General features: G+C 65.8%; 50 protein-coding genes (1 of these 50 only partly in view). 15 read left to right on the top strand and 35 right to left on the bottom strand.

Features of this window, described 5'->3' with window-relative positions; all coding sequences use genetic code 11:
• The 3 genes from P0R31_RS13255 to P0R31_RS13245 form a co-directional block, all read left to right on the top strand.
• Positions 1 to 138, top strand: the 3' portion of a protein-coding gene (locus P0R31_RS13255) for a response regulator transcription factor (RefSeq protein ID WP_275514454.1). Its footprint begins 543 nt before the window's first position; the window shows 138 of its 681 coding nt (coding positions 544-681); its start codon lies beyond the left edge, outside the window; its stop codon occupies positions 136 to 138.
• Positions 135 to 1,499 carry a sensor histidine kinase gene (locus tag P0R31_RS13250; protein WP_275514453.1) on the top strand — a complete coding sequence of 455 codons (1,365 nt, stop codon included), beginning with the start codon at positions 135 to 137 and terminating at the stop codon, positions 1,497 to 1,499. Before P0R31_RS13255 ends, P0R31_RS13250 begins: the two co-directional genes overlap by 4 nt.
• Before the next feature lie 193 nt (positions 1,500 to 1,692).
• The gene (locus P0R31_RS13245; protein WP_275514452.1) at positions 1,693 to 1,962 is read left to right on the top strand and encodes a hypothetical protein; all 270 of its coding nucleotides are present in this window, start codon (positions 1,693 to 1,695) and stop codon (positions 1,960 to 1,962) included.
• Between the two features lie 58 nt (positions 1,963 to 2,020).
• On the opposite strand, the gene P0R31_RS13240 is transcribed toward P0R31_RS13245, so the two are convergent.
• The 3 genes from P0R31_RS13240 to P0R31_RS13230 all read right to left on the bottom strand — a co-directional run bounded on the left by P0R31_RS13240 (position 2,021) and on the right by P0R31_RS13230 (position 4,433).
• The gene (locus P0R31_RS13240) at positions 2,021 to 2,374 is read right to left on the bottom strand and encodes a hypothetical protein (protein WP_275514451.1); all 354 of its coding nucleotides are present in this window, start codon (positions 2,372 to 2,374) and stop codon (positions 2,021 to 2,023) included.
• 263 nt (positions 2,375 to 2,637) lie between these two features.
• Entirely contained in the window at positions 2,638 to 3,231 is a 594-nt protein-coding gene (locus P0R31_RS13235) for a DUF2147 domain-containing protein (protein WP_275514450.1), read from the bottom strand.
• A gap of 173 nt (positions 3,232 to 3,404) precedes the next feature.
• The gene (locus tag P0R31_RS13230) at positions 3,405 to 4,433 is read right to left on the bottom strand and encodes an NAD(P)/FAD-dependent oxidoreductase (RefSeq protein WP_275514449.1); all 1,029 of its coding nucleotides are present in this window, start codon (positions 4,431 to 4,433) and stop codon (positions 3,405 to 3,407) included.
• 182 nt (positions 4,434 to 4,615) lie between these two features.
• Here P0R31_RS13230 and P0R31_RS13225 point away from each other — a divergent pair, with 182 nt between their 5' ends.
• On the top strand, positions 4,616 to 5,083 hold the full coding sequence (locus P0R31_RS13225; protein ID WP_036030229.1) for an acyl-CoA thioesterase: 468 nt from the start codon (positions 4,616 to 4,618) through the stop codon (positions 5,081 to 5,083).
• Between the two features lie 130 nt (positions 5,084 to 5,213).
• On the opposite strand, the gene P0R31_RS13220 is transcribed toward P0R31_RS13225, so the two are convergent.
• Positions 5,214 to 5,534, bottom strand: a complete 321-nt coding sequence (locus P0R31_RS13220) for a 2Fe-2S iron-sulfur cluster-binding protein (protein ID WP_008143731.1) — start codon at positions 5,532 to 5,534, stop codon at positions 5,214 to 5,216.
• A 165-nt stretch (positions 5,535 to 5,699) separates the two neighbouring features.
• Complete coding sequence (locus P0R31_RS13215) at positions 5,700 to 6,074, bottom strand: Hpt domain-containing protein (RefSeq protein WP_275514448.1); 375 nt, start codon at positions 6,072 to 6,074, stop codon at positions 5,700 to 5,702.
• A 396-nt stretch (positions 6,075 to 6,470) separates the two neighbouring features.
• On the opposite strand from P0R31_RS13215, the gene P0R31_RS13210 reads away from it, so the two are divergent.
• Positions 6,471 to 12,173, top strand: a complete 5,703-nt coding sequence (locus tag P0R31_RS13210) for an apolipoprotein A1/A4/E family protein (RefSeq protein ID WP_275514447.1) — start codon at positions 6,471 to 6,473, stop codon at positions 12,171 to 12,173.
• A gap of 144 nt (positions 12,174 to 12,317) precedes the next feature.
• Here the strand turns inward: P0R31_RS13210 and P0R31_RS13205 are convergent, their stop codons facing one another.
• From P0R31_RS13205 to P0R31_RS13195, 3 genes are read right to left on the bottom strand one after another with little or no spacing between them, the layout of a single operon-like run.
• Positions 12,318 to 13,184 (bottom strand): MlaD family protein, encoded by an 867-nt coding sequence (locus P0R31_RS13205; RefSeq protein ID WP_057028765.1) that lies wholly within the window; start codon positions 13,182 to 13,184, stop codon positions 12,318 to 12,320.
• Between the two features lie 28 nt (positions 13,185 to 13,212).
• The gene (locus P0R31_RS13200) at positions 13,213 to 13,995 is read right to left on the bottom strand and encodes an ABC transporter ATP-binding protein (protein WP_271537463.1); all 783 of its coding nucleotides are present in this window, start codon (positions 13,993 to 13,995) and stop codon (positions 13,213 to 13,215) included.
• A 2-nt stretch (positions 13,996 to 13,997) separates the two neighbouring features.
• Positions 13,998 to 15,131, bottom strand: a complete 1,134-nt coding sequence (locus tag P0R31_RS13195; protein ID WP_275514446.1) for an MlaE family ABC transporter permease — start codon at positions 15,129 to 15,131, stop codon at positions 13,998 to 14,000.
• A 131-nt stretch (positions 15,132 to 15,262) separates the two neighbouring features.
• On the opposite strand from P0R31_RS13195, the gene dgcA reads away from it, so the two are divergent.
• Positions 15,263 to 16,258, top strand: coding sequence for an N-acetyl-D-Glu racemase DgcA (dgcA, locus tag P0R31_RS13190; RefSeq protein ID WP_275514445.1), 996 nt, complete (start codon positions 15,263 to 15,265; stop codon positions 16,256 to 16,258).
• Here dgcA and P0R31_RS13185 read toward each other — a convergent pair.
• A complete protein-coding gene (locus P0R31_RS13185) occupies positions 16,228 to 17,424 on the bottom strand; it encodes an MFS transporter (RefSeq protein ID WP_275514444.1) in 1,197 nt (398 codons plus the stop codon). The genes dgcA and P0R31_RS13185 overlap by 31 nt on opposite strands.
• A 75-nt stretch (positions 17,425 to 17,499) precedes the next feature.
• On the opposite strand from P0R31_RS13185, the gene P0R31_RS13180 reads away from it, so the two are divergent.
• A complete protein-coding gene (locus P0R31_RS13180) occupies positions 17,500 to 18,924 on the top strand; it encodes a hypothetical protein (RefSeq protein ID WP_275514443.1) in 1,425 nt (474 codons plus the stop codon).
• Positions 18,925 to 19,043: 119 nt separating this feature from the next.
• Here the strand turns inward: P0R31_RS13180 and P0R31_RS13175 are convergent, their stop codons facing one another.
• The 3 genes from P0R31_RS13175 to P0R31_RS13165 all read right to left on the bottom strand — a co-directional run bounded on the left by P0R31_RS13175 (position 19,044) and on the right by P0R31_RS13165 (position 20,455).
• Complete coding sequence (locus P0R31_RS13175) at positions 19,044 to 19,403, bottom strand: hypothetical protein (protein WP_036044570.1); 360 nt, start codon at positions 19,401 to 19,403, stop codon at positions 19,044 to 19,046.
• Positions 19,404 to 19,488: 85 nt separating this feature from the next.
• Complete coding sequence (locus P0R31_RS13170) at positions 19,489 to 20,004, bottom strand: AAA family ATPase (RefSeq protein WP_275514442.1); 516 nt, start codon at positions 20,002 to 20,004, stop codon at positions 19,489 to 19,491.
• Positions 20,005 to 20,011: 7 nt separating this feature from the next.
• The gene (locus P0R31_RS13165) at positions 20,012 to 20,455 is read right to left on the bottom strand and encodes an RbsD/FucU family protein (protein ID WP_275514441.1); all 444 of its coding nucleotides are present in this window, start codon (positions 20,453 to 20,455) and stop codon (positions 20,012 to 20,014) included.
• Positions 20,456 to 20,620: 165 nt separating this feature from the next.
• Between P0R31_RS13165 and P0R31_RS13160 the strand changes: the two genes are divergently transcribed.
• The gene (locus P0R31_RS13160; RefSeq protein WP_275514440.1) at positions 20,621 to 22,441 is read left to right on the top strand and encodes a caspase family protein; all 1,821 of its coding nucleotides are present in this window, start codon (positions 20,621 to 20,623) and stop codon (positions 22,439 to 22,441) included.
• A 359-nt stretch (positions 22,442 to 22,800) separates the two neighbouring features.
• Here the strand turns inward: P0R31_RS13160 and P0R31_RS13155 are convergent, their stop codons facing one another.
• The 4 genes from P0R31_RS13155 to thiD all read right to left on the bottom strand — a co-directional run bounded on the left by P0R31_RS13155 (position 22,801) and on the right by thiD (position 26,820).
• A complete protein-coding gene (locus P0R31_RS13155) occupies positions 22,801 to 23,784 on the bottom strand; it encodes a threonine/serine dehydratase (RefSeq protein WP_109143149.1) in 984 nt (327 codons plus the stop codon).
• Between the two features lie 65 nt (positions 23,785 to 23,849).
• A complete protein-coding gene (locus P0R31_RS13150; protein ID WP_275514439.1) occupies positions 23,850 to 24,893 on the bottom strand; it encodes a glycosyltransferase family 4 protein in 1,044 nt (347 codons plus the stop codon).
• A 10-nt stretch (positions 24,894 to 24,903) separates the two neighbouring features.
• Positions 24,904 to 25,716, bottom strand: a complete 813-nt coding sequence (locus P0R31_RS13145; protein WP_275514438.1) for a UDP-2,3-diacylglucosamine diphosphatase — start codon at positions 25,714 to 25,716, stop codon at positions 24,904 to 24,906.
• Between the two features lie 303 nt (positions 25,717 to 26,019).
• Entirely contained in the window at positions 26,020 to 26,820 is an 801-nt protein-coding gene (gene thiD, locus P0R31_RS13140; protein ID WP_275514437.1) for a bifunctional hydroxymethylpyrimidine kinase/phosphomethylpyrimidine kinase, read from the bottom strand.
• Between the two features lie 338 nt (positions 26,821 to 27,158).
• Between thiD and P0R31_RS13135 the strand changes: the two genes are divergently transcribed.
• Positions 27,159 to 29,102 carry a PAS domain S-box protein gene (locus P0R31_RS13135; RefSeq protein WP_275514436.1) on the top strand — a complete coding sequence of 648 codons (1,944 nt, stop codon included), beginning with the start codon at positions 27,159 to 27,161 and terminating at the stop codon, positions 29,100 to 29,102.
• A 102-nt stretch (positions 29,103 to 29,204) separates the two neighbouring features.
• Complete coding sequence (locus tag P0R31_RS13130) at positions 29,205 to 29,450, top strand: Lrp/AsnC ligand binding domain-containing protein (protein ID WP_018642903.1); 246 nt, start codon at positions 29,205 to 29,207, stop codon at positions 29,448 to 29,450.
• Positions 29,451 to 29,473: 23 nt separating this feature from the next.
• Here the strand turns inward: P0R31_RS13130 and P0R31_RS13125 are convergent, their stop codons facing one another.
• Positions 29,474 to 30,397 (bottom strand): c-type cytochrome, encoded by a 924-nt coding sequence (locus tag P0R31_RS13125; RefSeq protein ID WP_275514435.1) that lies wholly within the window; start codon positions 30,395 to 30,397, stop codon positions 29,474 to 29,476.
• 147 nt (positions 30,398 to 30,544) lie between these two features.
• On the opposite strand from P0R31_RS13125, the gene P0R31_RS13120 reads away from it, so the two are divergent.
• Positions 30,545 to 30,964, top strand: a complete 420-nt coding sequence (locus P0R31_RS13120; RefSeq protein WP_275514434.1) for a CHRD domain-containing protein — start codon at positions 30,545 to 30,547, stop codon at positions 30,962 to 30,964.
• A gap of 87 nt (positions 30,965 to 31,051) precedes the next feature.
• On the opposite strand, the gene P0R31_RS13115 is transcribed toward P0R31_RS13120, so the two are convergent.
• The 4 genes from P0R31_RS13115 to P0R31_RS13100 form a co-directional block, all read right to left on the bottom strand.
• Positions 31,052 to 32,335, bottom strand: a complete 1,284-nt coding sequence (locus P0R31_RS13115; RefSeq protein WP_275514433.1) for a cystathionine gamma-synthase family protein — start codon at positions 32,333 to 32,335, stop codon at positions 31,052 to 31,054.
• Between the two features lie 227 nt (positions 32,336 to 32,562).
• Positions 32,563 to 33,012, bottom strand: a complete 450-nt coding sequence (locus tag P0R31_RS13110; protein WP_275514432.1) for a c-type cytochrome — start codon at positions 33,010 to 33,012, stop codon at positions 32,563 to 32,565.
• Between the two features lie 128 nt (positions 33,013 to 33,140).
• A complete protein-coding gene (locus P0R31_RS13105; protein ID WP_275514431.1) occupies positions 33,141 to 35,450 on the bottom strand; it encodes a xanthine dehydrogenase family protein molybdopterin-binding subunit in 2,310 nt (769 codons plus the stop codon).
• A 182-nt stretch (positions 35,451 to 35,632) separates the two neighbouring features.
• Positions 35,633 to 35,914, bottom strand: coding sequence for a hypothetical protein (locus tag P0R31_RS13100; protein ID WP_275514430.1), 282 nt, complete (start codon positions 35,912 to 35,914; stop codon positions 35,633 to 35,635).
• A gap of 282 nt (positions 35,915 to 36,196) precedes the next feature.
• On the opposite strand from P0R31_RS13100, the gene P0R31_RS13095 reads away from it, so the two are divergent.
• On the top strand, positions 36,197 to 36,733 hold the full coding sequence (locus P0R31_RS13095; RefSeq protein WP_275514429.1) for a hypothetical protein: 537 nt from the start codon (positions 36,197 to 36,199) through the stop codon (positions 36,731 to 36,733).
• On the opposite strand, the gene P0R31_RS13090 is transcribed toward P0R31_RS13095, so the two are convergent.
• The 8 genes from P0R31_RS13090 to P0R31_RS13055 form a co-directional block, all read right to left on the bottom strand.
• Positions 36,690 to 37,073 carry a hypothetical protein gene (locus P0R31_RS13090; protein ID WP_275514428.1) on the bottom strand — a complete coding sequence of 128 codons (384 nt, stop codon included), beginning with the start codon at positions 37,071 to 37,073 and terminating at the stop codon, positions 36,690 to 36,692. The genes P0R31_RS13095 and P0R31_RS13090 overlap by 44 nt on opposite strands.
• 257 nt (positions 37,074 to 37,330) lie before the next feature.
• Positions 37,331 to 38,857, bottom strand: a complete 1,527-nt coding sequence (gene murJ, locus P0R31_RS13085; RefSeq protein ID WP_275514427.1) for a murein biosynthesis integral membrane protein MurJ — start codon at positions 38,855 to 38,857, stop codon at positions 37,331 to 37,333.
• A gap of 107 nt (positions 38,858 to 38,964) precedes the next feature.
• A complete protein-coding gene (locus P0R31_RS13080) occupies positions 38,965 to 39,375 on the bottom strand; it encodes a type II toxin-antitoxin system VapC family toxin (RefSeq protein WP_275514426.1) in 411 nt (136 codons plus the stop codon).
• Positions 39,375 to 39,632, bottom strand: coding sequence for a type II toxin-antitoxin system Phd/YefM family antitoxin (locus tag P0R31_RS13075; protein ID WP_275514425.1), 258 nt, complete (start codon positions 39,630 to 39,632; stop codon positions 39,375 to 39,377). Before P0R31_RS13075 ends, P0R31_RS13080 begins: the two co-directional genes overlap by 1 nt.
• A gap of 83 nt (positions 39,633 to 39,715) precedes the next feature.
• Positions 39,716 to 40,867 carry a DegT/DnrJ/EryC1/StrS family aminotransferase gene (locus tag P0R31_RS13070; protein WP_275514479.1) on the bottom strand — a complete coding sequence of 384 codons (1,152 nt, stop codon included), beginning with the start codon at positions 40,865 to 40,867 and terminating at the stop codon, positions 39,716 to 39,718.
• 38 nt (positions 40,868 to 40,905) lie between these two features.
• Positions 40,906 to 41,910 (bottom strand): Gfo/Idh/MocA family protein, encoded by a 1,005-nt coding sequence (locus P0R31_RS13065; protein WP_275514424.1) that lies wholly within the window; start codon positions 41,908 to 41,910, stop codon positions 40,906 to 40,908.
• 182 nt (positions 41,911 to 42,092) lie between these two features.
• On the bottom strand, positions 42,093 to 43,505 hold the full coding sequence (locus P0R31_RS13060) for a mannose-1-phosphate guanylyltransferase/mannose-6-phosphate isomerase (RefSeq protein WP_275514423.1): 1,413 nt from the start codon (positions 43,503 to 43,505) through the stop codon (positions 42,093 to 42,095).
• Between the two features lie 7 nt (positions 43,506 to 43,512).
• Positions 43,513 to 44,502 carry an SDR family NAD(P)-dependent oxidoreductase gene (locus P0R31_RS13055; protein ID WP_275514422.1) on the bottom strand — a complete coding sequence of 330 codons (990 nt, stop codon included), beginning with the start codon at positions 44,500 to 44,502 and terminating at the stop codon, positions 43,513 to 43,515.
• Positions 44,503 to 44,714: 212 nt separating this feature from the next.
• Between P0R31_RS13055 and P0R31_RS13050 the strand changes: the two genes are divergently transcribed.
• Complete coding sequence (locus tag P0R31_RS13050; RefSeq protein WP_275514421.1) at positions 44,715 to 45,674, top strand: lysylphosphatidylglycerol synthase transmembrane domain-containing protein; 960 nt, start codon at positions 44,715 to 44,717, stop codon at positions 45,672 to 45,674.
• Positions 45,671 to 46,690 (top strand): MraY family glycosyltransferase, encoded by a 1,020-nt coding sequence (locus tag P0R31_RS13045; RefSeq protein ID WP_275514420.1) that lies wholly within the window; start codon positions 45,671 to 45,673, stop codon positions 46,688 to 46,690. The genes P0R31_RS13050 and P0R31_RS13045 overlap by 4 nt, the downstream gene beginning before the upstream one ends.
• On the opposite strand, the gene P0R31_RS13040 is transcribed toward P0R31_RS13045, so the two are convergent.
• The 5 genes from P0R31_RS13040 to rfaD all read right to left on the bottom strand — a co-directional run bounded on the left by P0R31_RS13040 (position 46,678) and on the right by rfaD (position 53,419).
• Complete coding sequence (locus P0R31_RS13040; protein WP_275514419.1) at positions 46,678 to 47,625, bottom strand: NAD-dependent epimerase/dehydratase family protein; 948 nt, start codon at positions 47,623 to 47,625, stop codon at positions 46,678 to 46,680. The genes P0R31_RS13045 and P0R31_RS13040 overlap by 13 nt on opposite strands.
• 35 nt (positions 47,626 to 47,660) lie before the next feature.
• On the bottom strand, positions 47,661 to 49,574 hold the full coding sequence (locus P0R31_RS13035) for an SDR family NAD(P)-dependent oxidoreductase (RefSeq protein ID WP_275514418.1): 1,914 nt from the start codon (positions 49,572 to 49,574) through the stop codon (positions 47,661 to 47,663).
• An 84-nt stretch (positions 49,575 to 49,658) separates the two neighbouring features.
• Complete coding sequence (locus P0R31_RS13030) at positions 49,659 to 50,945, bottom strand: O-antigen ligase family protein (RefSeq protein ID WP_275514417.1); 1,287 nt, start codon at positions 50,943 to 50,945, stop codon at positions 49,659 to 49,661.
• Positions 50,942 to 52,426, bottom strand: a complete 1,485-nt coding sequence (gene rfaE1 / locus P0R31_RS13025; protein ID WP_275514416.1) for a D-glycero-beta-D-manno-heptose-7-phosphate kinase — start codon at positions 52,424 to 52,426, stop codon at positions 50,942 to 50,944. The genes P0R31_RS13030 and rfaE1 overlap by 4 nt, the downstream gene beginning before the upstream one ends.
• A gap of 12 nt (positions 52,427 to 52,438) precedes the next feature.
• On the bottom strand, positions 52,439 to 53,419 hold the full coding sequence (gene rfaD / locus P0R31_RS13020) for an ADP-glyceromanno-heptose 6-epimerase (protein WP_275514415.1): 981 nt from the start codon (positions 53,417 to 53,419) through the stop codon (positions 52,439 to 52,441).
• Between the two features lie 156 nt (positions 53,420 to 53,575).
• On the opposite strand from rfaD, the gene waaF reads away from it, so the two are divergent.
• Entirely contained in the window at positions 53,576 to 54,679 is a 1,104-nt protein-coding gene (waaF, locus tag P0R31_RS13015; RefSeq protein WP_275514414.1) for a lipopolysaccharide heptosyltransferase II, read from the top strand.
• A 178-nt stretch (positions 54,680 to 54,857) separates the two neighbouring features.
• Here the strand turns inward: waaF and P0R31_RS13010 are convergent, their stop codons facing one another.
• Entirely contained in the window at positions 54,858 to 55,895 is a 1,038-nt protein-coding gene (locus P0R31_RS13010) for a glycosyltransferase family 4 protein (protein ID WP_275514413.1), read from the bottom strand.
• Positions 55,896 to 56,003: the final 108 nt, after the last annotated feature.

Raw genomic sequence — 56,003 nt, 5'->3', positions numbered from 1 at the left:
GACGACGAGATCGAGTCCAACACGCTCGAAGCCCAGGTCTCGCGCCTGCGCAAGAAACTGGCCGAGCTCGGCGGCGACGTCGAGATCCGCAGCATGCGGGGCATCGGCTACATCCTGCGGCTGGCAACGCCGCGATGAGGTCGATCGCCCGAACCTTTGCGCTGTCGCTCGGCATCGCCGCGACGACGATCTTCCTGGGCATGCTCGGCCTCTTCATCTGGCGCTACCCGACCGAGGAACGCGAGTTCAGGACGTGTCAGGTCGTGGCCGCCGTTCTCGATCGCGCGACGGTGATCGAAGGGCAAAAACTGACAATACGTTCGACTCCTGCCCTCGAGGAATTGAAGGGGGACAGCCCGAACCTCTGGTACGTCGTGTCCACGGGCGACCTGCTCAGCGAGTACGGCAGCGAACACCGGCCCCCCCTGCCCTTCGTGTTTCCCTACCACGGGCCCGTCGGTTCGTCCGTCTTCTACACGCTCGACCAGAAGAGCACCTTCTGTCTCTCCGCCGTGCAACGGGGCGCGTTGCGGATCGCGATGATGGTTGGCGAGCCTCAGGTCCGCTTTGGCCGGATTGCAAGGACTTTTCTCCTCCGCAGGGTCTTTTCGATCATCCTGGTGGCGCTGGCCTTTGCGGCAACCGTCGCCATCGGCTCGATGCTGACCGCACGTTTCGTCTCGCGCGGCATCGAGCGGGTCGCACGTCGCGCCCTCGCGATCGATCCCTCGGCGCCACAAGGTTTGATCTCGCTGTCCGAGGTCCCTCGCGAGTTGAAGCCGCTGGTCGAGGCGCTGAATCGCGCTTTCGGCGAGATCGACGCCTATATCAGGATGCAGCGCCGCTTCCTCGGCAATGCCGCCCATCAGCTCCGCACGCCCCTGACTCTGCTGCGCGCCAAGATCGAGGACGTGCCTGAGCCGGCCCTGAAGGCCGAGCTGGTGCGCGACGTCCGTCGGCTGACCTCGCTGGTCTCGGCTATGCTGGACCTGGCGCGATTGCAAAATCATGCGATCGAGAAGCGGCCGATCGATCTTGCCCAGATCACGCTGGATGTGCTGGCCGATTTCAGCCCCTCGGCGCTGGACGCCGGCATCGAGCTTGCGCTGGAGCACGACGGAAAAGGTCCATTCGTGGTGCAGGGCGTGGACGCTGCGATCCGCAGTGCACTCGCCAATCTCGTCGGCAACGCGCTCATCCACGCCCATGGCGCGCGGCGCGTCGTCGCCACGCTCGGCTGCGATGGCGTATCGATTCACGATGATGGCGCGGGCCTGCCCGATGGCGCCGAACACAGGCTGACCGAGCCGTTTCAGACCGGCAACGCCGCAGGTGAAGGCGCCGGCCTCGGCCTATCGATCGTCCGCGAGATCATGGCGGCCCATGGCGGAGAGTTGATCGTCGCTTCCGCGCCCGGCTGCGGCACGACGATGCGCCTGCGCTTTGCCGCGGTCGCCGCGCCGGCGAGATCTGCGCAGCTCGATCTGCAAGAGCATTGAGCGGTGCGCATCGGCCCCTTCCGCGAAACCGTCCGGAAACATTGGCGCGGGAAACGTCTTCCGCGTTTCGTCCTTTCGCATCAGGCAATCGATATCTGCGCGGAAGACAACGGGAATGTTCGCACACGAGCGAACCTGTTTCGCCATCGCGGCGACCAAACCTCCGATTGACATCTTCCACGGAGATTTTCCAATGCGTGTTCTCTCGATGATTGCCGTTGCCGGCGCCATGATCGCGAGCTCGACCGCCGCGTTCGCCAGCGAGCTTCCCTCCTACGAAGTGACGTCGTTTCCGATCACGACAACGCAAGTGCAGGTGCTCGGCGGCGCCGGCGTCCAGGAGCAGTCAGCGAACCCCGCGATGATCGTCGCCGGCATGCCGGCCTCGCCGGTGCAGGTCGCCGTGCTGTCGCCGCGGATCAAGCAGCTCGCAAGCGCGGGCTCGGAAAACCGGGCGCACTAAAGCTTCGCTTTGTCATCCCGGATTCGGCGCTTCGCGCCGACCGGGATGGCCTGCGCGTCTACGTCATGCTGCCCGGCATGAAGCAGCGCACGCGCGGATGGCCGTCGATATAGTGCTTCCACACCATGGTGCGGCCGATCTTGTTCGGGACGGTGATCACGGCGCCGTCAGGGACCACGACCCACTCGTCGTCGATGCGCACACGGTAGCGACCGCGATCGGACTCCCAATCGACGTCGGCGATGACGTAGCCGTCCGCATCCGAGCAGCATAGCCCGAACTCGCTACGCAGACTCTCGAACCAGGGTTTCAGGGGCGAGTTGGCGAAGCGGCCGTCGTCGCGCGCCAGCGCCGCATGCGTCAGAACCGTCAGCCCCAGCAGCAAGGCGGCACACTGTCTTGCAGGTTTCATGTGGTCTCCGCGGTCGAAGTGATCACCGCGGGGCAAACGCTGCCGTCCACCGTCCGCATGGTGCGCGGCAGGCGTGGAGACGGCGACTCGCTCCCCCAGCAGCTTTGCCGACAGCTATGCAAATCCAGCGCCAGCGCGCATTCCGGGGAACTACTGGAGCGAGTCCGAGGCGCATTCGCCATCGGCGAAGGTGGCCGCACAGGCTGGAGATCCTGCGCCAAAGCGAGAGCTATTGAGACCGCGCAGCGCGCGGCTTGCGCCCTTTACTGCTTTGCCGGCGCCATCATCGCGCCGCCCTTCTTCGCCGCGGGCGCCGGTTGCTTGGCGGCAGCAGCCTGCGCGGGCAAGTATTTTGCGACGATCGCCGGATCGACCTGCGCGATGTTGGCATCGGGCAGGCGCGTCCAGGTCTCGTCCTTGCCGAGCAGCGAGATGCCGAGATAGCCGCGCAGCGTCAGGGTCTGGCCGTCGGGGCTGACCCGCATGTTGGCCTTCCAGATCTGGCCGTCGCGCGGATTGAGCACGTTGCCGCCCTCGTACTTCAATCCTTCGCGCTTCATGTCGCGGACGAAGGAGATGCCGAGCACCCGAGCGTTCTTGCGATCGTCGGTGCACTTGGAGCAGACCTCGTTCGGGTCGTCGGTTGGCCGCGGGAAGGTCTTGGCGATCACGCCTTCGAAGATGCCGTTGCGATCGACGAAGAGGAACCATCCGACCGTCCTGCCGTCTTCGACCTTCTGCCAAAGGCCCGCCGCCGTGGGCTCGGCGGTCTGCGCCGCGCACGGCGTCACGACCGCGAGCGACAATGCGAGTGCGACGAAGGAGAGCAGCCGAAAGCTGGAAACGAAAGTCCGCATTGTCATCACCTTGCTGAGCCAATCACCTTTGCTGAGCCAAGACTTCGCAGAGCCAAACTGTGCTAAGCCAAAAACCTGGCCAAGCCTATGACCGGAATGGCCGCAGACTACGGCGATTTCGCGAACGGTTCCAGCACCAGAAACATGGGGCATCGCTGCCCCGAACGCTTCCGTCAGTTGACACCGAGCTTCTTTTGCAGGCTGGAGGACGAGGTCGTGTACTGGAACACGAGCCGCTTGTCCGGATAGACATAACGATGGGCTTTTTGCGACATCAGCGCGCCCTCGTGGAAGCCGCACAGGATCAACTTGATCTTGCCGGGATAGGTGTTGATGTCGCCGATGGCGAAGATGCCCGGAACATTGGTCTCGAACGCGGACGTCTCGACCGGCACCAGATTGTTCTCCAGCGCGATGCCCCAATTCGCGACCGGGCCGAGCTTCATGGTCAGCCCGAAGAACGGCAGCATGGTGTCGCAGGCGATTTCGGTGACGCTGTTGTCGTTGCCCTTGACGGTCGCGCCGGTGAGCTTTCCGTCAGCGCCGGAGAGCGCGGTGACCTGGCCGAGCCGCAGATCCATCTTGCCGCCGGCAACCAGCGCGCGCATCTGCTCGACACTATGGGGCGCGGCGCGAAACTCGTCGCGCCGATGCAGCAGCGTGATGCGCTTCGCAATCGGATGCAGATTGAGCGTCCAGTCGAGCGCGGAATCGCCGCCGCCGACGATCAGCACGCTCTTGTCGCGGAACGTCTCCATCTTGCGCACGGCGTAATGCACCGAGGTGCCTTCATAGGCCTCGATGCCCGGTACCGGCGGGCGCTTGGGCTGGAACGAGCCGCCGCCGGCCGCGATCACCACCACCTTGCATTCGAACACCTTGCCGGCATCCGTGGTGCAGCGAAACAAGGGATCGCCGATCTTGTCCACGGTCTCGACCATCTCGCCGAGATGGAAGGTCGGATGAAACGGCTTGATTTGCTCCATCAGCGCGTCGGTCAGCCCCTGCCCCGAAACCTGGGGAATGCCGGGAATGTCGTAAATCGGCTTTTCCGGATAGAGCTCGGCACACTGGCCGCCGACCTTGTCGAGGATGTCGACGAAATGCGCCTTCATATCGAGAAGGCCGAGCTCGAAGGCGGCGAACAGACCACACGGCCCGGCCCCAATAATCAGCACATCGGTTTTGATCACGTCGCTCATGTCGTCTCTTTATCGATCGTTATCGGTTGGACGGCGCCCGTCGGGCAGAGGTGACCCTGCCTGTCTAGCCAACGGGGATGGAACAGGAAAGGCATAAAAGCGGGATCGCCCCGCAGCCGCGCCCACTTGCCGGGCCAAAATAACTGGGCTGTAACGAGGATGGATATGACGGAGATCAATCGGTGAACGCACCAGCCCGCCTCGACACGACCCCGCGCCTTGAGGACTTTCCGTTTCGCCTCAGCGACAACGTCCGGTTCGGCGACCTAGACCCGAACCAGCACGTCAACAACGCGGTCTATGCCACATATTTCGAGACCGGCCGTGTCACGCTGATGAAGCTTCCCGAATACGGGCTGACCCCGCCGGGGCTCGCCTGGATCATGGTGCGGCTCGACATGCATTTTCGCGCCGAGCTGCACTGGCCCGGCTCGATCGAGCTCGGCCTCGGCGTGGTCAAGCTCGGGCGAACGTCGGTGACATTCGAGCAGGTCGTGTTCTCGAACGGCACGTGCATTGCGTCGGCGACGTCGGTCGGCGTCCTGCTCGACGAGGCGACGCGGCGACCGGCGCCGCTGACCGCAGAGGTGATCGAGAAGCTCAGACCCTGGCACAAGCGCGGCATCGAGGTCGCGCCGCCGAGCATTTAGAGCATGATCCGGAAAAGTGTGTAGCGGTTTTCCGAAAAGATCATGCTCAAACAATAACCTAAAGCGCGATGACGATTCATCCTAATCGCATCGCGCTTTAGTCGACTTGGACAGTCTGCTTGGAGACGGATCAGGCCTGGCGCTCGGGCGTCGCCACGACGAGGCCGTCGAGCTCGTCGGAGACCTTGATCTGGCAAGACAGGCGCGAATTCGGGCGCACGTCGAAGCCGAAGTCGAGCATGTCCTCTTCCATCGGCGTCGGGCTGCCGACCTTCTCGCGCCAGGCTTCGTCGACATAGACATGGCAGGTTGCGCAGGCGCAGGCGCCGCCGCATTCGGCCTCGATGCCGGGAATGCTGTTGCGGATTGCAGCTTCCATCACGGTTGCGCCGTTCTCGATTTCCACCGTGCGGGTTTCGCCCTTGTGGTCGACAAAGTGAATCTTGGCCATGTGTGCTCGTGCTGCCGCGGTGCTTTGAATGAAGGAGGGTCCCGGCTGTCCTATAACGGGTCGGTCAGCCCGGCGCCATAGCGTTTTGAAGCCAAGTGATTCCCGCTTTGCGGGAAGAAAACGCGTCAAAACAAGCGACTAGAGCCCGGCTCCGGCCGTATCGGCTCAACGCTTCAGCATCGCCGCGATGGCAGCGCGGGCCTCGGCCACCGCCTCTTTCAGCGCGGCGAAGGCGTGGGGCCGGCCATGGCCGGTCCGGATCGCAGTCTCTAGGCTGGCAGCGGCATCAGCGACCGCAAAGGCGCCGATCCCGCGCGCCGAGCCCTTGAGCTTGTGCGCGAGCGGGCCGGTCTCGGCCGGCAATGCGGTCATCGCCGCGAGCAGACGGGCCGCCTGCTCCGCGAACATGGCCAGCACTTCCTGCTCCAGCTCAGCGTCGCCGAGCGTCATTCGGGAGAGGTGATCGAGGTCGAGCGGGCTATCGATGGGCGCAAGCGGGGGCGAAGGCATCCAGTCCATCCCTTGCAGTTCAGGCGTCATGGCGCAGGCCCCGGCTTCGCGCGACGGCCGCCGGTCCGGCGGTCAGGTTCCCCTCACCCAAGCATGGAAATGGTTAACGAAATGTTTGGGGGATTTGACGCAGATCCGCCGGTTTATTGACGAAAAGTCGCCGCAATTGGCCGAGTCCGGTTGAGAATTGCGTTGATTGCTAAGGCGTTACGGCGCGAACCTGTTAACGATGATTAAGAATGTCTTAATCGCGGGCATTTCATTCGCGACGCTCTGCCAATAGGATGTTGCAGAAATTGGCGGACAAGCCGTCCGGGTGGGGACGGCTCGGAGATCCGCGCAAGCGGCATGATCCGGTCTGTGGGCTTGCGCCGCGCGCAGGGCTCGCGGGGGGACGCGTACAAGTAACGAGGGCTCGGACTGAACATGGCGAACACTCCGAAAAAGGTCAAAGACCCTACAGAAGTTGCGCTTTCTGCGATCCAGGAAGCCCTGAACATCAGCGACACGGCGGCCGATACCAGCCGCAACGCCGCAATGCGCAACGAAGCGGCGCCCCCGGTGCCGCCGGCTGCGCCCCCGATTTTCGACGAGCCGAGCTTCGAGCCACGCCCCGCCGCTAATGAGCGGTCGACCGTGTTCGACCCGGTCGAGGAGCCGCGCACCGCGCGCCGCGCCGCCAACGACGATCGCGAGACCATCGGCCAGCTGCTCCAGGCGCTGCAGAAGGGCCGCCCTGCCCGCAGCGTCTACACCTTCGCCACCATCTTCGCCGGCATCTGGCTCGCCGCCTGCGCCGCGCTGACCGTCGGCTTCCTGCCCTCGATCCAGGCCGCCATGGGCCAGAGCGGCGGCGTGCTCGTGATCGCCGGCCTCGTCGCGATGTTCTTCGCGCCGGTCATGCTGTTCTACTTCCTCGCGAGCCTGGTCTGGCGCGGCCAGGAAATGCGCATGATCGCGCAGGCGATGGCGCAGGTCGCGATCCGCTTCTCCGAGCCGGAAGGCTCGGCCTCCGATTCCATGGTCACCGTCGGCCAGGCCATCCGCCGCGAGGTCGCGGCGATGGGCGACGGCATCGAGCGCGCGATCGCGCGCGCCGGTGAGCTCGAGACGCTGGTCGCCAATGAGGTCGCCGCGCTCGAACGCGCCTATTCCGACAACGAGGTGCGCATCCGCGCTTTGCTGCAGGACATCGCGCATCAGCGCGACAATCTGGTCGGCCAGGCCGAGCAGGTCCGCAGCGCCATTTCCGGCGTGCAGATCGACCTGCGCCACGACATCGCGCTGATCTCGGACGCGATCGCCTCCCGCGTCGACGAGGTGGCCAAGTCGATCACCGGCGCTCTGGAAGAGCGCGGCGCCCACATCACCCAGGCGCTGAGCAATGCCGGCGACAACATGATCCTGGCGCTCGGCGAGCGCGGCGGCGACCTGCTCGACCGTCTCGAGGAGGCCAGCAACGAGACCACGCGCGCCGTGCTCGACGCCAGCGAGCGGCTGACCACCAGCCTCAACTTCAAGACCGGCCACGTCCACGACGAGTTCGTCGACCTCGCCGACCGCGTCCACGAGATGCTGAACGAGCGCATCGACCGCATCACCGGCGAGTTCGAGCAGCGTTCCGCCGCGATCGTCGACGGCATCTCCGAGCGCACCGAGCAGGTGCACGATTCCTTGAAGAACTCGTCGGACTCGCTGCTGCTCGAGCTCGAGCTGCGGTCCAACGACATCTCCGCCAAGATCGACGACGCCGGCAACCGTCTCGCCGGCCAGATCATGACGAGCGGTGACAAGGCCAGCGAGGCGCTCGACGCCACCGTCAACGCCCTGGTCGCCAAGGTCGTCAGCCAGACCGAGACCGCGCACGATTCGCTGTCGCTGCAGATGAGCGCGTTCGACGAGCTGGTGAGGAACCAGGGCACCGAGCTGGTCGAGAAGTTCGCCCGCGACTCCGGCACGCTGGGCGCGCTGATCACCCGCCACATCTCCGAATTCGACCGCACCGTGAAGACCTTCGGCGGCGAGATCGTCGAACGCATGGGCCAGCGCACGCAGGACATCGCCGAGACGCTGAAGACCTATGTCGACGATTTCGACACCCGCTTCACCTCGAACGGCGGCCAGATCACGGCGGTGCTCGACCAGCGCCTCGCGCAGTTCGAGACCACGATCGGCGAACGCGTCGGCAATATCGACGCCTCGCTGAACGGCAAGATCGCCAGCCTCGACGGCACCATCCAAGGCCACATCAGGACCTTCGACGAGCAGCTCGTCGGCCGCGTCGCCGCGCTCGAGCTGTCGTTCGACGGCCGCGCGAAGTCGATGACCGAAACCATCGACGGACGCATCAACACGCTGGCGACGTCGCTGACCGACGGTGCCGCGCAGGCGATCCAGTCGATCGACTCCCGCCTCACCTACCTCACGACGACGCTCACTAGCGGCGCAACGCAGGCCATCGAAACCATCGATGCGCGCCTCAACCACCTCACGAGTTCGCTGACCGACGGTGCATCGCAGACCATCCATTCGATCGATACCCGCCTGACGCATCTCACGACGACGCTCAGCGGCGGCGCGACGCAGGCGCTCGAATCCATCGATTCCCGCCTCACCTACCTGACCACCGCGGTGACGAACGGCGCCTCGCAGGCGGTGCAGTCGATCGATACGCGCCTGACGCTGCTCACCTCGACGCTCACCGACGGCACCGCGCAGGCGATCGAGGCGGTCGACCGCCGCATCACCGGCGTCACCGAGATCATCGACGGCCGCAGCATCCATCTGACCGACACGGTCACGGCACGCTTCCAGGAGATCCAGCAGGCCATCGAGACCAAGGTCGGCTCGGTCGCCAGCGACATCGACGTGCGCGTGGCGCAGTTCGAGGATCTGCTCGGCTCCCGCGTCGAGGCCGTGGCCGGCCGCATCGAAAGCAGCGGACGCCAAGCCAGCGAGGACATGATGTCCCGCGCCGAGATGATCTCGACCGCGATCCGCTCGCATGTCGAGGACGCCGAGCGCTCGCTCACCAACCTCGTCGTCAACACCAGCGAGACGATCCAGACCGGCGCGCGCACCGCCCAGCAGTCGCTGCTGACGGTCTCCTCCGACGTCAACGCCCAGCTCAAGATGACCTCCGCCGAGGTCGAGCAGGCGCTGACCGCGGTCGGCACCGGTGCGGCGAACTCGATCCTGACCAGCGCGCGCGAAGCGCAGTCGACGCTGGTTGCGGCCTCGGGCGAAGCCTCCAACCAGATCAAGGGGCTGGCGGCCGACGTCGAGCGCACGCTGTCGGCGGCGGGCTCCGCCACCGCGGCCTCGATCCTGGCCGGTGCCCGCGAGGTGCAGACCACCCTCGTCACCGCGTCCTCGGATGCGGCGAGCCAGGTCAAGACGCTCACCGCCGACGTGCAGCGCTCGCTGTCGATGGCCGGCACCGCCACGGCGGAGTCGATCACCGCCGGCGCCCGCGATGCGCAGAGCACGCTGATCGCGGCCTCGACCGAGACCGCAAACCAGATCAAGGCGCTGTCCTCGGACGTGCAGCGCTCGCTGACGATGGCGGGCACCTCGACGGCCGAGACCATCATGAGCGGCGCCCGCGAGGCCCAGAGCACGCTGGTGACGGCGTCCTCGGACGCGGCGAGCCAGGTCAAGTCGCTCGCAGCCGAAGTGCATCGCTCGCTTTCGCAGGTCGGCCAGACCACCGCCGAGACGATCACCACCAGCGCCCGCGACGCCCAGAGCACCCTTCTTGCTGTCTCCGCAGAACAAACCAGCCAGGTCCGTTCGCTCGCGGCCGAGATGCAGCGCGCGCTGGCGACGGCCGGCGGCGCCACCATCGAGGCCCTGACCAGCGGCGTGCGCGAGGCCCAGGGCACGCTGATCTCCGCCTCGACCGATGCGGCGGGCCAGATCAAGTCACTGACGACGGACATCGAGCGCACGCTGACCGCGGTCGGCGCCGACACCGCCTCGACCATCCTCAACAGCGCGCGTGAGGCCCAGATCTCGCTGACCTCGACCTCGGCCGACGCCGCGAGCCAGATCCGCACGATCTCGACCGAGATCGAGCGCACGCTGAGCGCGGCCGCGGCCAACGCGACCAACGACATCCAGACCAGCGCGCTCAACGCCCAGAACGCGCTGATCTCCGCCTCCAACGAGGCGAGCTCGCGCGTCAAGTCGAGCTCGGCCGACGTCGAGCGCTCGGTGCTCGCCGCCAGCTCCAGCTTCGGCCAGGCCATGACCGGCAAGACCGACGAGATCGTCACCTACGTGCAGCAGCAGGCCGACCGCCTGTCGAACATGATCGACGCCAAGCGCGGCGCACTGGTCGACGCGATCGGCTCGAAGACCAGCCAGCTTACGCTCGACATCGACCGCGTCACCTCCGACGCGCTGAAGTCGATCGAGACGCGCGGCCAGGCCTTCTCGCAGACCATGATGGGCAACGGCTCGGAAGTCGCCCGCACCATCAACGCAGCGAGCGAGGTCGCGACCAGCGCCGTCGGCAAGTCGCTCAAGGACCTCGAGCAGGCCTCGCGTTCCGCGATCGACCAGTCGCGCCAGGTCTCGATCGCGGCCGTCACGGAGATGCAGGAGACCAGCAAGATCCTGCGCACCGACACGGTTGCCCTGTTCGAGCGCCTGCGCGAAGGCAACATCCTGCTCCAGGAGGTGCTGACCGGTGCGCACGACAACCTCAACTCGCTCGAGCGGGCGCTGGTGACGCGCGTCGCCGACTTCGTCTCGGCGATGAACGACGTCACCTCGCGCAACGGCGCGGCGACGCAGAACCTGGAAGAGCAGCTCAACGTCTTCAACAGCAAGACCACGAAGGCGCTGCAGGATCTCGGCGAGCTGTCGGTCCAGTTCGACAAGCATGGCCAGGCGCTGGTCGAGGCCGCGCAGGTCGTCGAGCAGAGCAACAAGAACACCACCGCCTCGCTCGCCGAACGCAAGCAGGCGCTGGAATCGCTCGTCACCACGATCGACTTGCGCACGGCCGATCTCGACCAGCGGCTGTCGCGCTTCACCGGCCTGCTCGATGAATCGCTTGCCGCGGCCGAAGAGCGCGCCCGCGACATTGCCCGCGTCGTCGCCGAGACCGCCGGCGCCGGCTCGGCCGCGATCACCCGCCAGTTCGAGGCGGTGCGCGCTGCGTCCGAAGAGGAGCACCGGCAGACCATCGAGGCGATGCACGACATCTACCGCCAGACCACGGACGAGGCGGATACGATGTTCAAGCAGTCGACCGAGAAGTTCACCAACCTCGTCGCCAGCATGAAGCAGATGGCTTTCGAGATGCACAACGAGCTCGAAGCCACCCGCAACGAGCTGCGCCGCGGCGTACTCGAGATGCCGCAGGAGGCCGCCGAGAGCACGGCGCAGATGCGCAAGGTGATCGTCGACCAGATCGAGGCGCTCGCCGAGCTCAACCGCATCGTGGCCCAGCACGGCCGCGGGCTCGACGTCACCACGGCGGGCCGCGCCAGCGTGCAGCGCCAGGAAGAGCCGGTGCTGGCGGCCGTCGGCGGCCGGGCTCCCGAGACCCGCATGCGCGACATCGGCAGCGCCTCGACGCTGCCGCCGCCGGACCTCGGCATGCCGGCCGCGCGCCGCACCGAAGCGCCGCCGGTGGCGCCCGGTGGCAACGACCAGGGCCGTGACGGCTGGCTGTCGGACCTGCTCAACCGCACCGACGCCAATCAGGGCGCGCCGGCCGGTCAGGCTCCGCGCGGCCGCGCGGCACCCGCGCCGCAGCCGCAGGCGCCGCAGGCAAGCAGCAATCCGCTGGAATCGCTGTCGCTCGACATCGGCCGGCTGATGGACCGCAACCTCGCCGCCGAGATGTGGGACCGCTACCAGCGCGGCGAGAACAAGGCCTTCACCAAGCGCCTGTACACGCCCGCCGGCCAGAAGGCCTTCGACGAGGTCGCCCGCAAGTACCGCGCCGACCGCAACTTCAAGGGCACGGTCGACCGCTACGTCGCCGAGTTCGAGCGCCTGCTCGACGAAGTCGCCCGCGACGGCCGCGGTCCGCAGGAGCTGCGCAGCCACCTGATCTCGGAGACGGGCTTGGTCTACACCCTGCTCGCGCACGCGGCGGGCCGGCTGGGGTAGAGCGAAGCTCGCCAATGGCGAATAGCGAATAGCGAATGAAAACGGAGCCCTCGCGGGCTCCGTTTTTTGTTTGGGATCGATCCGTGAGGAAGGCTGTATACGCTACTCGCTATTCGCCACTCCCCATTCGCGCTTTCCTACCCCCTACCGCCTCGGCGCTGCCGCCGGCTTCGGCGGCTCCGGCGGCGGGGCGGGTTGCGATGAGTTGCTGGCGCCGAACAGCACGCGGGTCGGATTGCGGTCGAAATTGTTCACGGCGCGGCTGATGTCGCCGAGGGTGCGGCGGCCGTCGGCCATCAAGGCGCCGGAGCGCTTGTCGAAATCCTCGGCGAGCTCGCGGATCGACTTCACCGCCTGGAACAGCTCGCCGCCGTCTTTGCCGCCGGCCAGCGTGTTGAGGCCGAGCATGAGATTGTCGGCCTTGAGCATGACGCCGTCGACCTTGGCCATCACGGCGTCGATCTTCTCGGAATTGCGCGCCAGCGAATTGGTGAAGGTCTCGAGGTTCTTCAGCGAGTTCTTCACCGATTCCTGATTGTCGGCGACGATCTTGTTGACGTTCTGCAGCGTGGCGCGGATCGCCTCGGTGACGTCCTGGAGCTTGTTTGGGTCGGCCGTGAGCGTCGGGATGCCGTCCTGGTCGAGCGGCGGCGGGGCCGCGGCCTCCTCGCCGCCCTTGAGCGAGATCGCGGCAACGCCGGTGAGGCCCTGGAATTCGAGGCCGACCAGCGTGTCCTTGCGGATCGGGGCGTTGTTCTCGATCATCGCGAGTGCGACAACCCGCCGCGGGTTGTCCAGCTTCACCGAGACCACCTCGCCCACCCTGATACCGTTGAAATTGACGCTGCCGCCGTTGCGCAGGCCCGCCGCCGGCCCCTCGAACACGACGCGCAGGGGGCTGCGCTGCTTGGTGGTGTGCAGCGACTGAAACCACAGCACGAAGCCGATCGCGGCGGCGATCACCGCCAGCGTGAACGAGCCGATCAATATGTAATTCGCCCGCGTTTCCATCAGGTGCTCCGGCTACTCAACCCAGCTCTCAACCCATGACCGCGCGGGCGCGCTTGCCATGAAAATACTGCCTCAGCCAGGGATGCTGCGAGGCCTGCATGTCGGCGATCGACCCTGCCGCAATGATCTTACCGTTCCCTAAAACGGCGATGCGGTCACATGCTGTGTATAGGCTGTCGAGGTCGTGGGTTACCATGAAAACCGTCAGCCCCAAAGTGCGCTGGAGCGTCCTGACCAGTTCGTCGAAGTCGCCGGCGCCGATCGGGTCGAGGCCGGAGGTCGGCTCGTCCAGGAAGACGAGGTCGGGATCGAGCGACAGCGCACGCGCCAGCGCCACGCGCTTGATCATGCCGCCGGAGAGCTCGGACGGGAAACGCTCGGCGACCTCGGGCTTGAGGCCGACCATGGTGAGCTTGGCCATGGTGATCTCGTCCATCAGCCGCTGCGAGACGCGCAGATATTCGCGCATCGGAAACTGGATGTTCTGCCGCACGGTCAGCGAGGAGAACAGCGCGCCCTGCTGGAACAGGACGCCCCAGCGCCGCTCGACGTTGCGACGCTGCGACGCGCTCGATGAATCGAGATCAACGCCGAACACTTCGATGGAGCCCGCGACCTTCGGCACGAGGCCGATGATGGTGCGCGTCAGCACCGACTTGCCCGCGCCGGAGGGGCCGACGAAGCCCAGGATCTCGCCGCGCTTGACGTCGAGGTTGAGCCCGTCCAGCACGCGCGTGGCGCCGAACTGCACGGTGATGCCGCGGACGCGGATGATCGGATCCTGAATCTCGCTTTGAGTTTCTCTTGCCATCGTCACATCCCGATCGAGGCGAAGAAGATGGCGAAGATGCCGTCCATGACGATGACGAAGAAGATGCCTTTCACCACCGACGCGGTGGTGTGCTGACCCAGCGATTCCGCGCTGCCCTGCACGGCGAGCCCTTCGACGCAGGCGACGATGCCGATCACGGCGGCCATCACCGGCGCCTTGACGATGCCGACGATGAAATGGTCGATCGAGATGGCATCGCGCAGGCGCAGCAGGAAGGCCTCGGGCTGAACGCCGCCATAGAGCCAGGCCACCAGACCGCCGCCATAGAGCGCAGCCATGGCGCCGAGGAATGCGAGGATCGGCAGCGCCAGCACCAGCGCCATCATCCGCGGCAGCACCAGGACCTCGATCGGATCGAACCCCATGGTGCGCAGCGCGTCGATCTCCTCGCGCATCTTCATCGAGCCGAGCTCGGCGGTATAGGCGCTGCCGGAGCGGCCGGCGACCATGATCGCGACCAGCAGCACGCCGATCTCGCGCAGCACCAGCACGCCGAGCATGTCGACGACGAAGATGTCGGCGCCGAAGCGGCGGAAATGGAAGATGCCCTGTTGCGCGATGATGCAACCGATCAGGAAGGTGATCAGCACGATGATCGGCACCGCGCGCCAGCAGACCTGCTCCATGTGATGCACGGTCGAGGTCAGGCGGAACGAGCGCGGATGGATCAGAACACGAAACCACGCCGCGAGCACGGCGCCCAGCATGTCGACGAGGCCCGCCACCGTGCCGGCGACGCCGGCCACGGCCCGTCCGATCTGCTCCAGCATGCCGGAGATGGTGATCGGGTTGCTGTCGACCATGGCCGTCGCCCTGACCCGCCGCACCTCGTCCACGAGGCTGGAATAATTGGCGGAGAGGCCCGCGATCTGCGCTTCGACGGCACCTTGGGTCAGGCTGCGGCGCAGCCGCTCGATCAGCCAGGCGCCGAACGTGTCGAGCTTGGCGACCTCGGAGACGTCGATGAAGATCCTTTGCGGGGTGCCTGCGAGCTTCTCGGCCTCAGTCACCATCTGCTCCAGGACCGGCGCAAAGCTCGCGGTCCAGGTGCCGGTGGCGCACAGTGCCAGCGCGTTGCCCTTGGCAATCCGTTCCAGCTTCGGATCGCCACTCATGTCCGCTCCCGCGCCGGGGCGGAGAAAATCAGATGGTTGCGCACGCGCCCTTACCCAGAGAAGGTATCCCCAAGGGGTTAATGTTAGTTGCTAGAGGTAACTAGCAGGTTCAGATTTCGCCAGAGTTCAAAATGACTTCCAGCAAACTTGTGTCTCTGGCGGCGCGAATCGAGCGCTTCCCGATCGCCGGCAGCTTTACCATCAGCCGGGGCGCCAAGACCGAGGCCGTCACCGTCGTGGCGGAGGTCAGCCGGGACGGCCTGACCGGCCGCGGCGAATGCGTGCCCTATCCCCGCTACGGCGAGACGCCGGAGGCGACGCTGGCCGCGATCCAGGCCATGCAGGAGGCCGTCGCGGGCGGGCTGACGCGAGAGACCCTCCAGGCCGCAATGCCATCAGGCGCGGCCCGCAACGCCCTGGATTGCGCCCTGATCGACCTCGAGGCCAAGGCGGCCGGCGTGCGCGCCTGGAACCTGCTGGGCCGCCCGGCCCCGGTGGAGCGCACCACGGCCTACACGATTTCGTTAGGGACACCCGAGGCCATGGCCGTGGCGACCGCCAAAGCGGCGCACCGTCCGCTGCTCAAGATCAAGCTCGGCGGCGACGGCGATCCCGAGCGCATCGCGGCCGTGCGCAAGGCCGCCCCTGAGGCCGAGCTGATCGTCGATGCCAATGAGGCCTGGACCGAGGCCGATCTGGAAGCCAATCTCGCCGCCTGCGCCGCCGCCGGCGTCACCCTGGTGGAGCAGCCGCTGCCGGCAGGCCGCGACCAAGCCTTGGCGCGGATCAGGCGCCCCCTCGCGGTCTGCGCCGACGAGAGCGTGCACGACCGCGCTTCGCTCGCGCCCTTGCGCGAACGCTACGACGCCGTGAACATCAAGCTCGACAAGACCGGCGGCCTCACCGAGGCGCTGGCCATGGCCGATGCTGCCCGGGCGCTCGGCTTCGAGATCATGATCGGCTGCATGGTCGCGAGCTCGCTGTCGATGGCGCCGGCGATGCTGGTGACGCCGCAGTCGCGCTTCGTCGATCTCGACGGCCCCTTGCTGCTGGTGCGCGACCGCGACCACGGCCTGCGTTATGACGGCAGCCTGGTCTACCCGCCGGACGCTTCGCTCTGGGGCTGAGCCGTGAGGCGATGCCGCGCCGACCAGATCAGGATGGCACCGGCAGCGGCCATCGCCGCCATGACGTAATAGACATTGTCGCCGATGCGGGCGTAGAGCGCGCCTGATGCGATCGAGGTCGCCGCCCCCAGGAGCCCGTTGCAGGCGGCGTAATAGCCCTGCCCGCGCGCGATATGATGCGACGGCACGCGCTGCACCAGAAGGTTCATGGTGCCGACGATGGTCAGGCCGAAGCTGAAGCCGTGGCCGAGCTGGGCGATCGCGAGCAGCACGAGCGGCGGCTCGCTCGCGGTGACGATCCAGCGCAGCACGGCGATCACGCCGCCGATGGCTATCAGCGTGGACGGCTGCAGCGAGAAGCGCGGCGACAGCGCGAACACGACGATCTCTGCCATGATGCCCAGCGTCCACAGCACCGCGATGGTCAGCCCGCTGATGCCTTGGAGCTGCCAGTTGATGGCCGAGAAGGTGTAGAAGGCGATGTGACTGCTCTGGATCAGCGCCGCCGATGCGATCACGGCCCAGAAGGCTGCATCGCGCAGCAGCGGCTTGCCGGCATGCCGCTCCGTCGTCCTCCGCCCGAGATCGTCGAGCGGCTGCAGCAGCAGGCTGGCGAGAACCGCGACGACGGCCCAAGCCACGATGACCCAGATCAGGTCGCGCGGAGCAATGACGTCGACGAGATAGCCGCAGGCGAGCGAGCCGGCGGCAAACGCCGCCGACCCCCACAGCCGCAGGGGTCCGTAATCGAGCCCGTAGCGGGCGACACCGCGCAACGCATAGGCATCGGTCAGCGGCATCGTCGGCGTCCACACCATGCAGGTCAGCGCATAGATCAGGAACAGCGCCAGCGGCTGCTGCTGCAGGCCGACCATCGTAAATCCGATCGCAGTGGCCAGCGCCGACACCATGATGGCGGCGCGAATGGCCTGTCGCTTTTCGGCGAAGGCGGTCACTTGCGGCAGCGTGGTGAAGCGCGTGATCGCCGGCAGCGCGGCGATGATGCCGATCCAGACAGCGTCGATGCCGATCGCCTTCAGCCAGACCGGGAAGAACGGCACATGCGTGCCCAGGACCGCAAAGAAGGCCGAATAGAATACGGCGAGGCTCACGGCGAATCGCCGCTTCGTCGCTGCCGCGATGGGGATTTGTGATTCGGACTGCATCAAACCAATTGCGATTCGGTCGATATCGTGGTGATCGTTACAGTAACGCGCACTGATTTGCGCGACGAGATTGTCATGGCCAACGAAGCATTCGCCCTCTCGCCCATGTCTGCCCGCGCGGCCGCGCCGAACGAGCAGGATTACGACGCGATCCGCGAAGCCTTCATGGAGACCGCGCGCGGCCGCTGGTTCCTCGGCGAATATGCCAAGCGCAACCGCAATGCCGACACTCGCATGGTGCTGGATGCGGTCGCCAAAATCGAGGAAACCCTTGCGGCACAGCGGCAACCGGTGGTCGAGGACCGCCTGCCCGAGGCGCTGGTCGAGATCCGCCGCGCCATCCGCGAGGCCGAGACGATCGCACTCGCCGCGGTCGATCCCGGCGCGATCGAGGCGAGTCTCGCGCCGATCCCGCGCGGGGTGCGCATCATCAAGGAGATCTCCTGGCGCTGGCGCGAGATCGGCGCCGACGGGCGAATCTGCGATCTCATTGATTCGCAGCTCGCCTCGATCGAGGCCGCCTGCGGGCAGATCTCGACCCTCGATCCCCGCGTCGAGCTCAAGGCTGCGTTCGATCTGCTGAAGGACCGGGTCGAGCAGCTCGACGGCGACGCAACGCCGCAGGCCGCGCCTGCTCCGGCGCAGGAGGCGCCGTCATCAGTCGCAGAAGCCTCGCCCGTCGAGACGGCGGCGATGGCGGGCGATGCATCCGTGGGTTTTACGGAGATGCGCGAAGAGATCGCAGCAGCTCCGGAACTCGATGCGGCCGTCGAAGCAGCGGCCGTCGTTGAAACCTCCGCCATGGCCGAGCAGGCCATGGACGCGGCTGCCGCCGAGGGGGGCGCGGCCGAAAGCCAGATCCCTGCCGAAAGCGCGGCGCTCGAAAACCTCGCGCCTGATGAGGCCGAGTTCGAAGCCGTCGCGTTTGAAGAGCCGGCCGCTCAGCCGGAGGCCTTGACGGAAGTCAGCGAGGAGTTCGCGCTCGACGCCGCAGCCGAGGCTGAGGACGAAGCCATCCTCGAGGCCATTGCGATGGAGATGGCCGCGCCCGATCCCGAGTTCGACGAGATCATCGAGCCGGTGGAGATGGCAGCCGCGACGCCGGAGCCGGCGCTCTCGGATCTCGTGGCGCCCATTGCCACCGAACAGCCGGAGCCGGTCGCAGCCGAGCCTGTCCTCGCAGCCATCGCCGAAGAGCCCGCCGCAGACGCGCCGATCGCGCTGGACTCGCTCGCGCGCCTCACCGACGCCATCGCGGAAGCCGCCGCCGAAGTGATGGAGCAGCAGGCGCCGGCCATGGCGGCCGCAGCATCATTGGCGGCAACGCCGACCGCGACGCTGCCGATGCCCTCGCCGCTGCCCGCGTCCATGTCCGACGCCTCGCTCGGCGCCACCATCCTCGCCAGCGGCATCCTGCAAAAACCCCGCGCACCGGCCAACGACCCGCTCGCCCCGATCCGCCGCATGACCCAGGCCGAGAAGATCGCGTTCTTTTCGTAAGAGAGCGCGCACTCGCCACATCGTCGTTGCGAGCGGAGCGAAGCAATCCAGGCTGTCTCCGCGGAAGGATTCTGGATTGCACGCTGCGCTCGCAATGACGCGTAGGCGACGTCAGCGCCTCACCCGCAATTCCAGATCGGACCGATCGGCGTGCGCGTCCAGCACGGGCCGAAGCTGCCGCCATTGTAGCGGCCGCCGTTGAACCCGGGGCGGCCGAAATAGTGCCACTCGCCGTCCCAGCGGTAATATTGCGGAACCGGGTCGATGTACCAATGGCGCCGGTCGGCGCGCGACAGGCGGCGCATGGCGTCTTTCTGCTTGTAGAGCGGAATGCTGTTGCTGAGCGGCTGCCGATAGCCCGGCAGGAAGCCGTAGCCCTTCCAGACCGGCTTGGGACGCTTTTGCACGGGCTCGGCGGGCGCGACGGCAGGCAGCAGCGACAGGACGACAGCAACGAAGAGACACAGAAGGCGAGACATGAATCGACGATAGACAGGCGGATGCGAGAAGGCCACTCAAATTCGAGTGCGAGGCGTTTCGTCCCACCAAACGCCAGCAAGACGACTAGCCGATCTTGTCGCGCACATGTGCTTCGACGCGGTCCAGGACATGGTCGAGCGAACTCTCGGCCGTATCGAGCACCAAGTGCTCCCGATCCCACGGCTCATAAGTCCGGCTCACGACGTCATCCCAGGTTGGAACCTTGTGACCGTCAATGTCGGGCAGCCGGTTTTCCACGCGCTGCCGGTGTAACGCCGGTTCGCTGCAAATCACTTCGATCTCGACGATGCATGCGCCGGTCCGCAAGGCAGTCTGCCGCCATGCGACGCGGCTTGCCAGCACGGGATTGACGCAGTCGGCGATAACGATGCGCCCGAGCTTGAGGTTTTCGGCAGCGAGCGTGTTGGCAACGGCATAGCCGGCTGCGCCGACGATGAGACCAGCGTCCCGCAACGGCTGCTCGATCGCATCGATACGAAGATATGTCGCCGCCAGCCTGGCGGTGAGTTCGCGAGCGATCGTCGTCTTACCGGTACCTGGAAGGCCGCCGAACACGATCAGTGAGGATGGATGCTTCATGATATTCCTAGCCGATCACGCCCTTGCGGATCAGGAAGCAGCCATAGCCCCTGCTGTCACCGACCTGCACGACGCCAAAGCCTGCCGCTGCCGCGCGATAAAAATCAGGTCGCGCGAGCTTGCCGGGCGTGACCGGCCGGCCAGCCGCACGCGCGATCTCCGCGAGCACCGCGCGCTGCACCTCGGGCACGCCGTCGGGATCGTCGACCGGCATCATCACACGCACCGGATCGGGACCGAAATCGTCGAGCGGATAGACCGACATGATGGCGCGGATGGCAGTTTCCATCGTCATGCCCGGCAATTGGATCAGGCGCTGCGAGGTGGTGCTCTGCGCGATCCGGGTGGCGGGGTGATTGGCATCGACGAAAACGAGGTCGTCGCCATGGCCCATCGCGGCGAGCAGCCAGAGCAAATCGGGGGTCAGGATCGGATCGATCGATTTCAGCATGTGACGGACGTCCTCCCAATCGATCGCTAACCATAGCAGGTTCCGAGCGTGATTCAGATCACGGAGGCGACGATGGTGATGGGGATCACGGACCGCAAGGCTCGAACGCAGCCAAGCTTGGCCGCAACCAATCTCGCATCGAGATGAGTGCCAAAGGAGCACGCCATGTTCCGCCTAAAGCCCTTTTTCATGACAGCGAGCCTGCTCGGAAGCCTGTTCGGCTTCGCCTGCGGGCCCGTTTCCGCGCAAGTCGCCCCGGTGCAGCCTGCCCCCACTGCGCTGCAAGGCCCGGAGCAGCGGGTGGCGCTGGTGATCGGCAATGCGAACTACCAGAACGCGCCGCAGCTTGCGAATCCCGACGATGACGCCCAGTCGATGGCGCAGTTCCTGAACTCCGCCGGGTTCGAAGTGGTCGCCGCGACCGACTTGACCCAGAACGACATGCTCCGCGTCGTCCAGGACTTCTCCGCCAAGGTCGCCTCGCGCGGTCCGAACACGGTCGCGATGGTCTATTACGCCGGCCACGGCGTGCAGCTCGCCGGCGAGAACTATCTCGTTCCGGTCGACGCCAAGGTCTCGAGCCCCACCGAGCTCGTCAACAATTCGCTGCGCCTCGTCGACGTGATGTCGACGCTGGAGACCATCCCGAGCCGCATGCGCATCGTCATCCTCGATGCCTGCCGCAACAACCCGTTCCCTGAAATCAACGACGCCGGCCGCGGCCTCGCCATCGTCGATGCGCCGAACGGCTCGATCGTCGGCTACTCGACCGCGCCAGGTGCCGAGGCGCTCGACGGTACCAATGGCCACAGCCCCTACACACAGGCCTTCCTGAACGTCGCGCGCGAGCCCAACGTGCCGATCGAGCAGCTGTTCAAGCGCGTGCGCCTGCAGGTCAACCAGACCACCAGCGGCGCGCAGATTCCGTGGGAGAGCTCGTCATTGACGAGCGACTTCACCTTCTTCGGTGACACCGCCGTTGCCGCCAACCGCGCGCCGGTGAAAGCGCCGGTCGTGCAGATGGCCTCCAACCTGCCGAGCCGCTCCACCCGCCAGGCCTATGACTACGTGGTGTCCGAGGGCCGGCCGGAGTACTATCAGGAGTTCATCCGGATGTACCCGCACGACCCGCTGTGCGACCACATCCGCTGGCTGCTCAACAACATCCTGATCTCGCAGGCCTGGCACAAGGCGGTGCTCGCCAACTCGCCGCTCGCCTACAAGAGCTTCTATGACAGCTACGGCAACAGCCCCTATGCGCAGGTCGCGCTGAAGCTGCAGGTGCAGCCCAAGCAGATCCCCCTGATGCAAGCGACCAAGTTCCTGGCGCCGCAGACCATTGCTCCGACGATCAAGATCGGCAATCTCGGCCAGCCCAAATCCATGCCGCTGATGCAGCAGGGCAATGGCGCGCAGGTGAACGGGAATCTGCCGGTCGTGCAGAAGCCGCTCGACGGCAATGTCGTCGGCAAGCTCGGCAATGGCGGACAGATCGTCACCCTGCCTGCGGGCAACAACCAGCCGAACCCGCAGAACGGCACGCCGCCGCAGACCCCGAGCAAGATCGTCACGCTGCCTGCGCCGACCAACACGATCAACGGCAAGGTCGGCATCGGCAAGATCGTGACCCTGCCTGGGACCAACAAGCCGCAGAACGGCGGCAACAATGCCGGCAACGGCTCTCCGCCCAAGATCGTGAGCATGCCGGTGAATGTCGGCAAAGGCGGCACCAAGATCGACGTGAGGCCGGTCAACGTTCAGACGCAGAACCAGCCGATCCGCGTCAACAACGGCAACACCGGCATCGTGAAGCCCAACATTACCCCGGTCAACAAGGTGCAGGTGCAGACCAACGTGCAGACCAACCGCCCGCAGCTCAACACGATGCCGAACCGCATGGTCAGCAGCAACAACAACTTCCGGCAGTCGATGAACCAGGCGCCGAGCATGAACAATGGCGGCAACCGTCGCGGCTTCATGCACTGATTGCGCAGGAAGGAAGGTGCGCTCCCTCCCCGCTTGCGGGGGAGGGTTGGGGAGAGGGTCTCTCCGCAACGGGACAATCCCAAGAGGAAAAAACCCTCTCCCGGCACTGCGTGCCGACCTCTCCCGCAAGCGGGAGAGGTTGCACCGAGCAAGCCGATCACTTGAACTACAAGATCGACATCACGAAGAAGGGGCAGAGCGGAAACGCTCTGCCCCTTTCTTCGTGTCGGCTACTAGAGGCCGTCATTCCGGGATGCGCCGTAAGGCGCAGGCCCGGAATCCATAATCCAGGCTGTGGTCTTGGATTCTCAGATGCGCAATTGCGCATCATAGCTCACGCTCCGCGTCCCGGAATGCGACTAGGCCACCAGCTCCGCGAACAGGTCGGCATCGACATTGCCGCCTGACAGCACGATGACGACGTTCTTGCCGGCGACATCGAGACGACCGGCCAGCAGCGCGGCGAGACCGACGGCGCCGCCGGGCTCCACCACCAGCTTCAGCTCGCGATAGGCGAACGCCACGGCCGCGCCGACTTCCTTGTCCGACGCAGTGACGCCGCGCGCGAGCAGCTTGCTGTTGATCGCAAAGGTCATCTCGCCGGGCATCAGGGCCATCAGCGCATCGCAGATGGTGCGGCCGGCCGGCGGATGCGGCTCGCGATGGCCTGCGCTGAGTGAAATGCCGTGATCGTCGAAGGCCTCGGGCTCGGCGACCACGATCTCGGCTTGCGGATAGCGCGCCTTGACCGCCGTGGCGACGCCCGCGATCAGGCCGCCGCCGGAGGCCGGCGCCACCACGATGTCGGGGCCGAGGCCAAGCGTTGCCATGTCCTCGGCGATCTCGCGGCCGGCGGTGCCCTGCCCAGCGATCACGAAGGGATCGTCGTAGGGCTTGACCAGCGTCGCGCCGCGTTTCTCGGCGATGCCGCGCGAGATCGCTTCGCGGTCGTCCTTGTCGCGATCGTACAGCACGACCTCGGCGCCGTAGGATTTGGTGCGCTCGCGCTTCGACAGCGGGGCGTCCGCCGGCATCACGATGGTGGCCTGCATGTCGAGGATCTTTGCCGCCGCCGCCACGCCTTGCGCATGGTTGCCGGAGGAGAACGCAACGACGCCGCCGGCGCGCTTGTCCTGCGGGATCGAGAACACCTTGTTGAACGCACCGCGGAACTTGAACGAGCCGGTGCGCTGAAGCATCTCCGGCTTCAGGAACACTTTCGCACCGACGCGCTCGTTGAGCACGGGGAAGGACAACAGCGGGGTGCGGATGGCGTAAGGCGCGATCACGCGCGCTGCGGCATCGATGTCGGCAGGGCCGACCGGAAGGGCCTGTTCGGTCATGGCGGAATGTTATCGCGGCCGATCAGGCCCGGGCAAGACACCTCCGCGCGATGATTTTCCCCCGCTCAGGCGACTTGGCGCGGCTGTTCCGCGGCGGCCCGGCCGGGCAGCACCGCCCCAACCGCCAAAATGCTGTCGATAAAGACCCGCGCCGAGGCCTCCCAGGTGTAATTGGCGGCAAAGGCGACGCAGTCCTGCCGGGAGATATCGAGCGCGGCGAAGCAGGCATCGCGCAGATCGTGATCGAGCGCGCCGACCGGCGCATCGCCGATGACGTCGCGGGGACCCTTCACGGGGAAGGCCGCGACCGGCAGGCCGCTCGCGAGCGCCTCCAGCAGCACTAGGCCGAAGGTGTCGGTCTTGCTCGGGAACACGAACACGTCGGCGGCCGCGTAGATATCCGCCAGTTCGTCGCCGTGCTTCTCGCCGAGGAAGATCGCATAGGGATAGGCCTCTTCCAGCGAGGCGCGCGCCGGGCCGTCTCCGACGACCACCTTGGTGCCGGGTAGGTCGAGGTCGAGGAACGCCTCGAGATTCTTCTCAACCGCGACGCGGCCGACCGACAGGAACACGGGTGCCGGCAGGCAGAGATCGACGACGCGGGGGTGGAACAACGTGGTGTCCACGCCGCGCGGCCACAGCACGACATTGTCGAAGCCGCGCTCGGTCAGTTCGCGCGCGAGCGCCGGCGTCGCCGCCATCACGGCGCGGCTGGCGCTGTGGAAGCGCCGCAGCGCCCGCCAGATCAGCGAGCCCGGCACTGGAACGCGGGCGCGGACATATTCGGGAAAGCGGGTATGGAAGCTGGTCGTGAACGGCAGCTTGCGCTGGCGGCAATAGCGGCGGACCATCAGGCCGATCGGCCCTTCGGTCGCGACGTGGATGCTGTCGGGGCGCGCCTCCTCGATCAGCCTCGCGATCCGGGCCGGGCGCGGCATGGCGAGGCGCACGTCGCGATAGCTCGGCATCGCGAAGGTGCGGAACGATTGCGGCGTCAGGAACGTGAACTCGACGCTGAGCGCTTTTGCAGCGTCCGCGAGCTTGGTCAGCGTCCGAACCACACCGTTGACTTGCGGGTGCCAGGCGTCGGTCGCGACCAGGATGCGCATCAAGTGGTCCTTATGCAGCTCTGGCTGCGACCTGTGGCACCTGCTCCGGCTTCCGCAACTGATCCGCCCAGGTGATGATCTCGAAGTGACCGTCGTCATGCTCGACCAGGGCGGTGCAGCTCTCCACCCAGTCGCCGCAATTCATGTAGCGGATGCCGCCCTCGTCGCGGATCACGGCGTAGTGGATATGGCCGCAGATCACGCCGTCGGCCTGGTGACGCCGTGCCTCGGCGGCGAGCGCCTGCTCGAACGCGCCGATATAGTTGACGGCGTTCTTGACCTTCTGCTTGGCCCATTGCGACAGCGACCAATAGGGCACGCCGAACAGGCGGCGGAAGAAGTTGACCAGGCGGTTCATCTGGATCGCGAAGTCGTAGGCCTTGTCGCCGAGATGGGCGAGCCAGCGCGCGTTCTGCACCACGAGATCGAAGATGTCGCCGTGAATGACGAGATAGCGCTTGCCGTCGGCGCCGGTGTGAACCGCGTTCTCGACCACGTCGATGCCGCCGAAATGCGTACCGTAATAGTTGCGCAGGAACTCGTCGTGATTGCCGGGAATGTAGACGACCTTGGCGCCCTTGCGCGCCTTGCGCAGCAGTTTCTGGACGAGGTCGTTATGCGATTGCGGCCAGTGCCAGCTCGATTTCAGCGCCCAGCCGTCGACGATGTCACCGACGAGATAGATCGTATCGGCATCATGGTAGCGCAGGAAGTCGAGCAGAAGATCGGCTTGTGAACCGCGGGCTCCGAGATGGACGTCGGAGATGAACAACGTGCGAAAGCGCCGCTCCGGGCTCTCGTCACTCACATCGTAACTTCCCATGCGCCAGCCTGTAACAATGTCCCGTGACAGGGGGATGACCGATTGAAACCTTGAGGCACCTTCAAATACGAATCACGCCTTGCCTCGCCCTCCCCGCGAATATCAGTCGCATGCGACAATCAGGCGACATGGCGCCGCAGGGGGCAAGAACCTTGCAAGACGTCGTCATGCCCGGGCTTGTCCGGGGCATCCACGTTCTTCGCGCTGCGTGGCAGCGCATGGATGGCCGGGACAAGTCCGGCCATGACGATGTGGAGACTATCGTGCCTCAAGTGCGACCGAGCCTCCCGCCGGCGGCACGCCTCAGTAGAACTTGTGGAAATGATGGACCGGCCCGTGGCCGTGGCCGACGCTGAAGCGGTCGGCGGCGGCGATCGCGGCGCTGATCCAGGCCTTGGCGTTGCGCACGGCGGCCTCGAGGTCCTCGCCCCTGGCCAGCCCTGCCGCGATGGCGGAGGACAGCGAACAGCCGGTGCCATGGGTGTTGCGGGTGGCCACACGCGGCGCGGCGAGCGCGATCGCGGTCTCGGCAGTGACGAGATAGTCGGTGCTCTCGGCGCCCTCGCCGTGCCCGCCTTTGATCAGGACGGCGCGGCAGCCCAGCGCCAGCAGCCGTCGTCCCTGGCTTTCGATTTCGGCCTCGCTCGCCGCCACCGGCGCATCGAGCAGGGCCGCAGCCTCGGGGAGGTTCGGCGTGATCACGGCAGCCAGCGGCATCAGCCTGGTGCGCAGGGCGTCGACGGCCTCCGTGGCGAGCAGGCGGTCGCCGGAGGTCGCCACCATGACGGGATCGAGCACGACATGCCGCGGCGCCCAGCGCGACAGCGCGGCCGCGATGGCATCGATGCTGGCGGCCTGGGCCACCATGCCGATCTTCACCGCACCGATGTCGAGGTCGGAGAACACCGCGTCGATCTGCTCGGTGACGAACCCGGCCGGCACCGCGTGAATGCCGGTCACGCCGCGCGTGTTCTGCGCCGTCAGCGCCGTGATCACGGAGGCGCCATAGACGCCGAGCGCGGCAAAGGTCTTCAGATCCGCCTGGATGCCGGCGCCGCCGCTCGAATCGGAACCGGCGATGGTGAGTGCGACCGGGGTCGTCATCGCGGGAGACATGTGCTTGAGGAGGCCGCCATGGCCTCTCGTAGCGCGACCGCGGAGCGTCAGCAAGCGCGCCGGGCCGCCGCCAAGCGTGATTCGCGAATCAGCCGGACACAGCACCGGCCAAGGGCCCGCAATGATGCGGACTTGAAAATGCAACGGCGCGGGACCCTTGGTATAGTCGCATACCTTACCGTGCTTCGCCGGTTGCGCGAGACGTCAGGTGGTGGAACCGTCCAGCGCCCCCATGTTGCGGGCCGCCCGGCCCCGCAAGCCACCTGAACAAGACTCCTTGGGGTGGAACGATGTGGGCCTTCTTCGAACGTCTCCTCGACTCGTCCATGCTGTCGCCGCACGGCATCTGCCTGCTGTGGGAGCCTGAGCTGATCTGGCTTCACGTCGTTTCCGACGCCTCTATTGCCGCCGCCTATTTCTCGATCCCGTTCGCCCTCGCCATCCTCGTCACCAGGCGGCGCGACCTCAAATTCGGCTGGGTCTACTGGGCGTTCGCGATCTTCATCTTGGCCTGCGGCCTGACCCACGTGCTGTCGATCTACACGCTCTGGGTTCCGATCTATGGCATCGAGGGGATGGTCAAGGCCGCCACGGCGGTCGCGTCGGTCTTCACCGCCGCCGCGCTCTGGCCGCTGCTGCCGAAGATCCTGACGATCCCCTCGCCGTTCGAGCTGCGACAGGTCCAGGCCGCGCTCGAGGAGGAGGAAATCAAGAGCCGCGACGCCACGCTGCTGCTGCAGCAGGTCCGCGACGCCCAGCGCGCGATGCGTGAGAGCGTGGCGCGCCTCACCGCGATCGTCGAGACCGCGGTCGACGGCGTCATCCTGTTCGATGCGCAGGACCGCATCCTGCTGTTCAATCCGGCCTGCGAGCGCCTGTTCGGCTACCGTGCCGACGAGGTGATGAACCGCAACGTCGGCATGCTGATGCCCGAGGCGGATGCGGCGCCCGACCGCCAGGCGCGGCATTTCGCGACCGGCGGCGAGGCCGTCGGCCTGCGCAAGGACGGCACGACGTTTCCGATGGACCTGTCGGTCGGCGAGGCGCGGCAGGATGGCGAATTGATCTTCGTCGGCATCGTCCACGACCTCACCGCGCGCAAGCTGACCGAGCAGCAGCTTCAGCAGGCGCAGAAGATGGAGACGGTCGGTCAGCTCTCCGGCGGCATCGCGCACGACTTCAACAATCTGCTGACCGTCATCATCGGCAATGCCGAGCACCTGAGCGAGCAGCTCAAGGCGAGGCCCGACCTCGGGCGCTTTGCCGACGACATCTGCCAATCGGGCGAACGGGGCGCCGAGCTGACGCAGCGCCTGCTCGCCTTCAGCCGCCGCCAATTGCTGCGGCCTCAGACGATCGATTGCCGGAGCCTGCTCGATTCCATGTTCAAGCTGCTCAAGCGCACCTTGCGCGAAGACATCGAGATCAGGACGACCTCCGGGCCCGGCACGATCCTGGCCTTTGCCGACCGCGCCCAGCTCGAATCCGCCGTGCTCAATCTCGCGCTCAACGCGCAGGATGCCATGCCATCGGGAGGCCACCTGACGCTGGCCACGGAGCTGGTCACGATCGAGGATGATGACGGTGCCGTTCACCGGGAGGTCGCACCCGGCAGCTACGCCCTGATCGCGGTTACCGATGACGGCGAAGGCATGACGCCCGAGGTCGCCGCACGCGCGTTCGAGCCGTTCTTCACCACCAAGGAGGTCGGCAAGGGCTCGGGCCTCGGCCTCAGCATGGTCTATGGCTTTGCCAAGCAGTCAGGCGGCCATGTCTCGATCTACAGCGAGGCTGGCCTTGGCACCACGGCCAGGATCTACCTGCCGCGCGCGAGCACCGGTAGGTCGCAAGCCGATCTTCCCGACGGCGAGGACACGGCGCCGCGAGGCTACGAGACGGTCCTGATCGTCGAGGACGATCCGTTCGTCCGCTCCTCCGTCATTCGCAGGGTGGAAGCGCTCGGATATCGCGTCGTCGCCGCGGTCAACGGCAAGGATGCCTTGCAGCAGCTGCAGAGCGATCCCGGCATCGACTTGCTGTTCACCGATATCGTGATGCCCGGCGGCATGAGCGGCTGGGAGCTCGCCGATCAGGCGCGGCGGGTGCGTCCCGGCCTGCCGGTCCTGTTCACCTCGGGCTACGCGCTGGAGACCCTGGTCGAGCAGGGCCGCGCGCAGGCGCAGGCGATCGTGCTGACCAAGCCCTACCGCAAGGTCGAGCTCGCCCAGCGGCTGAGGGATGCATTGGCCGCCGCAGCGGTCCCATCCTAGCATCGCGCCCGAATGCGCCTCGGATGATCCAGCAAGTTCGCTTGCTAAATCCAGCCGGTTTTGGCCTATTAGCCGGAAGAATACGCTTTCGGAGTGCCCGCGATGGTTCCTTTTTTCGTTCAGATCAAGTGCAAGCTCGGCCAGTCCTATACGGTGGCCAATGCGCTTGCCGAAGCCGAGATCGCCTCCGAGATCTACTCCACGGCCGGCCAATACGACCTCCTGGTGAAGTTCTACGTCGACAAGGACACCGACATCGGCCACTTCGTGAATGAGAAGGTGCAGGTGCTGCCGGGCATTCAGGACACCCTCACCATCATCACCTTCAAGGCGTTCGGCACCGGCTAGATCACGCCGAAGCGCCGGCAGCGCTAGCCGCCCTCCTTGCGCTTGGGCGGTGTCGGTCCCTGCACCGGCGGCAGCGATTTCAGATAGGCGGCCATCGCGGCGCGGTCTTCCGCGGTCAGTTGCGCAAGGTTCTTGATCACCGGCCGCATCGCCCCCGAAGCGCTGTCGCCCTCGGGCATGTCGCCGGTCTCGAGAAAATCCGCGATATCCTTCTCGCTCCAGCTGCCGATGCCCTGCTGCGTGATGTTGGGCACCCAGCCCTCCCCTTCCGGATTGGGCCCGCCGGCAAAGCGCTGGCCGGCGATGATGCCGCCGAGCGCATTACGCGGGCTGTGGCATTCGGCGCAATGGCCGAAAGCGTTCACGAGATAGGCTCCGCGATTCCATTGCGGCGAGCGCGTAGCGTCCGCGACGAACGGCGCGGTGTCCATGAACAGCAATTTCCAGATGCCGACATTGCGGCGGATGTTGAACGGAAACGGCAGCGCGTGGTCGCCCACTGTGCCGGATACCGGCGGAAGCGTCTTCAGATAGGCAAAGAGATCGCGGACGTCGTCGACGCTTGCCAGACGATAGGACGTGTAGGGAAACGCAGGGAAATAGTGCGTGCCCGCGGGCGAGATGCCGCGCATCACGGCGTTGACGAAATCGGCCTCGCTCCAGCGGCCGATCCCGTCGGCGGGATCGGGGGAAATATTGGGGACGTAGAACGTCCCGAACGGCGAGCCCAGCGCCAGCCCGCCGCCGAGCCGCAGGCGATCGGGCTGATTGGGGGTGGCATGACAGGACGAGCAGCCGCCGGCGTTGAACAGCTCCTGCCCGTTGGCGAGATCGGGGTTGCGAGTCGGCGCCGGCAAGGCCAGCACGGCCGGGGCGGTCAACCACCAATAGAGGGCGAACGCCGCGGCGGCGGCGATCAGGGCGGCAAGAAGCGTTCGTCGCAACATTCGATCATTCCATCGTGAACGCGCGAACTTAAGGGTCATGCCGCGCCCGATCCAACCACGAATATTTTAGACGGCAGGGCTGTAATGCCGGAATAAACCGCATGACGCACTGTTTGAAGAGCCATCAGGCCTCAACAGGAGAAACCCATGACCAAAGCCGTTTTTGCCACACTGGTACTCGGAGCTGCCGTTGCGTTCGCCGCCCCGGCCAGCGCGGAGAAACTGAAGGCGACGCTGGACGGCAAATCCGAAGTCCCCGCCAACACCAGTAGCGCCACCGGAACGGCCGATCTGGACTACGACGCTGCCAGCAAGAAGCTGTCCTGGACCGTCACTTATTCCGGTCTGTCGGGCCCCGCCACCGCCGCGCATTTCCACGGGCCTGCCGAAGCCGGCAAGAACGCCGGCGTCGCCGTCCCGATCCCGAATGCAGCCTCGAGCCCGGTCAAGGGCGAAGCCACGCTCACCGACGCGCAGGCCGCCGATCTGCTCGGCGGCAAGTACTACATCAACATCCACACCGCAGCGAACCCGGGCGGCGAGATTCGCGGTCAGGTGACGAAGTAAAGCGAAAACGCGGACTTCGTCGCGGAAAGGCCGGACGCAAGGAGGGAGCGTCCGGCCTTTTCGATTCGGGGCGAGGACCTGCCTCGCTCAAGCCGCGTTCAGCGCCTGCGCGAGATCGGCGATCAGGTCCGACGGATTCTCGATGCCGATCGACAGCCGAATCGTGGAATCGAGCACGCCGATCTTTTGGCGGATGTCGGCGGGAACGCCGGAATGGGTCATCGTCGCCGGCAGGCTTGCGAGCGATTCCGTGCCGCCGAGGCTCACCGCCAGCTTGAGGATCTGCAGCGCGTTGAGGAATTTCACCGCTGCCTCCTTGCCGCCGACGATGTCGAACGAGAACGTCGAGCCCGCACCCAGGCATTGCCGCGCAAACACACGGCCGGACAGCGAGCCCTGCTCGTGATGACCGAGATAGTGCACCCTGGCGACCTTCGGGTGGTCGCGCAGGAAGTCTGCCACGAGCCGCGCATTCGCATCGGCTTTCTCCATCCGCAGGCTGAGCGTCTCGAGCGAGCGGTTGATCATCCAGCACGAATGCGGATCGAGCTGGGTGCCGATGGCGCCGCGCAGCGCCTTGATGCCTTTCATGATCGCCTTCGATCCGAGCGCGGCGCCCGCGATCAGGTCGGAATGGCCGCCGACATACTTTGTCAGCGAATACAGCGACAGGTCCGCGCCGTGCTCGATCGGCCGCTGAAACACCGGCCCGAGCAGCGTGTTGTCGCAGGCGATGACCGGCGTGTGTCCCTGGGCCTTGCCGATGGCCTCGGCGGTGCGGCGGATCATTGCGATGTCGACGAGGCCGTTGGTCGGATTGGCCGGCGTCTCGATCAGGATCATCGAAACGCGCCCCTTGCCCATGGCCTCCTCCGAGGCCTGCTTGACCGCCGTCTCGTCGATGCCGTCGGCAAAGCCGACGGCGCCGATCGACAGGCGCGCGAGCGTGTTCGTCAGCAGCGTCTCCGTCCCGCCATAGAGCGGCTGCGAATGCAGGATGACATCGCCGGGGCGAACGAAGGCCAGGATCGTGGTTGCGATCGCCGCCATGCCGGACGAGAACAGCGCGCAACTCTCCGTGCGCTCGTAGATCGCGAGCCGGTCCTCGACGATCTCGCTGTTGGGATGATTGAAGCGCGAATAGACCAGGCCCGCGCCCATGCCTTCCGGCGGCTCGCGCCGGCCGGCGACGTAGTCGAAGAAGTCCTGCCCGTCCTCGGCAGTCTTGAACACGAAGGTGGAGGTCAGGAACACCGGCGGCTTGATGGCGCCCTCCGACAATTGCGGATCATAGCCATAGGTCAGCATCAGGGTTTCCGGATGCAGCAGGTGATTGCCGATATGGGTCTTGGACGGGAACGGTTTTGCCATGGCCTGTCTCACTGTTGATTTGAGCTGCTCGCCGCGCATTGGAACTCCGACGTGGGGGTGCCGGGAGGAGGCTCGTCTGAGCGCACGGCCGTTGGCGGCAAGATAGCCGCTCTCGCGGCAATCCGTCAGGCCTTGCTGACGGAATTACCGCCTCGCTGCGGCGCGCGGCACGCAAAAAAAGGCGGCTGCCTTCGCAACCGCCCCTTCACTACTTCTTCGTCGCCCCGCTATTTCAACTTCACGCGATAGGTTTCGTGACAATCATTGCAGCGGTCGTTGATCGTCGTGTAAGCCGCCTTCAGACCCGCGACATCGGTGATCTTGCCTTTGACGTCGGTGATCGCCTTCTGCACCGGCGGGATCTTGGCATCGAAATCGGCCTTGTTCTGCCAGACCTTCGGCGAGGAGCCATACGTCGCATTGACGACATCCTGCTTGGGATTGATCTCGAAGGTCTTGGCGATCTTGGCCACATCGGCCTCGATGGCGGCGATGGCCTGATCGACCGCTTTCTTGTCGAAGGGAATATCGCCCTTGCTCATCTTCTGAAGGACGCCGTACTGGTTCTTGGCGATCGATTTCATCAGATTGTCCTGCTGGACGGCAATCTCCTGTTGCGCCATGACGGCGCCCGCGCCCAGCACGAGGACGCCCGCGACAATCATCGTCCGTTTCATTGGTTGGTTTCTCCGGCTCTCGAGACGTTCAGGGAATGAGACGCCACCGGCTTCGCGCGAAGCCGGGACCCATCATGGGTAGAACCCCGCGCGGCGGGTTTATTCCCGTGCGCGCGGGAAGCGCGGCTTCACAAGCTGTGACGGCGGTGATGCTCGCTGATCGCAACCCACACCCGCTCGGGCGTTGCCGGCATGTCGATGTGGTCGATCTTGTATTCGCGCCAGAGCGCATCGACGATGGCGTTGACGACGGCCGGACAGGAGCCAATCGCGCCGGCCTCGCCGGCCCCCTTCACGCCCATCGGATTGGTCTTGCAGGGGACGTTGTGGGTCTCGAACACGAAGGCCGGCCCGTCCGCCGCGCGCGGCAGCGCATAGTCCATGAAGGTCGCGGTGATGAGCTGGCCGTCGCTCGGTCCATATACCACCTGTTCCATCAAGGCCTGGCCGATGCCCTGCATGGCGCCGCCATGCACCTGGCCCGCCAAAAGCAGCGGATTGAGCGTCTTGCCGAAATCGTCGACGATCACGTAATTGACGATCTTGATGATGCCGGTCGCCGGATCGATCTCGACCTCCGCAACATGGGTGCCGTTGGGATAGGTGCCGTCGGCGCTGGCAAAGGTCGCGCTGCCGTTGAGCTTCGACGGATCGGCCCCGGGCCGCTTGGCCAGATCGGCGAACGAGATCGAACGGTCGGTGCCGGCGATCCGCACCACGCCTTCCGAAATCTCGAGGTCGCCGGCGCTGGCTTCCAGCGCCTGCGCCGCGATCTCCTTCAGCTTCTGGCCGAGCTCGCGCGTGGCGCGCTCGACGCTGACGCCGCCCGAGGGGATCGAGGCCGAGCCGCCGGTGCCGAGGCCGGTCGCGATCTCGTCGGTGTCGCCCTGGCGGACATGCACGCGCTCGGGCGCGACGCCGAACTGCTCGGCGACGATCTGCGCATAGGCGGTCTGATGGCCCTGCCCGCTCGATTGCGTGCCGATCAGCACGGTGACATCGCCATTGGCATCGAGGCGAACGTTGGCCGTCTCCTCACCCATCACGCCGCAAATCTCGACATAGCTCGCAAGCCCGATGCCGCGGATCAGGCCGCCCTTCTTGGCCGCCTTGGCGCGCTTGGGAAATTCCTTCCATTCCGCGATCTCCATCGCGCGCTTCAGGTGAGCGGCGAAGTCGCCGGAATCGTAGACCTTGCCGGTCGCGGTCTTGTAGGGCAGCGCCTTCGGCGGGATGAAATTCTTGCGGCGGATGGCGTCCGGCGTCATGTCGAGCTTTCGCGCGCAGGCATCGACGAGGCGCTCGATGACATAGGCCGCTTCGGGCCGGCCCGCGCCGCGATAGGCGTCGACCGGCACGCTGTGGGTGAAGATCGTGCGGACCCGGCAATGGAAGGCCTGGATGTCGTAGAGGCCGGGCAGCATGCCCGCGCCGCCATGCGGGATGTAGGGCCCGAAGGTCGACAGATACGCGCCCATGTCGCCCATGAGGTCGCAATCCATCGCGAGGAACTTGCCGTCTTCAGCCAGCGCCATCTTGGCGGTGGTGACGTTGTCGCGGCCCTGCGCATCGCCCATGAAATGCTCGGAGCGGTCGGCCGCCCACTTCACCGCCTTCTTCAGTTTGCGCGCAGCGACCGCCATCAGGGCATATTCCCGATACGGAAACAGCTTCGTGCCGAACCCGCCGCCGACGTCGGGGCAGATCACCCGCATCTTGTCGGTGGGAATGTTGAGCACGTTCTGACAGAGGATGTCGCGCAGGCGATGGCTGCCCTGGCTGCCGACCGTCAGCGTCAGGTGGTCGCGCTTGGAATCGTATTCGCAGACCGCCGCGCGGGTCTCCAGGAAGCTTGCAACAACGCGCGGATTGACGATGGAGATCTCGGCGACCGCATGCGCTTTCGCGAAGGCGGCTTCCGTCGCCGCTTTGTCGCCGATCGAGACGTCGAACAGCACGTTGCCCGGCTTGTCCGGCCAGACCTGCGGTGCGCCTTTCTTCACGGCGTTGACAACGCCGGTCACCGCGGGCAGCGGCGACCATTTGACCTCGATCGCCTCGATCGCGTCGCGAGCCTGGTCGATGGTCTCGGCAACCACGAAGGCGACGGCATCGCCGACGTGGCGCACCTCGTCCTTGGCCAGGATCGGGTAAGGCGGGCCGGTGAACGGATCGGTCTCGAGGTTGAACAGGCAGGGCAGATTGCCGAGATCCCCAACGTCGTCCGCCGTCAGGATCAGAGCGACGCCCGGCAGGCCGCGCGCGCGGCTCGCATCGATGGTGTATTTGGCGTGCGCATGCGGCGAGCGCAGCACCAGGCAGCGGAGCGCGGCCTGCGGCGCGTAATCGTCGGTATAGCGGCCCTTGCCGCGGATGAGCGCGTCATCCTCCTTGCGCAGCACGCTTTGGCCAACGCCGAACTTGATGGGAGCCGCCATTTTATCTTCCCGTTCTCATGGTTGTTTTGTGGGCATATTGCCGTGGAAAAACTGGCAAGGCAAACGGGTTTAGGCGGGCGCAGGGGTCGCAGGTTCAAAAGCGCCACGCGTGCGTCACTGGAATGCTCGGCAGGTCCCAGCGTGATCGTGTGACGTTGACGGCGAGAGCCAAGCGCTCACACTTAGCTGTTCTCGTGCTCACCCCGAGCTTCAGATAGCTGATGAGCATCGGAGGCCGTGAGCGTCAGCCCGTACAAATCTTTCAGCGTCGAAATGCGTTGCAACGTCGCAGGCTCGAACGGAGTCTTGCCTTCGAACGAATGCAGCAGAACGCCCTCCAGCAAATCACCGAGGCTCATATCCAGGTATTCGGCGAGGCCCTTCGCGACCTTGAGAATGCGCTTCTCGATCCGAACTCCCGTCTGTACGCGTTGGACTGAATGCTTGTGGGTTTCTGAATTCATAATGTGTGACCTCGATCGGAAGGCGAACTGAGCGGGGGTTTGATCGCATCTTGCCATTGCCGGGCTTGCTCGGCATCGGTCTCCGACCTGCAACTCACCTCCCTCCGAGATCAGGTGAAGCTTGCATTCGCCGTTCCCCTGCGGGGCTCGATGGTGCGTCATCGCTCTGAAGGATTGCGGTCACACCGACAAAGCCTGGGCTGGCCGATTTGGATCGATTCCCGAGTTGCATTTCTTATCCTAGAATGTTACCTTGGTACCAAGATAACATAGGAACTAGTCATGGGCAACAGACATAGCTGCACGGATGCTGCAGAAGTCGCCGAACTGGGCGAGGGCTTCCTCGCGCGTACACTTCCGGGGGCACGTTTCAGCCATCGTGAGCATCTGATCGTGGCAAGCTATTTGCTCGCCAGTGATCCGGCACGGGACTGGCGGGTCGAACTCCCCGAGATGATCCGCGCCTACAATGTTGCCGCTGGCGGCGTGAACGACGATGTGCGTGGCTACCACCACACGATTACGAAGGCCTTCTTGATGATCATCGAAGGAATTCTTGCGGAGGTCGGCCGCCACGACATTGTCGCCGCCTGCAACGCGGTGCTTGCGTCCCCGGCAACCGAAAAGGACGCACTCTTGCGTTTCTGGAGCCGCGAAGCGCTGTTCTCGCGGGAGGCCCGGCACGGCTGGATTGAGCCAGACCTTGCCGAGTTGAAGCTCGAACCCGAGAAAGCCGCGCCCCTCCCAGATAGCATCGGCAGGGATTGTCGATCACTCACATCCCGCCGCGGCTCAACAGATAGCTCGTACGATCTCTGAGCGTATCGATCGCCCGCCCAGGCGCGAGACGGTCGATCTCGGCGCGCGTCAGGCCGATGTCTATCAGCGCCCTGTCACTCAGGTCCAGCAAGCTGACCCGCGGGTGCAGAAGCCACTCCCGAAACGCACGCCAATATCGCTCGGGACTTTGCGCTGGCGCGGCTGCGGCAACTTCCCTCCCGGAGGCATGGCCCGGTGTTGCAATCGACACATTGAGGCGAGCCGCTGCCGCCAGGACCTCGTCCATGGCCTGCTTCGCCAGCGCAATGGATCGATCGAGGCGAAGCACCGCGGCATCGTGCTCGGCCTCGGATGAAATGTTCGTCAGTTGTGGTGGCATCGGACGCTCCTGCTGTTGAGCCGGCAGGGAGCGTGGCCAAAAGAAAAGGCCCCGTCCGATGCCGGCGGGGCCTGGTGGAAAAGTTGTCGTCGAAATCCTAGCGCACGACTCCTCCCACCGCCCAGCCGAAGCGGGTGATGTGGTTGCGGGAGACTTTGCGCGAGCACTTGATCATGAGCGACTCCTACCACCGCAATCGCGCAAAATCAAGAGATGTACCGATGTTGGCTGCAGCTTGGAGGCGAATGACGTGCTCTCTAGCCACGCACCAGCGAGACCAGCCACTTGCGTCCGAACAGCACGAGGATCGCGAGCGCGTAGACGATCGTGCCGCTGACGGCGAGCAGGACCAGCGTCAATTCATCCCGGAAGGGTATCGCGCCCAGCCAGGAGCCGCTGAAGCGCGCGATCAGCCAGAAAGCGGCGGCGAGGATGAGGCCGGTCAGCAAGAACTTGGCGAGCGACAGCAGCCAGGCGCGGTCGAGCACGAGAAAGCCGCGCCGCACGGCGAAGAACAGCACCAGCAAGAGATTGGTCCAGACGCCGACGGCGGTTGCCAGCGCGAGGCCGATCTGGGCGAGCGATCCCATCAACGCAACCTTCAGCGCGACGTTGACGGCGATGCCGGTCAGCGACGCGCGGACCGGCGTTGCCGTGTCCTTGCGCGCATAAAAAGTCGCGACCGCACTGCGGATCAGCACGAACGGGATGAGGCCGATGGCATAGGCCGCGAGCGTCGCACCGGCGGCGGCGGCATCGGCCTTGGAGAACGCACCGCGGGCGAACAGCGCGCGCATGATCGCATCGGGCACGGTGATGAAGGCGGCCACGAACGGCACCGAGAACAGCAGCGTGAAGTCGAAGGCGCGGCGCTGCGCTCGCATCGCGCCGTCTTGGTCGTTGGCGGTAATGCGCCGCGACATCTCCGGCAGCAGCACCGTGCCGATGGCGATCCCGATCACGCCGATCGGGAGTTGGTTGAGCCGGTCGGCGTAATAGAGCGCCGACAGCGCACCGGCGGGCAGGAACGTCGCAATGATGGTGTCGGCGAACAGCGCGAGCTGCGTGCCCATCGAGCCCAGCGTCGCAGGCCCCAGCGCCTTGAAGAAACCACGGACGTCCTCATCAAGCTTCAATGGCGCAAAGCGCGGCAGGCCGCCATGGCGGGCGAGATCGCCGGCGAGCAGGAAATATTGCAGGAAGCCGGAGATCAGCACGCCCCAGGCCGCGGCATGGCCCGCGGTCGGAAACCACACGGCAACCGCCAGCGTCATCATCATGGCGACGTTGAGGAAGATCGAGGCGGCCGCGGCGCTGGCAAAGCGCTGCATCACGTTGAGCATGCCGCCATAGAGCGTCACTAGCGTGATCAAGAGCAGATAGGGAAAGGTGATGCGGGTCAGCTCGATTGCGAGCTTGCGCTGCTCGGCGTCGTCACTGAAGCCCGGCGCCAAAATGCTCATGGCCTGCGGCATGAACAGCCAGGCGGCGATCAGCAGCACAACCTGCGAGGCCAGGAGCAGCGTGAAGATGCGATCGGCGAATAGCTTTGCCGCCGCCTCGCCCTTCTCGCCATGGACATGGGCATAGGCCGGCACCCAGGCGGCATTGAAGGCGCCCTCGGCGAAGATCGCGCGGAAATGGTTGGGCAGGCGCAGCGCCACGAAAAAGGCGTCGGCCACAGGGCCCGCGCCGAGGATCGCCGCGAGCATGATGTCGCGGGCAAACCCCGTCAGCCGCGAGAGCAGCGTGTAACCACCGACCGTGAAGATGCGTCCGAGCATGCGTCCTTTGTAGAGCGTTATCGAGCGAGCGATAAGCCTTGCAGTTCCGATGAGGCGGAAAATCGGCCGTTCGGCTGTCGCCTCCTCGAAGCGGCCCCGATGATGGATCAGGTTCGGCTGAAGGGATCGAGGACCGTCACGCCGGCAGGCCTGAAGTCGGAGACGTTTCGGGTGACCACCGTAAAGCCATTTTCCAGCGCAGTGGCCGCGATCATGAGATCGGCGCTGTCGTTGCCAAGAGCAGCGCTGAGTGCTCCCCAACGACGTGCTGCGCGCAGGTCGAATGGTACAATCCGCTCGCCATAGAGGTTCACCACCTGATCCAGCCAGGCAGCAAGCGCCGTCGCAAAGCCCGGATCAGCCGCGCGTTGTCGGGCGATGCCGCGCTCGATCTCGCCAACGCTGACGATGCTCAGGTAAAGATCGGCGGTCCGTTGGCGCTCGAACCACCTGACGACCCCCGGATCACGTTCGCGTCTGCGCAACTCGGACAAGATGACCGTGTCGATCAGAAACATCAGATTCCGGGCTCGCGCATCCGGACTTTCGCCCGCGGAAATTCGCGGTCATCCTGAGGGATCGCGAGGAGCAGGTCCGCAAAGGAGGGAGCCTGCGCGCGCTCGAGGCGCCGCAAGCGTTCATACTCGTTGACGTCGACCACCATGACCGCGGGCGTGCCATGCTTGGTGATCATCTGCGGCGCGCGCCGCGCCGCCTCGACGACCTCGCTGAACCTATTTTTGGCGTCCTGTATGGACCACTGGCGCCGCGACATGGCCAAACCATTCTAGCTAGAAATTCTAGCTAGAATATAGAATCCCCCGGGTCGCCGTCAACGCGTGAAATCCGGCCTGCAAGTCACCCCGCCAGCGCGCCGCGGACGGCGGCGATGATTCGCTCCTGGTCGGCCTCGGTCAAATAAGCATGCATCGGCAGGCTGATGACGTCCTGCGACAGGCTCTCGCAACCCGGCAATCCGCCCTCGGCAACCGGATACTGCTTGTAGGCGGTCTGCTGGTGCATCGACTTGCCGTAATAGATCGCAGTCGGCACGCCCTGGGCCTTCAGCGCGGCGGCAAAGCCGTCGCGGTCGGTGCCTTTGGGCAGGCGAATGGTGTACTGCGCCCAGACCGAGGTGTTGCCGGGCGCAAGGCGCGGCACGGTGACGACATTGGACAGGCCGCGCGCATAGCGCTCCGCGACCCTGTTGCGGGCGGCGATCTCGTCATCGAAGATCTTCAGCTTCTCGATCAGGACCGCGGCCTGCATGGTGTCGAGCCGGCCGGTGAGGCCGAGGCGGACGTTGTCGTATTTGTCGACGCCCTGCCCGTGCACACGGATGCTGCGCAAGGTGGCGGCGAGCTCGTCGTCATCGGTGAAGATCGCGCCGCCGTCGCCGAAGCAGCCGAGCGGCTTTGCCGGGAAGAAGCTGGTCGCAGTGGCGTGCCCGAGCGTACCGAGCTTGCGGCCCTTGTAGCTCGCGCCAAAGCCTTGCGCGGCGTCGTCGAGCACGAACAGGCCTTCGGCCCTGGCGATCTCGGCGATGGCATCGTGATCGGCGGGCTGGCCGAACAAATCGACCGGAATCACCGCGACCGGCTTGAGGCCGGCCTTGCGGGCGGAGGCGATGCCGCGCTTGAGCGATTCCGGGCTCATGTTGAAGGTGGTCTCGTCGACGTCGACATAGACAGGCGTCGCGCCGGTCCGCGCCACCGGCGAGGCCGTGGCGATGAAGGTAAAGGACGGACACAGCACGGCATCGCCGGGCCCGACATTCCTGGCCATCATCACCATCAGGATGGCGTCGGTGCCGCTGGCGCAGCCGATCACGTGCCTGGCGCCTGAGTAGGCCGCGAGCTGCTTCTCGAGCTCGAAGACTTCCGGCCCGTTGACGAACTGGCAATGGTCCATCACGCGCTTGACGGCCGCATCGAGCGAGGCGCCGAGCCGGCGGCGCTGCGAGGCGACGTCGATGAAGGGAATGGGTTCGGAACGTAAGTGCTGGTTCATGACGCCTTGTGACGTTTGAGCGGTCGACATGGAAGGGATCAGCCGGCGACGCGGCGCGGCCCCTTGCGCGCGGGTGACGTCGCCGCAGGACGCGAGGGCGTCTCCAGGCATTGCGTGGCGATCTCGAGGCTGGCGACGCCCTCGTCGCCCGTCACCGCCGGCGTCTCGCCGTTGCGCACCGCCTTGAGGAATGCGATCAGCTCGGCGCGGAGGGGCTCGTCATGGCCGACCGGCAGATGCCGCATCGAGTAGCTGCCGTCCGGCTTGAAGCCGAAGCATTCGGTGACCTGGCGCGTCAAGAGATCGCCCATCACGTATTTGCCACGCGTTGCGACCGTGACGCTGCGCGCCTTGAACGGCGTCAGCCAGTTAGTGTTGATATGGGCGAGCACGCCGTTCTCAGTGCGGAACTGCAATAGCGCGATGTCCTCGCGCTCGGCGACCGCGCTCGACAATTGCGGCTGCACCTCGACGATGTCGGATTCGGTGAACCAGCGGATCAAATCGATGTCGTGCACGGCAAGGTCGATGACGACGCCGACATTGGACATGCGCGGCGGGAACGGGCCGACGCGGGTGATCGCGATGGAGAGAATGTCCTCGCCCGCGATCGCCTGCTTGACCGCGGCGACCGCCGGATTGAAGCGCTCGACATGGCCGATCATCAGCGTGACGCCGGCCTTATGCGCGGCGGCGACGATCTCGCGGCCCTCTTCCACCGTGGATGCGATCGGCTTCTCGACCAGCACATGGATTTTCTTGGCGATGCAGGCGAGCGCGACCTCGTGATGCAGATGGGTCGGTGCCGCGATGGTGACGGCATCGACGCCTTCGGCGAACAGCTGGTCGAGCGTCTCGAAGCTTTCGCAATTGGCGAGTTCCGTGGCCCGCGCACGATGTGCCGGCGAGGGATCGACGACGCCGACGAGGCTGACGCCGGGCAGGCCGCTGAGCACGCGCGCATGGTTGCTGCCCATCACGCCGGCGCCAATGACACCGACGCGCAAGCCGGCCTTTGCCGGTGCAGATCCCCTGGAACTCATCTGAGCAAACCCCGATTCAACGCAAATCCCCGGGCCGCTTCTAGCACGGACGCCACATTTGTGGCGAATGCCGCCCTTGCGGGCCGGACACGATTTGATTCAAAAAGTTACACGTTCCCCGGGCCTTAGGCCGAAAAAGATACCGCTTCTCGGCCCGGGTCGCGTGATTCGGAGCTTGCTGGTTACGACCTTTGATAGTCGTCTTCAATCCGGATGATGTCGTCTTCCCCGAGATAGGAGCCGGTCTGGACCTCGATCAGCTCCAGCTGGATCTTGCCGGGATTCTCCATCCGGTGGACGGCGCCCATCGGGATGTAGATCGACTCGTTCTCGTGCACCGTCTTCACGGTCTCGTTGACGGTGACCTGCGCCGTGCCGCGGACCACGATCCAGTGCTCGGCACGATGATGGTGCTTCTGCAGCGACAGCCGCCCGCCCGGCTTCACCACGATGCGCTTGACCTGGTGGCGCTCGCCATTGTCGACGGATTGATAGCTGCCCCAGGGCCGGTGCACCTTGAGATGCTCCTCGGTGACCTTCGGCGCGACCGATTTTAGTTTCGTCACCAGCCGCTTCAGCCCGTTGGCATCCTTCTGCCGCGAGACCAGCACCGCGTCCGCGGTCGCGACCACGACGAGATCGTCGACGCCTTCGAGCGCGACCAGCGCGGAATCCGTGGTGACGTTGCAGTTGCGGGAATCCTCGAACACGGCGGTGCCGTGCGCGGCATTGCCCTGCGCGTCCTTCTCCGACAGCTCCCACACCGCATGCCAGGAGCCGACGTCGGACCAGCCGCACGACACCGGCACGACGGCGGCGCGCGCGGTCTTCTCCATCACCGCATAGTCGATCGAGATCGCCTTGGCCGCGCCGAACGCCTCGGGCTCCAGCGTGACGAAGCCGAGATCGCGGCCGGCATTGTTGACCGCATTGGTGACGGCCTCGACGCTTGCCGCATCGACCCTGCGATATTCGTCGAGCAGCACGCTCGCCGGGAACATGAAGTTGCCGCTGTTCCAGAGATAGCCCGAATTGACGTAGTCTGAGGCCTTCACGGCGTCCGGCTTCTCGACGAAACGCGCCACCGCTTGCACCTCGCCCGCGATCACGTCGCCCGGATTGATGTAGCCGTATTCGGTGGCCGGCCGTTCCGGCTTGACGCCGAAGGTGACGATGCGCCCGGCATTCGCGGCGGTGAGGCCCTCGCGACAGGCGGCGACGAAGGCGGCATTATTCTGCACGACGTGATCGGCGGCGAGCGCGAGAACGATCGCCTCGCTGGCGCGGTTCTGCGCGAACACCGCCCCGGCCGCGATGGCAGGGCCGGAATCGCGCCGCATCGGCTCGAGGATCACGTCGGCCTCGATGCCGATCTCGGCGAGCTGCTCCAGCACCATGAAGCGATAGGAGGCGTTGGTGATGACGATCGGCCGGTCGAACAGGGAGGGATCGGACACGCGCAGCAGCGTGTCCTGGAACGTCGAGCGCGTGCCGAACAGCGGCAGGAACTGCTTGGGCCGAACCTCGCGCGAAGCGGGCCACAGCCGCGTGCCGGCACCGCCGCACATGATCAGGGGGATTATGCGTTTGTCCATCGTGATCTCAAACCTTGAAATGGTCCCGATACCAGGTGACGAAGTTATGAACCCCATGCTCGATCGGCGTTGACGGTGCAAAGCCGGTGTCGCGCGAGAGATCCTCGACATCCGCGAACGTTTCCAGCACATCTCCCGGCTGCATCGGCAGCAATTCTTTGATCGCCGTCCGGCCCAGCTCCCGCTCCAGAAGACCGACGACGTGCATCAGTTCCTCCGGATGATGATTGCCGACATTGTAGAGCTTTGACGGCGCATTTGCGGCAGCCGGATCGTCCGCAGGCACGAGATCGATCAGCTTGGACACGACGCGCGTCACATCGTCGATATAGGTGAAATCGCGGCGCATTTTGCCATGGTTGAAGAGCCGGATCGGCTTGCCGGCCATGATGGCGCTCGCGAACAGAAACATGGCCATGTCGGGGCGGCCCCATGGCCCGTAGATGGTGAAGAACCGCAGCCCCGTGACCGGCAGGCGATAAAGATGGCTGTAGGACTGCGCCATCACCTCGTTCGCCTTCTTGGTCGCGGCGTAGAAGCTGACCGGATGGTCGGTGCGGTCCGCAACCGCAAATGGCAGTTTTGTGTTGGCGCCGTAAACGGAGGATGACGAGGCGTAGACCAGATGACCGCAGCCAACGTTGCGGCAGCCCTCCAGCACGTTGAGAAAGCCGACGAGATTGGAATCGGCGTAGGTCTGCGGCTGCTCGATCGAGTAGCGCACGCCGGCCTGCGCGGCCAGATGCACGACTTTGGCAAAACGATGCTGCGCGAACAGCGCCGCCATGGTCTCGCGGTCGGCGAGATCGGCCTCGACGAACGAGAAGCGCGGCTGGTCCCGGAGCAGAGCAAGGCGCGCTTTCTTCAGCGCCGGATCGTAATAGCTGTTGAGATTGTCGAGCCCGACGACGGCGCGACCTTCGCCCAGGAGCTGCCGGGCGACGTGGAAGCCGATGAAGCCGGCCGCACCCGTGACCAAAATCGCCTGATCCGTCATCCTGTTCCCTGGGTGATCCTTCGCCCGATCGTGTCTAGCCGCCAGTTCGACGGGGTCGCAATAGGCGCCCCGCTCCTCCAACGCGGTTTCCTCATGGCGTCCTTAACGACGGCTATTGCAAGATCGGCGCCAAAACCATACCAAAGCGGCCGAATTCGGCGCCCCGCGTCGGGTTGCCTCAAATCTTCGCAAACCCTGTTCATGCGGGCGAGATGCGCCGAATCCTGTTGTCGACGGCCAAGATCCTGATTTCCGCGGCGCTGCTCTATCTGGCGCTGCGCAAGGTCGACCTGTCCGAGCTGTTTTCCCGATTCACCCTGACCAGCCTGTTCTGGCTCGGTGTGGCGATCGCGGTCACGTTCCTGCAGATCTTCGTCGGCGTGCTGCGCTGGCGCGAGATCAGCGCGGCCTGCGGCGCGCCGCTCGAGCTCGGCCGCGCCATGCGATACAACGTGATCGGCTCGTTCTTCAACCAGACGCTGCCGTCGGCGATCGGCGGCGATGCGGTGCGCCTGTGGCTGGTCGCCCGCGCCGGCGCCGGCTGGCGCACGGCGACCTACTCGATCTTCGTCGACCGCGCCATCGGCCTGATCGCGCTCGCGATTCTGATCGTCGCCAGCCTGCCCTGGAGCTACACCCTCATCACCGATCCGCACGGTCGCTCGGCGCTGCTGCTCGTCGACCTCCTGGCGCTCGCCGGCGGCCTCGGCTTCCTGATCTTCGGCGCGCTGAAATGGCGCTGGCTGAAGACCTGGTGGGCAACGCATCACATCCACGCCTGCGCCGTCATCGCCAACCGCGTGATCTTCAGCGGCACCCGCGGCGCCATCGTCGCGATCCTGTCGATCCTCGTTCATGTGCTCGCCGTCGTCATCGCCTGGTGCGTCGTGCAGTCGATTGGGGCCCCGGTTCGCTTCAGCGATGTCTTTCTGCTCGTGCCGCCGGTGATGCTGATCACGATGATGCCGATCTCGATCGCCGGCTGGGGCGTGCGTGAGGCCACGATGAGCCTTGCGTTCGGCTTCGCGGGACTTTCCACCAACGAGGGCGTCAACGTCTCGCTGCTGTTCGGCGCCGTGTTCTTCCTGGTCGGGGCAGTCGGCGGCCTGGTCTGGATCCTCAGCGCCGAGAAAGCCGCGCAAGGGTCGGCTGCGATCGGAGTGCCGGAGTGAATTCGGCTGCCGATGCGCTCGCCGGCGCGGCCCTGCTGCTTGCCGTTGCGGCCGCCGCGCTGATCTCGGCGCTCGTCACCTGGACCAGCCGCCCCCTGCTGCAGCGCTACGCGCTGGCGCGGCCGAATGCGCGGTCCTCCCATCGTGTCCCGACCCCGCAGGGCGCCGGCATCGCGGTGATCGCCGCGACGCTGATCGTTGCCTCGCTGTGGGGGGTCTCCGCCAATGTCGCGATCCCGCCGGCGCTGGTCGCTGCGACGATCGTGATCGCGCTGGTCGGCTTCGCCGACGACATCGTGTCGCTGCCCGTCCTGGTGCGCCTGGTGCTGCAGGCCGCCTGCGTCGGCGCCGTGGTGTTCACCGCCCCCGACACCGCGCGCATCGTGCCGGCGCTGCCGCTCGCGCTGGAGCGCGGCCTCATCGTCCTTGCCGGCGTCTGGTTCGTGAACCTCGTCAACTTCATGGACGGGCTCGACCTGATGACGGTGGCGGAAGTCGTTCCGATCACCGCTGCGCTGCTGCTGCTGGGAATGCTCGGGGGTCTCCCATGGCCGGCCGTGCTGATCGCCACCGCGCTGTGCGGCGCCACGCTCGGCTTCGCGCCGTTCAACCGTCCGGTCGCAAAAGTCTTTCTGGGCGATGTCGGCAGCCTGCCGATCGGCCTCCTGCTCGGCTGGTGCCTGCTCGAGCTCGCCTGGCACGGACAAGCGGCTGCGGCGCTGCTGCTGCCGGCCTACTACCTCGCCGATGCCACCATCACACTGTTTCGGCGCATCGCGCGCCGCGAGCCGTTCTGGTCGGCGCACCGTTCGCATTTCTATCAGCGCGCGACCGACAACGGTTTCTCGGTGTCCCGGGTGAGCGGCGAAGTCTTCCTGCTTAACCTCGTGCTCGCAGGGCTGGCGATCCTCGCCGTTCGCGCCGCGACGATGGCCGTCACGCTGCCCGCGCTGATCGCCGGCGCGATCGCGGTCGCCCTCCTGCTGCGCCGCTTCTCCCGCCCTCAGGCGTCCTGAGCCGACACGGCAAGCCGCAGCCCCTCGTCGAGCGAAACCTCCGGCCGCCAGCCGGTCGCGAGCGCCTTGGAGACGTCGAGCTCGAGCGAGCCGATCAGGCTATCATGCATGTCCTGCCGGCCGATCATTCGGAAAAGCGCGCTGAGCAGGCCCGGCGGCACGCCGAACAGTCGCGGGCGCTTGCCGGACGCCTTCGCCAGACGCGCGATGAATTCGGGCGTCGAGAACTGCTCGCTATCGGCGAGCAGGAATATCTCGAAATGGCCGGCCGCATCTGGATGAGCGAGCCGATGCAGGATGAAGGAGGACAGGTTCTGCACGGCAAGGAAGGCGCGGCGATTGCGGATCGCGGCGAACGGCAACGGCACCCCAAGGTTCATCGCGCGCGTCAACAGGGCGAAATTTCCCTTCGCGCTCGCGCCATAGACCATGGGCGGCCTGACCACAGAGATCTTCATGTCGCTCTCGCGCGCGAGCGTCCTCAGGCCCGCCTCGGCCGCGGCCTTGGACGTCCCGTAGAGGCCGCGCGGCGTCGGGACGTCGTTCTCGCTGAACGGGGCCCTGCCCTCGTTGCTGCGGCCATGCACCAGCACGGTGCTGATGAAGATGAAATGGCGCACGCCCGCCCTCGCCGCAGCGCGCGCCAGGTGCACCGTGCCGGCAGTGTTGACGTCCTGGTAGAGCTGGGCTGCATGCTCCTCGCGCCCGTGATGCACGCGCGCGGCAAGGTGGACGACCGCCTCCACCCCCTCGAGCGCGGCCCGCCAGTCGGTGTCGGGGCCGATCGATTCGATCACGACCTCGCCGTCGATGCCCTGCCGCTTGCGGACCACGGGGCGGACCGACCATCCTTCGTGCGCCAGCGCCTGCGCGAGATGACGGCCGATGAAGCCGCTCGCTCCCGTCACCAGCACGACTGGCTTACGTTCGCTCATCGTTGATCCCAAAGCGCCAGATCGCACAACAATGGTCAGGCCGCGGTCGACCCGAATTCGGGGACCGCGTCCTTCAGGACGGTCCTGATGGTGGCGCGATCGTCGCGTACGATCGCCTGCTCCAGCGCCGCGATCCATTTGCGCAGCGTCTGCATCGGCGGTTCGTTCGGCTGCGCAGCCATGATTCCGGGGACGCCGATTTCGCGGGTCGGCTCCTCCGAGGCGAACAGGATCTCGTGCAGGCGCTCGCCTGGGCGCATGCCGGTGAACACGATCTCGATGTCGTGGCCGGGCTGCAGACCGGAGAGGCGGATCATGCGTTCGGCGAGATCGACGATCTTCACCGGCTGGCCCATGTTGAGCACATAGACGGAGACGCCGGGACGCTGGGTTCCGAGCGCATGCGTGGCCGCAGTGATCACGAGATCGCAGGCCTCGCGGATGGTCATGAAGTAGCGGACCATGTCGGGATGCGTCACGGTCACCGGGCCACCGGCCTCGATCTGGGCCTTGAACTTCGGCACCACCGAGCCGTTCGAGGCCAGCACGTTGCCGAACCGCACCGAGATCAGCCGCATCGGCGGCTTGGCCCCGCGTGCGCCGGCGGCGAGGTCGTGGTCCAGCGCCTGGCAGTACATCTCCGCGAAGCGCTTGGTCAGGCCGAGCATCGACACCGGCTCGATCGCCTTGTCGGTCGAGATCATCACCATCGCCTCGGCGCCGGCTGCCACCGCGGCGTCGGCAACGTTGATCGAGCCGAAGATGTTGGTCTTGACGCCTTCGCTCCAGTCGCGTTCGAGGATCGGAACGTGCTTGAGCGCCGCGGCGTGGAATACGATGTCCGGCTTGAACTCCGCCGTCACGCGCATGATGCGCTCCCGGTCGCGGATGTCGGCGATCCGCGCTTCGATCGCAGCTGCCCCCCGGCGGGCGACGAGCGCTTCGGAGATCGCATAGAGCGCCGGCTCCGAGTTCTCCACGATCAGAAGCCGCGCGGCGCCGAAGGCCACGACGCGCTCGCAGATCTCCGAGCCGATTGAGCCGCCGCCACCGGTGACGAGCACGGCCTTGCCCCTGATCAGCGCCTCGAGGCGCGCATAGTCGATCTTCTCGCTCGGCCGCAGCAGGAGGTCCTCGACCGCAACCGCCGTGAGCCGCGGCGTGTCGCCGCTCTCCAGCGAGGGCATCCGGTTGACGATCACGCCGAGCTTGCGCGCCCGCATCAGGATCGATTCCGGACGGGCCTCCGGCTCGAACGCCGACGGCGTCATGATGAGGCGCGCGATCGGCTTGTTGCGCTTGGCGAAGTCGGCGATGACGTCCTCGACGTCGTCGATGCTCCCCAGCACCGGCACGGTGCGGATGAACTGGCCGCGGTCGGCGCTCGACGGCGACAGCACGCCGACCGGCCAGATCCGCTTGATCGCCCCGCTCTCGATTCCGCGCAGCAGCACCTCGGCATCTGCAGCGCGGCCGATCAGCAAGGTCGGCGCGGCATCGCCGGTCCTCGCATCACGGCGCACCCGCGTATAGCGGAAGTAGCGGTAGGCCATGCGCAGCGCGCTGAGGAAGGAGATCTCGAGGAACCAGTAGAGGACGATCGTCACCTTGCCGAGGAAAAAGGAGCCGCGGACGTTGGGGGCAACGAAGATGTAGTCGAGCACGAGCAGCGCAACGGTCAGCACGGTCGCCGCGCGAATGATGTTCAGCGCGTCCGGCAGCGAGATGAAGCGCCATTTCGTCGTGGTCAGGTTGAGGACGAAGAAGACGACCACGCTGAAGGCGAGGAAGTAGGGCAGGATCTGGAACAGCAGCGGCAGGCGCTCGAAGAAGTCGTCGCCACCGTCGAATCGCAGATAGAACGCGGCAAAAAGCGCCGCCGTGGTCGCGAGCAGGTCGTGGAGCGCGATCAGGAAATTGCGCGAGGTGAGATGCGAAAGTCGCGTCATCCGCCGACCGATGAAAACCCGTTTGGATACAACCTGATCGCGCTGATAGCCCATCTCGACAAGACTTGCCAGCCGCGTGGCCCCTCAGGAACCGGCTTCCCCCATCTTCGCCCCGAGCTGTTGTTCCCGGATCACCATTCCGCCGGCGACGCCGACGCCAATGACGTACATCCAGCCCTCGTGGAAGTCGAACAAATGCGAGTTGAACAGCGAGGTGAAGACGTTTTGCACCACCACCAGCAGCCCGATCCAGTTGGCAAGCCCGTCGCCCCGAAACAGCTGCAGATGCAGGATCCAGATCGCATAGAGAATCGCGACGCCGATCAGTCCCCATTGCACGGCGACATTCAACGTCTGATTGTGGGGGTTGCCGATCACTTCCGCGGACGCCTTGTTCTGGCCGGCGGGCGTCGCGACGCGCTCGAACAATCCGCGCGTGGAGCCGGTGCCGTGCCCCGCGATCGGCGCCTCCGCGAAGAAGCCGAGCGACTTTCGCCAGAATTCGAGCCGCAGGCCTGCCGAGCTCGGCTCGCCCCTTTCGACGTAACGCGTGTAATCGGTGGTAAACCTCTCGGCGGTCTGGCGCAATTGCGGCGAGGCCTGCCAGGCGAGAACGGCGCCGACGAGCAGCGCGCCGGAGATGAGTGCGATGCTGCGCCATTTGAGATGGAGCAGCGCAAACACGCCGAACATGATCGGAATGGTGACGAGCGCGGTGCGCGACACCACCACAAAGGTCATGTTGATGAAGAAGCTCAGCGCCAGTGCCGTCAGCAGCGCGGCGAACCAGTACCGCTTCTCGCGCAACAGCATCACGATCGGATAGGCCAGCGCAACCGCGCAAAGCGCGAATTCCTGGCTCTGGTCGATGTAGTTCTTGACGAAGATGCCGCGTTCTGGCGGGTCGGTCTTGAGCGCGAGGTTCGGGTAAAAGGCGACCAACCAGGACATCACCGACAACAAGGCGCAAGACACCAGGAAGGCGACGAAGACCCACCGGCCGCGCGGTGAGCGTTCGAAATGATAGAGCAGGACCGGCAGCACGAGCAGCTTGACGGTCGGATTGACCGCGTAGAGGCGCGCACCCCAGGCCGCGTCCGACCATAGCGTCCCCAGCAGCGCGAGAAAGACGAGCGCGATCGGCGCAATGCAGATCGGACGCTTCAGGGACTGCAGGAAGTCGCGCAAATCGAGGAACGGCACCATGCAGAGCAGCATCAGCGCGTTGAAGATCCCCGCAAGCGAGGTCGACCAGGGCAGCGAGGCCGCGGTCAGGATCGCGAACAGATCGACCGTTTCACGCCAGGCCGCCGGACTGCGCAGGCGCCGCCGCAACATCTGGCCGGGGGTCTCGCGTGCGAGCGCCGTCACTTGCCCCCTCCCCGGGCGCGATGAACCAGCGCCGTCGTGCTGAAGCCCTGGAGAATGTCGACTAGCACGACCGCCCCGCCCGCGGCCTCGACCACCTCGTGGCCGACGACCTGTTCGCGTGTGTAGTCGCCGCCCTTCACCAGCACGCCGGGCTTGATCCTGGTGATCAGGTCGATCGGCGTGTCCTCCGTGAAGATGACGACGAGATCGACGGCCTCCAGTGCGGCGAGCACCTCGGCACGCGCGCGCTCGTCCTGGACCGGACGATCGGCACCCTTCAACCGCCGCACCGAGGCGTCGCTGTTGAGCCCCACGATCAGGCGATCGCAGGCGGCGCGCGCCGCGGTCAGCACCTTGACGTGGCCGGGATGGAGGATGTCGAAACAGCCGTTGGTGAAGCCGACGCGCAGGCCCTGCCTGTTCCATTCGGCAACCTGCGCGTCGAGTGCGGCCGGATCGAGCACGATCTTCTCCTCGGCCGCGAGCGTGGCATGCGGCAGGATCTTGCGTCGCAGCTCGGCCGCGCTGACGCTGGCGGTGCCCTGCTTGCCGACCGCGACGGCGGCGGCGGCGTTGGCCATGCGCAGTGCCGTGTCCCAGTCCGCGCCGGCCGCGAGCGACACCGCAACCGCAGCGGCGACGGTGTCACCGGCGCCGGAGACGTCGCGCACCTTGACCGGGACGGCCGGCACGTGAACGGCCCCGCCATTCCGCGGCACCAAGGTCATGCCGTGCTCGCCCTGGGTGACCAGGATCGCCTCGCAATCGGCGAGCCGCATCACGTCCTCGCTGGCCTCGACGATGCTCTGCACCGTGTCGGCGCGGCTGCGGGTCGCTTCCGAGAATTCCTTGCGGTTGGGCGTGAGCAGCGTCGCGCCGCGATAGATCGCCCAGTTCAGGCTCTTGGGATCGACGATGACGGGCTTGTCGAGCTTGCGCGCGGCATCGATGGTGTGGCGGATCACGCGCGCCGTCAGCACGCCCTTGGCGTAGTCGGACAGCAGAACGATGTCGGCGCGCGCGATTTGCGGCAGGATCGCGTCGATCAACTTCGTTTCGACCTCGTCGGACGCAGCCAGTGCCTGCTCCCAATCCGCGCGCAGCATATGCGTGGAAAAATGTTCGGAGACGAAGCGGACCTTTCGCGTGGTCGGCCGCGAGGCGTCGCGCACCAGCACGCTCTCGATGCCGGCTTGATCATTGAGCGCGGCCTCGAGCCGCGTACCGGCCTCGTCCTCGCCGATCAGCCCGACGAAGATGCAGCGCGCGCCGAGCGACGCGACGTTGCGCGCCACGTTGCCGGCGCCGCCGACGTGGATCTCGCTGCGCTGGGCGGCGATGACGGGCGCCGGCGCTTCCGGCGAGATTCGCGACACCTCGCCATAGACGAACTCGTCCAGCATGATGTCGCCGATGCACAGCACCGTACGGCCTGAGATGGCTTGCGCGAGGGCATCGAAATCGAGAATGGGCGTCGGCATGTCGAAAGGGCCTCAGCGAAAGCGGTCGGGCCGGTCGAGATAATCCCCGACATAGGCCTTCACCGCGTCCTCGAGCGTCGTGAAGCCGCCGTTATAGCCGGCGCGGTGGAGACGATCGACCTCGCTCTGGGTGAAATACTGGTAGCTGCCCCGGATCTGCTCGGGCATGTCGACGTATTCGATGTTGGGCCTAGTGCCGAGCGCCGAATAGGCAGCCAGCATCAGGTCCTTGAAACTGCGCGCCTTGCCGGTGCCGACGTTGAACAGGCCGGACACGGACGGCGTCGCGAGCAGCCAAAGGACCACGCGCACGACATCGTCGACATAGATGAAATCGCGACGCTGATCGCCGTCCTCGATGCCCTCGCGATGCGACTTGAACAGCTGCACGACGCGGCCTGCCCTCACGTCGTCGAAGCGCCGCGCCAGCACGCTCATCATCGAGCCTTTGTGATATTCGTTCGGCCCGAACACATTGAAGAATTTCAGGGCGGCCCATTGCGGCGGGAGCCGATCGCCGCGCGCCACACGTTCGGCGACAGCGAGATCAAACAGGTGCTTGCTCCAGCCGTAGAGATTCATCGGCCGCAATTTCTTCAGCGCCGAAAGCGAAGAATCGTCGTCAAAGCCTTCCGTGCCGTCGCCATAGGTCGCCGCCGAGGACGCGTAGATGAAAGGCACCGCATTCATCGTGCACCAGTCCAGCAGGCGCATCGACAGGCGGAAATTGGTCTCGACGACGAGATCACCGTCGGTCGCCGTGGTCGCGGAAATCGCCCCGAGATGGATCATAGCCTCCAGCTTGCGGCCCTTCAGCCAGTCCATCAGCTCGGTCGGGGGAACGATATCCACAAGCTGCCGCTTGGCGAGATTGCGCCACTTGCCTTCGGTTCCGAGGAGATCGCAGATCACGACGTCGCTGCGACCGGCCTCGTTCAGCGCGGCCACGACGTTCGATCCGATAAAACCGGCCCCGCCGGTCACCAGCAACATTCCACCTACCTGCCTGATTTTAGGTGCCCGATCCTGCCCTAGCGCATGATCCGCCAAAGTGTAAGCGGTTTTGGGATTGCTGTTCTGCCGGCTTTACCTGTCGACCCGGAGCGGCTAACCGAACTGCGATATCGGCACGCTCGGCCCTCATAACGAATGAATATTGATTCGCAACTTGGTAGTGATGCAGATCGGAGCGACACACGCCCGATCCTGATCGTTCCCTACATGTGGATCGGCGATTTCGTGCGAAATCACACCGTCGTGCGGGTCCTGAAGGAGCGCTGGCCGAACCGACCGGTCGATCTCCTCACCACGTCCCTGTGCGCCCCGCTGGTCGATTACATGCCCGGAGTGCGCGCGGGCATCGTCTGGGACATGCCGCGCAGCCGGCTGGCCGTCCCGCGCCAGTTCGGCCTGGCGGAGCTGCTGCGGAAACAGGACTACGGCACCGCACTGGTGCTGCCCCGGACCTGGAAGGCGGCCATCGCGCCGGCGCTCGCCGGTATTCCCGAACGGATCGGCTTCGTCGGCGAGTTCCGGTTCGGCCTGCTCAACCGCTGGCGCTGGGGTGAGAAGAAGCTGCCCCGGTTCATCGACAAGAACGCCGCCCTCGCCCAGCCTGACGGCGCGCCCCTGCCGGCGGAATGGCCGGTACCGCAACTGCGCGTCCCCGTCGAGGAGATCGCCCGCTGGCGCGAGGCCAATGGCCTCGGTGCCGGCGCTGCGGTGGCGCTCGCCCCCGGCTCGGTCGGCGTCTCAAAGCGCTGGACCTCTTATCCCGAAGCTGCCCGCCTGCTGGTCGAGCGCGGCCTCGAGGTCTGGGTGGTCGGCGGTCCCGCCGAAAAGGGGCTCGCCCAGGAGATCGTCGCCGCCGTCGGGCCGGGGACCGCGGGCGGCCCAGGGATCGCTGGCCCAGGGGTGCGCGACCTCACCGGCACGGACTTGCGCAACGGCGTCCTCGCCATGGCCGCGGCCGGCGTTGCCATCTCCAACGATTCCGGCCTGATGCACATCGCAGCCGCCTTGGGCACGCCGACCATGGGCATCTTCGGTCCCACCAGCCCCTACCTCTGGGCCCCGCTCAACGGTCTCGCCGCAACCGTTGTGCAGGACAAGGAAAAGCTGTCCTGCCAGCCCTGCCAGAGCACGGTCTGCAAGGTGAACGATCACCGTTGCATGCGGAATATCGCGGCGAGCGAGGTGGTGGGGATTGCGGAGCGGGTGCTGGGGGAGGCAGGAGCACGGGTCACCAGCTGAGCCGATCGGGGCTCGCGCCGATGATCACATCCTGCCACTGTTTTGCCCGACGAGTCAAAATTCGTTCGAAAAATCCGCAATCTCTCGAACTCTCCGCCAACTCCTTGATTTTGCTGACCCCGGCTACTGTGCATGGGGTTGTTTTCGCGTTTTTTGTTTGCGGCAGGCGAAAACCGCCTCAGAGCAGCGGCCGATACACGGCGCCGATGCGCGCCGCTTCAGCATCGAGGCTGAACTTCTCGAGCACCCGCGCCCGCCCGCGCTCGCCCATCGCGGTTGCCGCAGCTACATCGCGCATCAGCGGCTCGAGCGCTGCCGCTAAAGCGTCGGCATCGCCCGCCGGGATCAGCACGCCGGTGACACCATCCTCGACGACGAGTTCGGCCGCGCCGGCGCGTGCGGCAACCAGCGCGCTACCCGCCGCCATTGCCTCGATCAGCGTCAGGCCAAAGCCTTCGTTGCGGGAGGTGAAGGCGTAGATCGTCAGCCGCTGATACCAGCGCTGCACCGCTTCGATCGGCAGCTCGCCGGTGATGACGATGCGCGATTGCAGGCCGGCGGCTTCGATGCGCTTCTTCAGGTCGTTGGCAAAGGGCGTCTGCTCGGCCGTGACCTGCCCGACGATGACGGCGGTGAAATCCGGATAGCGCGGCAGCAGGCGGCACATCGCATCGACGAACAGATCGGTGCCCTTCTGCGCCCGCACGCGGCCGAAACAGCCGATGGCGTAGCGGCCCGGCAGCGCGGCTTCGGCGAAGGCAGCAGTGCGATCGGTCGGCGGCGCGTAGACGTCGGTGTCGACGCCGTGCGGGATCACGGTCGCCTTCACCTTCAGGAACGAGGCCGAGAGATCTGACGTTGCGATGATCGCGTCCATGCGCCGGATCAGCCAGCGCGTGATCCAGCTGTGATGCCGCTGCGCCGCCGAGGTGAACACGAGCTTGAGCGGCCAGCCGAGCGCGCGCAAGCCAACGCCTGCGATCATCTCGTTGTTGCGGCGCGCATGCCAGATCACAGGCCGCTTGCGGCGCCAGAGCTTGAGGAAATCTCCGATGCTCAGGCGTGCGATCCCCGCCGGCGCGTCGGATCCGAGCCAGGCGGCGCGGTACAGCTTTGCCAGCCGCGGCGCCACCATCCGGTTGGTCGCGGTGACCCCGGAATAGCGCCTGTGCAGATTTGGCACGATCACTTCGAGATCGCCGGGGGAATTCGCCACGTCACACTCCGTTTCGCAAAGTCCCTATACGCAACATTAAGCATAGTGACCAGTTCAGCGCCGCCGATACCCCCTCTTCACCACGCAAGCGCTAGCCTTGCGCGTTGA

The organism is Bradyrhizobium yuanmingense, from assembly GCF_029167105.1.
Classification (GTDB): Bacteria; Pseudomonadota; Alphaproteobacteria; order Rhizobiales; family Xanthobacteraceae; genus Bradyrhizobium; species Bradyrhizobium yuanmingense_A.
Note: the sequence above shows the minus strand (reverse complement) of the source record. Positions and strands in the feature narration are given on the sequence as shown.

What these genes read in the sequence shown, in the direction of transcription:
- P0R31_RS13250 (WP_275514453.1), top strand. Translation starts at nt 135, where the DNA reads ATGAGGTCGATCGCCCGAACCTTTGCGCTGTCGCTCGGCATCGCCGCG.
- P0R31_RS13245 (WP_275514452.1), top strand. Translation starts at nt 1,693, where the DNA reads ATGCGTGTTCTCTCGATGATTGCCGTTGCCGGCGCCATGATCGCGAGC.
- P0R31_RS13240 (WP_275514451.1), bottom strand. Translation starts at nt 2,374, where the DNA reads ATGAAACCTGCAAGACAGTGTGCCGCCTTGCTGCTGGGGCTGACGGTT.
- P0R31_RS13235 (WP_275514450.1), bottom strand. Translation starts at nt 3,231, where the DNA reads ATGCGGACTTTCGTTTCCAGCTTTCGGCTGCTCTCCTTCGTCGCACTC.
- P0R31_RS13230 (WP_275514449.1), bottom strand. Translation starts at nt 4,433, where the DNA reads ATGAGCGACGTGATCAAAACCGATGTGCTGATTATTGGGGCCGGGCCG.
- P0R31_RS13220 (WP_008143731.1), bottom strand. Translation starts at nt 5,534, where the DNA reads ATGGCCAAGATTCACTTTGTCGACCACAAGGGCGAAACCCGCACGGTG.
- P0R31_RS13215 (WP_275514448.1), bottom strand. Translation starts at nt 6,074, where the DNA reads ATGACGCCTGAACTGCAAGGGATGGACTGGATGCCTTCGCCCCCGCTT.
- P0R31_RS13210 (WP_275514447.1), top strand. Translation starts at nt 6,471, where the DNA reads ATGGCGAACACTCCGAAAAAGGTCAAAGACCCTACAGAAGTTGCGCTT.
- P0R31_RS13205 (WP_057028765.1), bottom strand. Translation starts at nt 13,184, where the DNA reads ATGGAAACGCGGGCGAATTACATATTGATCGGCTCGTTCACGCTGGCG.
- P0R31_RS13200 (WP_271537463.1), bottom strand. Translation starts at nt 13,995, where the DNA reads ATGGCAAGAGAAACTCAAAGCGAGATTCAGGATCCGATCATCCGCGTC.
- P0R31_RS13195 (WP_275514446.1), bottom strand. Translation starts at nt 15,131, where the DNA reads ATGAGTGGCGATCCGAAGCTGGAACGGATTGCCAAGGGCAACGCGCTG.
- dgcA (WP_275514445.1), top strand. Translation starts at nt 15,263, where the DNA reads ATGACTTCCAGCAAACTTGTGTCTCTGGCGGCGCGAATCGAGCGCTTC.
- P0R31_RS13185 (WP_275514444.1), bottom strand. Translation starts at nt 17,424, where the DNA reads ATGCAGTCCGAATCACAAATCCCCATCGCGGCAGCGACGAAGCGGCGA.
- P0R31_RS13180 (WP_275514443.1), top strand. Translation starts at nt 17,500, where the DNA reads ATGGCCAACGAAGCATTCGCCCTCTCGCCCATGTCTGCCCGCGCGGCC.
- P0R31_RS13175 (WP_036044570.1), bottom strand. Translation starts at nt 19,403, where the DNA reads ATGTCTCGCCTTCTGTGTCTCTTCGTTGCTGTCGTCCTGTCGCTGCTG.
- P0R31_RS13170 (WP_275514442.1), bottom strand. Translation starts at nt 20,004, where the DNA reads ATGAAGCATCCATCCTCACTGATCGTGTTCGGCGGCCTTCCAGGTACC.
- P0R31_RS13165 (WP_275514441.1), bottom strand. Translation starts at nt 20,455, where the DNA reads ATGCTGAAATCGATCGATCCGATCCTGACCCCCGATTTGCTCTGGCTG.
- P0R31_RS13160 (WP_275514440.1), top strand. Translation starts at nt 20,621, where the DNA reads ATGTTCCGCCTAAAGCCCTTTTTCATGACAGCGAGCCTGCTCGGAAGC.
- P0R31_RS13155 (WP_109143149.1), bottom strand. Translation starts at nt 23,784, where the DNA reads ATGACCGAACAGGCCCTTCCGGTCGGCCCTGCCGACATCGATGCCGCA.
- P0R31_RS13150 (WP_275514439.1), bottom strand. Translation starts at nt 24,893, where the DNA reads ATGCGCATCCTGGTCGCGACCGACGCCTGGCACCCGCAAGTCAACGGT.
- P0R31_RS13145 (WP_275514438.1), bottom strand. Translation starts at nt 25,716, where the DNA reads ATGGGAAGTTACGATGTGAGTGACGAGAGCCCGGAGCGGCGCTTTCGC.
- thiD (WP_275514437.1), bottom strand. Translation starts at nt 26,820, where the DNA reads ATGACGACCCCGGTCGCACTCACCATCGCCGGTTCCGATTCGAGCGGC.
- P0R31_RS13135 (WP_275514436.1), top strand. Translation starts at nt 27,159, where the DNA reads ATGCTGTCGCCGCACGGCATCTGCCTGCTGTGGGAGCCTGAGCTGATC.
- P0R31_RS13130 (WP_018642903.1), top strand. Translation starts at nt 29,205, where the DNA reads ATGGTTCCTTTTTTCGTTCAGATCAAGTGCAAGCTCGGCCAGTCCTAT.
- P0R31_RS13125 (WP_275514435.1), bottom strand. Translation starts at nt 30,397, where the DNA reads ATGTTGCGACGAACGCTTCTTGCCGCCCTGATCGCCGCCGCCGCGGCG.
- P0R31_RS13120 (WP_275514434.1), top strand. Translation starts at nt 30,545, where the DNA reads ATGACCAAAGCCGTTTTTGCCACACTGGTACTCGGAGCTGCCGTTGCG.
- P0R31_RS13115 (WP_275514433.1), bottom strand. Translation starts at nt 32,335, where the DNA reads ATGGCAAAACCGTTCCCGTCCAAGACCCATATCGGCAATCACCTGCTG.
- P0R31_RS13110 (WP_275514432.1), bottom strand. Translation starts at nt 33,012, where the DNA reads ATGAAACGGACGATGATTGTCGCGGGCGTCCTCGTGCTGGGCGCGGGC.
- P0R31_RS13105 (WP_275514431.1), bottom strand. Translation starts at nt 35,450, where the DNA reads ATGGCGGCTCCCATCAAGTTCGGCGTTGGCCAAAGCGTGCTGCGCAAG.
- P0R31_RS13100 (WP_275514430.1), bottom strand. Translation starts at nt 35,914, where the DNA reads ATGAATTCAGAAACCCACAAGCATTCAGTCCAACGCGTACAGACGGGA.
- P0R31_RS13095 (WP_275514429.1), top strand. Translation starts at nt 36,197, where the DNA reads ATGGGCAACAGACATAGCTGCACGGATGCTGCAGAAGTCGCCGAACTG.
- P0R31_RS13090 (WP_275514428.1), bottom strand. Translation starts at nt 37,073, where the DNA reads ATGCCACCACAACTGACGAACATTTCATCCGAGGCCGAGCACGATGCC.
- murJ (WP_275514427.1), bottom strand. Translation starts at nt 38,857, where the DNA reads ATGCTCGGACGCATCTTCACGGTCGGTGGTTACACGCTGCTCTCGCGG.
- P0R31_RS13080 (WP_275514426.1), bottom strand. Translation starts at nt 39,375, where the DNA reads ATGTTTCTGATCGACACGGTCATCTTGTCCGAGTTGCGCAGACGCGAA.
- P0R31_RS13075 (WP_275514425.1), bottom strand. Translation starts at nt 39,632, where the DNA reads ATGTCGCGGCGCCAGTGGTCCATACAGGACGCCAAAAATAGGTTCAGC.
- P0R31_RS13070 (WP_275514479.1), bottom strand. Translation starts at nt 40,867, where the DNA reads ATGAACCAGCACTTACGTTCCGAACCCATTCCCTTCATCGACGTCGCC.
- P0R31_RS13065 (WP_275514424.1), bottom strand. Translation starts at nt 41,910, where the DNA reads ATGAGTTCCAGGGGATCTGCACCGGCAAAGGCCGGCTTGCGCGTCGGT.
- P0R31_RS13060 (WP_275514423.1), bottom strand. Translation starts at nt 43,505, where the DNA reads ATGGACAAACGCATAATCCCCCTGATCATGTGCGGCGGTGCCGGCACG.
- P0R31_RS13055 (WP_275514422.1), bottom strand. Translation starts at nt 44,502, where the DNA reads ATGACGGATCAGGCGATTTTGGTCACGGGTGCGGCCGGCTTCATCGGC.
- P0R31_RS13050 (WP_275514421.1), top strand. Translation starts at nt 44,715, where the DNA reads ATGCGCCGAATCCTGTTGTCGACGGCCAAGATCCTGATTTCCGCGGCG.
- P0R31_RS13040 (WP_275514419.1), bottom strand. Translation starts at nt 47,625, where the DNA reads ATGAGCGAACGTAAGCCAGTCGTGCTGGTGACGGGAGCGAGCGGCTTC.
- P0R31_RS13035 (WP_275514418.1), bottom strand. Translation starts at nt 49,574, where the DNA reads ATGACGCGACTTTCGCATCTCACCTCGCGCAATTTCCTGATCGCGCTC.
- rfaE1 (WP_275514416.1), bottom strand. Translation starts at nt 52,426, where the DNA reads ATGCCGACGCCCATTCTCGATTTCGATGCCCTCGCGCAAGCCATCTCA.
- rfaD (WP_275514415.1), bottom strand. Translation starts at nt 53,419, where the DNA reads ATGTTGCTGGTGACCGGCGGGGCCGGTTTTATCGGATCGAACGTCGTG.
- waaF (WP_275514414.1), top strand. Translation starts at nt 53,576, where the DNA reads ATGAATATTGATTCGCAACTTGGTAGTGATGCAGATCGGAGCGACACA.